Consider the following 57,671-nt stretch of genomic DNA (forward strand, 5'->3'; position numbering starts at 1 on the left):
TCGTGTCTACTTAGCGGCTCCCCGTTTCGTTCTTAACCCAACTGCGTAACTCCTGTGCTAGTTGTCTCATCTCTAAACTTAAGGGAATAGATGCGAGTTGAAACTCACTATTGTTATCTCTAACAGCATGTCCCGTTTCAACAGTAAGATGAAACTTGCCAAAGTAAATACATTCCTGTTGCGTGATGCTTTGTAACTCCTGAGCGACTTGTGTAGTGTGGCTAAATAAAATATCTCCTGTGGCTTCAATAGCTTCAATAGCTGCCATTTTGACAATGGGATCGGCATTTAGGGTATATGCAGAAAGTTGATAGGATAATTGTCGAGTGATGCAAGTGTCGTTGCCCCAGAGAAATCGTAAGGTATCCACAAAGCTTTTAGGACGGTCAAATCCTAACACCTGCAAATCTCGCAGGAACCAATGCCAATGATGGTCATCTTCATAGGTATGCTCGTTGATCGCGTTTTGAACTAGATCAAAGTTGCTAGTCTCGTCACGAAATACGTATTTATTGAGATCCCCAAAACTCATGATGAAATGGGCGATACAAGGAGAAAATCCTAGTCGTTGTAACGGAGAGATACTGCTGTCTTGCATGAATTGAAATAGGGGAGCTTGAGCAAACTCTGCTTTTTTGGTTTCAATGAAATCCAAAACATCTTGAAAGGATGCGAATTCAATAGTAGGAGGAATCATATTTACTCTTAGTTTCAGGTGCTTGATTTACAAAATCTTCAATATTTGTTGAGTAGGGAATAAATAGATGTTATGCAACTTTCCTTTATGTCCCTGTGGTTGTACGTCAAAAGCAATTTGATATGAACACGCTCACTTGAAGAACGAGTAATAACTGTAAATCCCACTATGTGGCGCTAAACTGCAAAAAAGTCCATAAATATTTCTTTTGGCAATTCTTGCAGTACTCATCGATGACATTCCTTGAGTACTTGTGCCCGCACTCTGACTACTTGCACCATCGCTATCTGACCAGTAACCTGAAAGAGTGCAAGTCACTGTCTGATTGTTGTAATTTTTAAGTACATAAACAGTCGTATAAGGTCCAGTCCGTAGTACCTTCATCGTCTCCAGGGACTCCCCGAACAATGGGACAAGCTACATATGCATACGAAGTACTAGAGTTATATATGTAATTTGGCCCTCGAACAAGTTTTGGCAGATCAGTAGAAGTTGAGTGCTGACACATACTACCTGGGAATGCTTTGTATGAATCAGCCCATGCTGGGCTAGTAGTAATTGCTGTCGCAGACATCAAAGTTGCTAGTGCAACGATCGCTTTTGTCTGTTTGGAGATTTTTTCTGAAATAATCATAGTTTTGTCGTTTTGTTAGTAGTGGGTTTAAATGTAATGTGCTAGTAGCCAGCGTTGTCAGCACAAAACCATCCGCGACGTGCTTAATACAGCAGCCAGAATTAAGCTATTAAGCTGAAATAAATATCAAGTTGCAGTTCAGTAGAATTGAATAATGCAATTCTGTGAGTGTTGTTCTTGAGGCTAATCGCGATCGCCCAATGGATTGCTGATACCATCTAGCTTAGAGAAAACCATCACTATTGGCAGTAGGAAAAGATCGGATCAAATGTCGGAAATGATCGGATCGTTGTTTAAATAACGTTTGGGAATGTGTAATAGGTAATAGTAGATTTTTTCCCATGACCGCCGTTCTGCTTGGGACACCACAAGCAGCGTGCGGCGGCTTCGCCAATTACCAGTTACCAATTTTAGGGAAGAACATTGATGCGACCACAACACAGCAGTTGACCTGAAGTTAAAGTCAATGTCTCAATTGCAACTTCTGAGCCGAGATCGATCTGAAAATAGTCGATATCAAATAATTCTGTGTCGAATTGAATTTGTAGTTCTTTTAACGCTAACGTTTGACCATCAATTAATTCTAATCGCGTGTTTAGCATGAGTGGCATTTGGCAATCGCTTGCTATTATGCCGTTGATTGTCAGGCGATCGCATCCTATATTAACTTGCTCCCAGTGAACTGCTTCATGTGTAATGCTATTTTCTGGAAGAAACGATTTAAGTAAGGTAGTCAGCGCCTCTGCAAGTAAGGGAGACTTTAAAGAAGTATTTAAGTCAGATTCATTCAAGCATACTTCGCCGAAAACTGGTATAGGTTCGAGTAATCGTAATGGTTGACCGCGCAACACTCCGCCCAGATTTGTTTTAATATTTTTGCCTGCGATTTCCAGTCGGGTGAGATAAAGTCCTTGATAAACTGCGTTTTGCGCCGAAATAGACACTTGGGGAATATAACCTGAGAGAATTTGGCGATCGCCTCCTGAAATTTGAACATCGAGATGCGCGACTTGCTGAACTTGCGATCGCAACCACAACCGTACCGCAGGCGATAGCACTTTGGCGATCATGCGACTTTGTTTAGAATGGTTGTCTGAAGTCATGCCCTCGGTTATCGATGTACGGTTATGTTCCGCTTCTACTTCTGTCTTTTGACTCCCCACGTTTTTGCCCCTAGCTCTTATGATTGAACTCGTAGTGATTCTTTAATATTTGTACACAATCTGCTACATACAATGACAAAATTTTGTATGGGCAGAACTCATTAATTTTTTTTATCATGGAGGAAAGAATTCAAAAAATTCTCTCCCAGTGGGGTGTTGCGTCACGGCGACAAGCAGAAGAGATGATTCGGCTGGGAAGGGTGCGGTGCAATGGAAAAGTCATTGAGTTAGGACAGAAAGCCGATCCCCAAGTTGATGCCATTACAGTTGACGGTAAACTGCTTCAACTGCGATCGCGTCCGCAACCAGTTTATCTCTTACTCAACAAACCAGCTGGAGTTATATCTACTCGTCACGATCCCCAAGGACGCCGCACTGTTATGGATCTCCTGTCGCCAGAATTACGTGTCGGTCAAGGCATTCATCCTGTTGGACGCCTAGATGCAGATTCTACAGGAGCGTTACTGCTGACTAACGATGGCCACCTAACACTCGCACTAACACACCCTAGGCACAGTATTACAAAAACTTATCAGGTGTGGGTAGAAGGTCATCCACCACCAGCGGTATTACAACAATGGCGTCGTGGTGTGATTTTGGATAACCGTAAAACTCGACCTGCGCGTGTCAGCATAGTCGATCAAAATCACACTCATACTTGCTTAGAGGTGATTTTACAAGAGGGGAGGAATCGACAAATACGACGTATTGCTCAGCAATTAGGGTATCCCGTACATCAGTTACAGCGTACGGCGATTGGCTTGATTCGATTACAACCGCCGCCTTTACCTGAGGGCTGCTATCGTCCGTTACAAGATTTTGAACTACGTTTTTTACGCGATCAAACAGACCGCGTACGTATTCAGGAATCAAGTGCAATCAAGGAGTGACAAATGATCAAGTGGTGTAGGAAGCAGAAAGTTAAAATTGAACCGTCGCTAGAACAACAAAGCGCCGAGAAGTTGTTAGAAATAGGTGCGCAATTACGTCAAGCGCGCCAAGTTCAAGCTTTATCCTTAGAAAGAGTCGCGTTGAGAACAATGATTCCACGACATTTACTCAAGGCAATCGAAGCAGGAAATAGAGAAGAACTCCCCGAACCAATTTATATTCAAAGTTATATTAAGCAATACGCTGATGCTCTTGGTTTAGATGGAACTGAGTTGGCTCGCAACTTCCCTATAGAAGATCGGCGAATATTGCTTAAACCTACGCAGCGAATCTTACCCGCAGCACAATTACGACCGATTCATCTTTATTTGTTATATTTATTTGTTGTTTTTTGGGCTGTTAATGCTTTATCGTACACTTTGAGTCGTAATCAACTGCAAGAAAGTAGTTTTCAACGCGTACAGCAGTTACTACCTACACAAACGCGATCGCAACAATCAGATATCCAATCTGTTAGTACTGCGAATCAAGATAGCAAACCAGTCAGAATTAGCGTAACGCTCAAAGCTCAATCATGGCTAAGGGTTACGGCTGATGGTCAAACAACGTTTGAAGGAACTCTTCCCCAAGGAACCCAACGCACTTGGGAAGCTGAGGAAGAACTCACCCTCAAAACAGAAAATGCTGGCGGCGTTTTAGTGCAGTTTAATCAAGAAAAAGCTAAACAAATTGGCAATCCAGGTCAAATGCAGGAAGTCACTTTTGCAGCAAATCAGCGACTCTGAATTGTTGAGAGGTCAGGGATCAGAGAAATTATTAGTTATAAGACTTTCTCCAACTCAAAACTAATTACTCACCCCTCACCCCGCGCCCCTACTTCCTCTTCATAGGAGCGCGACCGTATAATTCTGTCAAAGATTTGAGGCGATCGCGCAACTCAGAAGTGAGATCGTCTGAAGGATAGCGCCATTCCCAGTTACCTTCGGGTTTACTGGGATAATTCATGCGTGCTTCTGTCGGTAAGCCCAATAAATCCTGGAGTGGAATCAGCGCTTGATTTGCTACCGAACTTAATGCTAAGCGAATCAGATCCCAGTGAATACCATCAGAACTTAAACAACCCAAGTAACGCTGTAATCTTTCTTTTTCGTACTCAGAAGCACTGTTAAACCAACCTACTGTTGTATCATTATCGTGCGTTCCTGTGTATACGACGCAGTTACGTGGAAAGTTGAATGGTAAAAAAGGATTAGCGGCATCGGAACCAAAGGCAAACTGCAAAATCTTCATTCCAGGAAATTCAAAGCGATCGCGCAGCGCCTCAACTTCGGGCGTAATCACGCCTAAATCTTCGGCTAACACCGGAAGCTTACCCAACTGTTCATTAATAGCTTGAAATAACGCTTCGCCTGGGGCTTCAATCCACTCGCCATTTATCGCAGTCGTTTCTCCTTGTTCTACCGCCCAGTAAGCTTGAAACCCCCGAAAATGGTCAATCCGAATAATATCAACGTAATCAAGGATCGCTTGAAACCGTTGCACCCACCACTTAAAATTGAGTTGCTGTAACTTCTCCCAGTTGTATACAGGATTGCCCCACAATTGACCTGTTTCACTAAAGTAATCTGGGGGAACTCCCGCCATTAAGGCGACTTCGCCTGTTTCTTCGTCCAAACAAAAAATCTCTGGATTTGCCCAGACATCAGCACTATCATGCGCTACATAAATCGGGATATCACCAATAATGACGATACCCTGCTGATTTGCGTAGTGTTTGAGTTCATTCCACTGGCGGAAAAACTCAAACTGTACAAATTTGTGGTAGAAAATTTCTGCTTCTAGCTGTTGCTGCGATCGCGTTAAAGCCTCTGGATGACGACGCGCAATTTCTGTTTCCCACTGATACCAACTGACACCTTCATTCGTATCTTTCAGCGCCATGAACAACGCATAATCATCTAACCAATAAGCTTTGGCTGTACAGAATTGCGCGAATTCTTGCTGTTGTTGCGGTGTTGCTTTTGCCCTAAAATTTTCGCAAGCTTTCTTGAGTAAAGGAAGCTTAATTGGTACAACTTGGTCAAAATCAACTTTGTTGCGCGGAAACTCTGGTAAATTAACGAAGTCCTCGGCTGTCAACAACCCTTGTTTTTCTAAGCTTTCTGGGCTAATCAACAGAGGATTACCCGCCATTGCCGAGTATGAGGCGTAAGGAGAGTTACCATAACCTGTAGGTCCTAGTGGTAAAACCTGCCACAACTGTTGAGCGCTTTGTACTAAAAAATCAATAAAGGAATAAGCGGATTCGCCAAGATCGCCGATGCCAAATTTACTTGGGAAGGAGGTGGGATGTAGCAGAATGCCACTAGCTCTGGGAAAAGGCATATTTCATCTAAAGTGTTAGAAGCAGTCGCCATGAATTTAACACGCTCGACTGTGTTTCAAACCTATCTGTAGTTAGGAAAAACAGTACATGGCTTAAATGCATAAAGTAATGCTAGTATCTCAGTAAGCAAATGTATTTTATAGCACAAAATATAACAGTAGTTTTATGGTAAAATACCAGTCACTTTTGTTGACGGAAATTTTGCCCTTCTGCTTAGAATACTATTTGTACTCCAAAAACAAAATTAGTCGAAGGTGTTACTTTATGTACTTACGGCAAACGATTAAAACGCTATTACCTAACAAGATAGCAAAAGAAATCAAAGAAAACTACAAAAAAAATAAAGTATATAGTAATGAAATTAAGTTACTAAAAGGTAGGGAAATATCAACGAGTAACCAAACTAGTGTGTTATTTTTCACTACACGAAAATGCGCATCCACTTACATGAATAACTGCATAAGATATTTGAATGAAAAATACCTTCATTTAATGTCAGTAAATTTGGCTAGCTATGTTTGGCACTATTTGAATCAAGAAGTATATAAAGTACTAGAAGAAAAGCAAGCTGTAGCTTTTCGTCATAATGGAATTTTATATAGTCCACTACGGCAGTATGTTCCAATCAATAACTTGGAGAAATATTGCATTGTTTTAATGCTGAGAGATCCTCGAGACGTCATTGTCTCAAACTACTACTCTATAAACTATAGTCATACTTTACCTATTAATGAAAATCAACAGAAAGAATTTTTACAGTATCGGCAGAGAGTTCAACAGCAAACAGTAGATGAATACGTGCGCGAGAGAGCAGAGCGTTTTCATAAAATATATAGTGAATATTGTCATTTTCTGATTAAGGATAGAAACATTAAGTGGTTGCGATATGAAGACTTTATTCAGGATTTTGATTTATGGGTTAAACAATTAGGAGAATGCTTTAATATCGATATTGAAGAAAAAGATATTAATGCTTTATTTGAACTTAAGGGTGGAAATAAAAAAGTAGAAGAAAATAAGCTAAATCATATTAGAAAAGCGCTTCCAGGTGACCACAAAGAGAAGTTGAAAACAGAAACTCAAGATTTTCTTAATAAAAAATTCAAAGATATACTTTTAACATTAAACTACGAATAAACTTCTCAGCTTTTAAAGGTTAAAATTTATGACTATAATTAAAATGTAATCTCTTGTTAACCATTGTTGGAAAACTAGCAAAATTAAAAAATTGAATGACAAATGTAGCGTAATTATGAAAATCTCATGATTATGAGTAATACATAACGTTAAAATACATATAAGCAGTTGATATTATGTGTTAAATATACAAGACTTAAAATGTAAAATATCATAAGAAGTCATTTAGCAGAAAGCTATGAACGCACACGGCTCTTTCTTAACGCCTGTCAGCGACTCACTGAGTAAGATGAAGCGTTTATTCTATGGGAAATACTACGATCATCCCTATCTTTTTCCACGAGTAACGAATGAGGAAACTTATTTAATATCTTTTCCCCGATCTGGAAATACTTGGCTAAGACGCTTGCTCACTGCGCTGATCTGCAAGGAAGAAGCTGTTTGGCAGCTGATGGAGAGTATAGTTCCCGATATTCATATATATAAACCAGAGAATAAAAAAAAGCCAAATATAAAACCACTTATTGTAAAGAGCCATACTCCTTTTGTAGATATACCTGCAAAAGTAGTCTATGTCGTTAGAGATGGTAGAGACGCACTTTTATCATATTATTTTCTGCTTTTAAAAGAAGGAAAAATAAAACCAGATATATCGGTACTTGATATCTACTTTGATAATAATGTTTGGCCTTGTTCATGGCACACACACGTTGCAGGTTGGCTAGATGGGTTGGAAAAGCGAAACCCAGAGAGTTACAAAATTATTTATTATGAGGATTTGAAAAAATCGACGGCTGAGCAACTGTTTTTAGTAGCCAAGTTTATTGGTTTACCTGTTACATTGAGTGATGCAGAACAAGCTGTAGCATTACATCCTGTTAGAAATCAATCTAAATCGAATGAAATTAGCAGTAATCAAGAGAATAGTGGTTCTGTCGTTAAAAACAGTAAGACTAAATGGCAAGATATTCTTGTGGGAGAAGATTTAGTAAGGTACGAAGCGATCGCTGGTACAGAACTACAACGTCTTGGCTATCCGTTAATGAGTGATAAATGAAACAAGAAATAGAAACTTGTGGCTTTCGTTTAAAAACTTTTTAGATGAACTACCGAAATCCTGTTCCTACAGTTGATATCATTATCGAGTTAATCGATAGACCGCATCGACCTATTATCTTAATTGAACGCGATAACCCGCCTTTAGGATGGGCAATTCCTGGTGGTTTTGTTGACTATGGCGAATCTGTAGAATCAGCCGCCCAACGCGAAGCGAAAGAAGAAATAGGCTTGCAAGTGGAACTGATAGAACAATTTCAGGTGTATTCTGACCCACAGCGCGATCCACGCCAGCACACGTTGAGTGTGGTTTTTTTAGCAACCGCAACAGGCGAACCACAAGCTGGAGATGATGCGAAAAACTTGGGAATTTTTGAATCGTGGCGCATTCCTACAAATCTTTGCTTCGATCACGATCGCATTTTGCGCGATTATTGGCATTATCGCCATTACGGTATCCGACCTCGTTTGTCTTAATTAGAACTAAATACACAATTAGAACTAAATACACAATGACGCGAAAAGTTATTCGTACAAACTCTGCGCCTGCGCCCGTAGGACCCTATAATCAAGCGATCGCAGCAAGTGGTCAAATGATTTTTGTCGCTGGTCAAATTCCCCTCGATGCGTCAAGTGGGATCATTGGTGAAGATGTCGCACAACAAACTACACAAGTTATGGCAAATGTCAAGGCAATTTTAGAAGCTGCTGGCGCAACATTTCAAGATGTCGTAAAAACGACTGTATTTTTATCAGATATGAATAATTTTGCGGCAATGAATGCAGTGTATAGTCAATATTTTGACGAATCTACAGCGCCTGCGCGAGCGTGTGTCGAGGTGTCGCGTTTACCGAAAGATGTATTGGTAGAAATTGAGTGTATTGCGGTGATTGCAAATTGAGGGGCAAGGCATTGCCTTGCCCGCACTAACGAGATAATTTATATTTAGTCCCTATCTGCGCCCAAAGCCCGTTTCCGATTTTAATGTACGGCTTCGGGAGGTAATTCTCCGGATGGCGATCGCAAGTCTTCTACCATTTCTTGGACTGCGAGTGGTGGTGGTGGTGTCAGACGCGAAACAACTAGGGTGACAATAAAGTTAATGATCATCCCCAAAGTGCCAATTCCTTCAGCGGAAACGCCAAAGAACCACGGTGTCATTCCAGAGAATTTAACACCAACAATGTAGAAGATCGTAAAGAGTAAGCCAGCAATCATTCCCGCGATCGCGCCTTCGCGGTTTGTGCGCTTATCAAAAATACCCAGAATAATTACAGGGAAGAAGCTAGCAGCAGCTAGACCGAACGCAAAAGCAACAACCTGCGCAACAAAGCCAGGAGGATTGATACCAAAATAACCTGCTAGCGCGACAGCAAACCCTACCATAATTCGTCCAACAAACACGCGTTGTTTTTCTGTGGCATCGGGTTTAAGAATGCGATAGTAAATATCGTGCGCGACTGAACTTGAAATCACCAAGAGTAATCCTGATGCGGTAGATAACGCTGCTGCTAATCCTCCTGCTGCAACAATAGCAATAACCCACGGCGCAAGTCGAGCAACTTCTGGGGTAGACAGCACAATAATATCAGGGTCAATCGTAATTTCGTTCGTTGCGGTATCGGGAGTTAATTCAAAACGCCCGTTGTTATTCTTATCGTCAAAAGCCAGTAGTTTTGTTCTTTCCCACTTGTTCGCCCAATCAAGCTGACGAACTTCCCCAATGGTTTGATTGTGTAAAGAGTTAATTAGGTTATACCGCGCAAAAGTTGCTAATGCTGGGGCGCTAGTATACAGCAAGGCGATAAACAGTAACGCCCAACCCGCCGAATAACGCGCAGCGCGAACATCAGGAACTGTGTAAAAACGTACAATCACGTGCGGTAATCCCGCAGTTCCCACCATCAAGGCAATTGTAATGAAAAGAACATCCAACTGCGTTTTATTCGCAAACGGCTGCGTGTATTCCTGAAAACCTAGATCGAGTTGAACTTGGTTCAAGTTTGCAACAATATCGCTAAACGTAAAAGCAAGTTGCGGAATCGGGTTTCCTGTGAGTAAAAGCGCGATCGCTGACGCTGGAATCAAAAATGCAACGATTAATATACAGTACTGTGCAACTTGCGTCCAGGTAATGCCTTTCATTCCGCCTAATACCGAGAAAAAGGCGACAATCACCATTCCGATAATTACACCTGTGGCGATATCTACTTGTAAAAAGCGGCTGAAGACAATACCTACACCGCGCATTTGTCCTGCAACATAGGTAAGCGACACAAATAAAGCCGCAACCACCGCAACCAAACGCGCAACGTTGGAATAATAGCGATCGCCCACAAAATCTGGCACAGTATATTTACCAAACTTGCGCAGGTATGGCGCTAAAAGTAACGCTAATAAAACATATCCCCCAGTCCAACCCATTAAATAAATAGAACCGTCGTAGCCCAAAAACGAAATTAGCCCCGCCATCGAAATAAACGAAGCCGCCGACATCCAATCTGCTGCTGTTGCTGCGCCGTTAGCAATCGGGGGAACACCTTGTCCAGCAACGTAAAAACCCGAACTATCTCGCACGCGTGACCACCAACCAATATACAGATACAATGCAAAAGTCAGGGCAACAAATCCAATTGTCCAAAGTTCAACTGACATAAATTACCCTCACTTTCTGATTCCGTATTTGCGATCGAGGCGATCCATCTGAACCGCGTAGATAAAAATCAGCACAACAAAAGTTAAAATTGAGCCTTGCTGTGCCATCCAAAAACCGAGGGGAACTCGACCAAGTTGTATTGCGTTGAGTGGTTCAACGAGTAAAATGCTGAAAATGAGTGATACTAGCGCCCAGACAATCAAAAGATTTCGGATTAAAGCTATATTAGCCCGCCAGTAAGCTTGACTTCTATCTTTATCCATTTTTCTCAAAAAAACATTCAATATTTACATCCGAATACAACGTTGACATAGGTATCAACACTTTTATTGCCTTAAAGTCTGTTGTGAGCAAGACAAAATATTGTATCAGTTGGACTGAGAGAAAAGAATTTTGTTAAGTTAATAGGTTTTTTGTGTTACTAAACGCTTGGCAAAAAGTACACAGAGTGGCTCAGATTATATGCTAGGAGACAGGCGGTTAGCCATTTAACGTGTCCTAAACAAGACGTAGTGCTATACAAGCCTAAGGTGTGAGTCCGCGGAGGTGGACAGGGTTCGTTAAGCTGTGACTTCAGTCACTAAGTGATCGCATTGACGTTATCTGGGAAACCTTAAATGTAAATGCTGATGAGTTCCTACCAGGTTGCTGATGAATGAGTTAAACGCGATTCCTACCAATACATTGCGAGACACCTTAAAAAGAATTTGGGGATATCCAGAATTCCGCCAACCTCAAGAAGAAATTATCCGTAGTCTATTATCACAGCAAGACACGCTTATTATCATGCCTACAGGCGGTGGTAAATCGATTTGCTTTCAACTTCCTGCATTACTTCAGCCTGGGCTAACACTTGTTGTGTCGCCGTTAGTCGCTTTGATGGAAAATCAAGTCAAAGAATTACGCGATCGCCACCTAGCAGCCGCACTATTACACAGCGAATTACCAACATATCAACGCAAACAAATCTTACAGCAACTCGAACAACAGCAGCTAAAGTTACTATACCTTTCACCCGAAACACTTTTTAGCGCACCTGTATGGAAAAGGTTGTGTCAACCGCAACTGCAAATTAACAGCCTGATTCTTGATGAAGCGCATTGTTTAGTACAGTGGGGAGATACGTTTCGCCCTGCATACCGCCGTTTAGGGACAGTACGCCCCGCACTGCTACAATCAAAACCTAAAGGAACAAAAATTGCGATTGCCGCTTTTACCGCCACCGCCGATCCAACGGCACAAGCCACGATTCAACAAGTTTTACAACTCCAACAGCCCCAAGTTTTTCGCCAAAATCCCTATCGTCCAAATCTTCATCTCAAAGTACAAATGGTATGGACACCACGCGGACGCAAACAACAATTATTAAAATTTATTCAAACCAAACCCCAACAAGCTGGATTAGTCTATGTCCGCACGCGCAGAGATAGTGAAAGCCTTGCCGCATGGTTAAACCAACAAGTTTATCTTACTGCTGCTTATCATGCTGGATTAAGCCCAGAAGAACGCCGAGAAATTGAGACTGACTGGTTAAAAGGTAAAATCCCCTTTGTGATCTGCACCTCAGCCTTTGGTATGGGAATTAATAAGCCCGATGTCCGCTGGGTTATTCACTTTCATGCACCGTTGCTACTTTCAGAATATGTCCAAGAAATTGGACGCGCAGGGCGTGATGGTAAACCAAGCATCGCGCTAACCCTTGTAAGTGAACCTACAGGATGGCTAAATCCTGAAGATAAACAACGTCAAGAATTTTTTACACAAAAACTGCGATCGCAATACACCAAAGCCCAGCAGTTAGCTAAAAAATTACCTAAACAAGGCAAAGTTCCACGAGATGCTGAAAGTGTGATCGCCCTTGCGCTACTTCATAGTCATGGTCAAATTGAATGGCAAGATCCATTTCACTACATTATTCATCAAACAAGCTTAAGGTCTCCTAGACAAATTTACCTTGGTCATCAAATCAATGAATATCTCAATACTCATTCGTGTCGCTGGCAATTTCTTTTAGGTGCATTTGGTTTTAACACAGAATTTAAATGTGGGCACTGCGATCGCTGTTTAAAATAGATCTACTAAATTGGTACGCGTTTTTCTACAGAATGATCTCTTGCATTTTCACTCAACTTCTGATTGTTTTCTAATGAAATTGTATTAAAAATCTTCGCCATCCAAGCACGAGTTAATAGTAACAAAGCTAAAATTAATAAAAAAGCACAAACTGCTAAAATTTGTTGCCAAGGAATTTCTAAAACCTCTCGAATTATAACTTCTCGCAAGACAGATACAATTGAAACTTCTACTGCTACACCTACTGAAATCCGTTGTTCTTGCAAATAAATAATAAGCAAGCGAAATAGCTCGACTAATATCAAAATGAATAAAATATCTGAAGTTATATCTTGAAATCTCAATGGTTGTAATAGTGAAATAAATATATCACCTAGCCGAATCAGCATAGTGCAAAACAATCCGATGCACAACAAAACCACAATTAGGTTTTGTACAAGTTCTAGGCTATGAACTATACGTTCTCGATCAAACCAATTATAAAAAGATCTCGTGTTTTTTTCTGAAGTTTTCAGCATGAAGTTACCTCCTTGCTGCTTGTTTTTTTGATTTAATTAAAATCTACACAACAAGTAATATGTAGGAAAGACTAGCTGAGTATCTTACTAAGCTAATAAAATAGCTATCAGTTAATCCTATTTTAGAATTGTTGCAAAAACCGCAAGTCGCTGTTGTAGAAACGCCGAATATCATCTATTTCGTGCAGTACCATCGCTAATCTTTCCACACCCATACCTGCCGCGAAGCCGGTATAAACTTCAGGGTCGTATCCTACCGCTTTCAGCACATTCGGGTCAACCATACCGCAGCCCATTACCTCTAACCAGCGACCTTTCCATTGCACGTCTACTTCGGCTGAAGGTTCGGTGAAAGGGAAATAACTTGCACGGAAGCGAATTGGTGAATCGCCGAATAATTCTTGTAAAAATATTTTAACCGTTCCTTTGAGGTCAGTGAAAGTCAAGCCTTCATCGACTGCCAAAATTTCGATTTGGTGAAACACTGCGGCATGAGTAGCATCTACAGTATCGCGACGATAGCAACGTCCTGGAATTGCGACGCGTACTGGCGGATCGTTGTCTTCCATGTAGTGAATTTGCACGTTGGAAGTATGCGTCCGCAATAAATTTCCATCAGGAAGAAATAAAGTATCCTGCATATCACGTGCAGGGTGATCCGCTTGGAAATTGAGTGCTTCAAAGTTATAGTAGTCAGTTTCCATCTCTGGTCCTTGAGCCACAGTGTAGCCTAGACCAACAAAGATATCCAGCACGCGATCTATTGTACTATGAAGCGGGTGAACGCGACCAAGCGGGCGATAAACACCAGGCATTGTCACATCAATTGTTTCTGCTTCTAATTGTGCTTGAATCGCCACCGCTTGTAACTTGTGACGCTGCTTTTCGATTTCTGCTTGTAGGGCTTCTTTAACAGTATTAGCGATCGCCCCGATTTGCGGACGTTCTTCAGCACTCAATTGCCCCATGCTGCGCAGCAATCCTGATAACTGACCCTTCTTACCGAGGTAAACTACTCGAAGTTCCTCTAAACGATCCAAGGAATCAGCAGTAGCGATCGCGCTTATGCCTTCTTGTCGTAAAGTTTCCAGTTGAGCCTTTAAAGTGCTAGGCTGATTGCTCATGCTTGTCGTATTCAACAGTAATTCTCTGAAAGCCAGCTGTTCAAATCAATATAAGTGTATCGTATCAGTTTAAAAGAGAGTAGGGGCAAGGAGCGAGGGGGCGAGAGAAGAATGAGTTGTTAGTTGGTACTGACTACTAACTACTGACAATTAACCAATTATTGAGGATATCCTGATTCCTAACCTCCGACCTCTGACCTCTATGAAACTACTTATTTGCAACGACGATGGTATTTACGCGCTAGGAATTCGGACTCTAGCCGATACTTTAGCAGCAGCCGGACACGAAGTCGCGGTTGTTTGTCCAGATCGCGAGCGATCGGCAACTGGACATGGATTAACATTACATCAACCGATTCGTGCAGAACTCGTCGAGTCGGTATTTCACCCTAGCATCAAAGCTTGGGCTTGTTCGGGAACGCCTGCTGACTGCGTTAAACTTGCATTGTGGGCATTGCTCGATAGTCCACCAGATTTCGTGCTTTCTGGTATCAATCAGGGAGCAAATTTAGGAACTGATATTCTTTATTCTGGTACTGTCTCGGCGGCTATGGAGGGGATCATTGAGGGTATTCCTAGTGTGGCATTATCACTCACAAGTTTTACTTCTAAAGAGTTTCAACCTGCTGCGACATTTGCAATTCACTTACTCGAACAATTGAAAAGCCACCCTTTACCTGAGGTTATGTTACTCAACGTTAATATTCCGGCAGTCGAGTTAGCAGAAATTGCAGGAGTAAAAATCACGCGTCAGGGAATTCGTCGCTACGTTGATGTTTTTGAAAAGCGTGTCGATCCTCGCGGTAAAACTTATTACTGGTTAGCCGGAGAGTTGCTTGAAGATCTCGCGCCTGCTGAACAGGGTTTAAATTTACCTCAAGATATTCCAACGGATGTTGAAGTAATTCGCCATAACTTCATCACCATCACTCCTTTACATTACAACTTGACGTATCTCGACGCGTTACATCCCTTATCCGAATGGAAATTTGACTAAAAGCAAGACTGGGGGTCAACAATTGAAGAACCAAATTAGCAAAAAACTTCCCTAACCTCCGTACTCTGACCTCCGACCCCTCATCAATCTGCTACCATTGACCTATTTATGTCAAAATGTAAAGCGTGTGGGTTACTTCATCTCTAACTAATGCTTTGACACCAACCGCGATCGCCCTAGGAAACTTTGATGGCATTCACTTAGGGCATCAAGAGGTTATTCGTCCAATTTTGCATCGTAGCAAAAATCAGGAAGAGGTTAGAAGCTTCCTGTCTTACCCCTTATCAGTTCCTGCGGACACGCAAACGCCAATATCTAGCGCGGATCGCCCTGAACATATTTATAGTACTGTCGTTACTTTTAATCCGCATCCGCAAGAGTTCTTTACAGGGAAAAAGCGATCGCTTCTGACACCTTTAGATGAAAAAGTTCAGCAACTTCAAGCTTTAGGTGTAGACCAACTCATACGAATTCCATTTACATGGAATTTAGCTTCTTTAAGTCCGCAAGACTTTGTGGAAAAAATTCTCATTCAACAGTTGTGCTGTCAACAAATCAGTGTGGGTGAAAACTTTTGTTTCGGGAAGCAGCGCACAGGTACAGCAAAAGATTTAAAAGCGATCGCAGCAAGTTTTGATATTCCGGTAACGATTGTTCCCATTTATGCGCGAGGAGGCGATCGCATTAGTAGTTCAGCGATTCGTCAAGCCCTGGAAAACGGCGATTTACAACGCGCCCAAGAGTTATTAGGACGTCCCTACACCCTCACAGGAACCGTTGTAAAAGGACAGCAGTTGGGTAGAACAATTGGTTTTCCGACTGCTAATGTCGCTGTACCAGCCGAAAAATTTCTACCAGCTAATGGCGTCTACGCTGTTCGGGTTTTTGTTCAAGGCGTGGATAATCACCTAGGCGTGATGAATATTGGTGTTCGTCCCACAGTTAGCGGTACACATCCATCTGTAGAGGTATATTTATTTGACTGGTCGGGAGATTTATACGGTGAAACGTTAACTGTACAGCTAGAAAAATTCCTACGCCCCGAAAAGAAATTCGCTTCATTAGATGAATTAAAAGCACAAATTCAACTTGACTGCACTGCTGCAAAAGAGGAATTACAAGGGAACACTAAGTGATGAACTTGCCAAGTGTTCTCAATCTGTAACACTTCATGGCTTATTTAAAAAAAAACGACAGTAGTGCATGAAAAAAATTGAGATTCTGACGCAAAACCTGAGTCGTACGATTGTTGGTAAAGCTGAACCCATCCGCTTAGTGTTAGTTTCCCTACTTGCTGGAGGTCATGTACTGCTAGAAGATGTTCCTGGCGTAGGCAAAACGTTACTCGCAAAATCATTAGCGCGTTCGGTTGCGGGTAAATTTCAACGCTTACAATGTACTCCCGACTTGCTACCAACAGATATTACCGGAACGAACATTTGGAATCCCAAAACAGGCGAGTTTGAATATCTTCCAGGTCCCGTATTTACAAATGTACTGCTAGCAGACGAAATCAATCGCGCGACACCCCGTACGCAATCGGCGCTATTAGAAGTCATGGAAGAGGAACAAGTCACCGTTGATGGCGTTTCGCGACCTGTTCCGAGTCCTTTTTTTGTGATTGCGACACAAAACCCGATTGAATATCAAGGAACTTTTCCCTTACCCGAAGCGCAAATGGATCGCTTTATGTTGTCGTTGAGTTTGGGTTATCCAAGCGAAACCGAAGAATTAGCGATGCTGCAACGATTACAAGAAGGCATTACCGTAGCTGATTTACAACCTTGTATCACACTTGCAGAAGTTGCCGAATTACGCCGCAGTTGTGCAGCTGTTAAGGTAGACAAAACGTTACAACGCTACATTCTCGATCTTGTTCGCGCGACACGCGATTCGGAAGAAGTTATGCTGGGTGTGAGTCCGCGCGGTACGGTAGCATTACACAAAGCAACGCAAGCACTCGCGTTTTTGTGCGATCGCACTTATGCAATTCCCGATGATGTCAAGTATCTAGCACCTCATGTTTTGTGTCATCGTCTGATTCCGGTTGGCGGACACAAAGCTAAATCTGTTGTAGAAAGGCTATTGCGATCGGTTCCCATTCCCTAAACTTGCGTGATGTCTGAATTTGATTTTGCTGCTTTATTTAGCGAAGACTATTTGTACTTCTATGAACCGCATTTAACACCAGAACGCAACGAGCGTGAAGTCAATTTAATCTGGCATTTGTTGCAACTGCAAGCCAAAAAACGGTACTTGATTTAGCTTGTGGACACGGAAGGATTGCGAATTTACTTGCACAGCATTGTTTTTAGAAAAAGCGCGTCAAGATGCTCAAGCAGCTAAAGTTGAATATGTTCAAGGCGATATGCGATCGCTTCCTTGGACAGAACACTTTGATTGCATTATTGACTGGTTCGCCGCCTTTGGCTACTTTGACAATCAAGACAATCGTCAAGTGCTGGCTGAGGCTTACCGCGCACTCAAACCAGATGGTAAGTTGTTAATAGAATTGCAAAGCTTGTACCGAATCTTAAAAGAATTTCGCGCTTGTTCTGTTACAGAGTGCAACAATAACTGTTGATCGCACTCGATTTGATTTATTTACTAATCGAACATACACTGAGCGTACTGTAATTCGTGATGGACAAGTGCGCCGAATGAGTTACTTTGTACGTCACTTTACTTTTACTGAATTACGCGATTGGTTATGACAAATAGGTTTTCAAGAAGTACAAGGCTATGGAAATGACAGTGCGCCACTGACACTCGATAGCCGTCGCATGATTGTACTAGCAATTAAGTAAGCTCCTCAAAAGTTATAAAGATATTACACTTTTTGAGGTTAGGTAATAGGTAATCAAATGCAGTAAGCCTTTAGCCATTACTTAATCTCAAAGTGTTTTAACCCTAATTCTGACTACATACGTGTTGAGGAAGTGAGCGAAAGATATGATGCAACCACACGCTAAAACTCGGAGGCGATCGCAATTCATTTTTTTACTAATCATTTTACTGTGGAGTATAACGATGGGTTGGGGACTAGCACTCGCGACCAACGCCCAACCTTCTTCTGAACAAGAGGCAACAGAAATTGGCACTGTTGATATTGTGCCGTCACGCTATCAATTAGGACAAGAACTTTATCTAGAAAATTGCGCGACTTGCCATATTGCCTTACCACCCGCAGTAATGCCAACACAAACCTGGCAAAAGCTATTGCAAGATCCGCAGCACTACGGCGTGACGCTTCCTCAACTAGTCGATCCATCGCGCTTGCTGATCTGGAACTATCTGCGCAATTTTTCGCGCCCTTTACTCAAAGAAGAAACGACACCCTATCGCCTTGGCGAATCGCGTTACTTTAAAGCGTTACATCCTAATGTGAAACTACCCCGCCCTGTTGATGTAGGTAGTTGCGTAAGTTGCCATCCTGGTGCAACAGAATATAATTTTCGCCGTCTATCACCTGAGTGGGAAGCAACGCAGTAAGCCGTCGTGTAAATATTTGCCCCCAAAATCTAAAATAGCTACGAGGAGTGTCAGAACGTGAAACGAATTAAAGAAATTTTAGCAGCTTCCGCTTTAGTAGTATTAGCTGCACCCCCTCCCGTCAACGCGCAACTTATACCCCAACCGTGGGTTTCTGTCGGAGGTAGGGAAGGCGATGTTACCTTTTCTGTAGGAGCAAGAGCCTTTGATTTGGGTGTGGAATTAGGAAGAGGACCAGATGGCGCTTCTGGCGTGGATGTCCTTAAATTTTTGAGTTTGCCGGTGATATCTCCTTACGTTGGAATTGGGCTATATTCTGAAGATCAGGGTATCGCATTATCGGGTGGTTTACAGGTGAATACAGCAAGTAACCTTGTTGTTGGTGTAGGCTATAACTCAGTGCGAGGAGTGAATGGTCAAGTAGGAATCCGATTCTAGTTGCAGGGCGATCCACACTCTTGATCGCCGCCCTTGCTTTAAGCAAGGTGATACGATGGATATAGTCTAAACTTGGAGCGTCTAGCCAAGAGCGACTGCAATTATGTTTGAGTTTCTAGGAATGCTTCACTTGTAGACGTGTATTCAATTTTGATAGAAGGTGTGCGATTGCGCTCATTCAATCAGAAATCAAGTGATTGCAGCAAACTAAACTCAATATTTAAGCTCAAAAATAAGAATAATTTTTAAAGTTTCCCGAACCCTACCATGCTGAAAAACTTGCTGGGCGATCCTAACGCTCGTAAGCTCAAAAAATTCCAGCCTTACGTTACAGACGTCAATCTTCTTGAGGAAGAAATTCAAGCGCTTTCCGATCAGCAACTTAGTAGCAAAACAGCGGAGTTTAAGCAGCGGTTGGATAAAGGCGAAACCTTGGACGATCTACTTCCAGAAGCATTCGCGGTTGTGCGAGAAGCTGGAAGACGCGTATTAGGAATGCGCCACTTTGATGTTCAACTTCTCGGTGGGGCGATCCTGCATCATGGACAAATCGCCGAAATGAAAACCGGTGAAGGTAAAACGCTGGTATCAACTCTTCCTGCTTATCTCAACGCGCTTTCTGGTAAGGGAGTACATATCGTTACGGTCAATGACTACCTAGCACGCCGCGACGCGGAATGGATGGGGCAAATCCATCGCTTTTTAGGGCTGAGTGTCGGACTAATTCAGCAAGGCATGGGACCATCAGAGCGTAAGAAAAACTATGATTGTGACATCACGTATGTTACGAATAGCGAGGTGGGCTTTGACTACTTACGTGATAACATGGCTTCCTCGATTCAGGAAGTTGTACAGCGTCCCTTCAATTACTGCGTGATCGACGAAGTTGATTCGATTTTGATTGACGAAGCGCGAACACCACTGATTATCTCAGGACAAGTCGAACGACCTACAGAAAAATATTTACAAGCTGCACAAATTGCCGCCGCGTTAAAGAAAGAAGAACATTACGAAGTTGACGAGAAAGCGCATAACGTCATTTTAACGGATGAAGGTTTCGCGGCAGCAGAAGAAATGCTGCAAGTTAAGGATTTGTATGATCCTAACGATCCTTGGGCGCACTACATCTTTAACGCACTCAAAGCAAAAGAACTTTTCACCAAAGACGTTAAATATATCGTCCGTAATGATGAAGTCATAATTGTGGATGAGTTCACAGGACGCGTTCTTCCAGGAAGGCGGTGGAGTGACGGTCTACACCAAGCAATCGAAGCAAAAGAAAGAGTTGAAATTCAGCCAGAAACGCAAACTCTAGCAACGATTACGTATCAAAACTTGTTTTTGCTGTACCCTAAACTCGCAGGAATGACCGGAACAGCTAAAACCGAAGAAGCAGAGTTTGAGCGAATTTACAAGCTAGAAGTCACAATTGTTCCTACAAACCGTCCTACCAAACGTCAAGACTTGTCTGATATGGTGTATAAGACGGAGGAAGGAAAATGGCGGGCGATCGCCGAAGAATGTGCGGAAATGCACGAACTTGGTCGCCCTGTCTTAGTGGGAACCACGAGTGTCGAAAAATCTGAATATCTTAGTGCTTTACTCAGTCAACGTAACGTACCGCACAACCTCCTTAATGCCCGTCCTGAGAACGTTGAACGCGAGTCAGAAATTATCGCCCAAGCCGGACGTAAAGGCGCGGTGACAATCGCCACAAACATGGCAGGTCGCGGAACCGATATTATTCTTGGTGGTAATGCGGATTATATGGCGCGACTCAAACTGCGCGAATACTTTATGCCCCGCATTGTCCAACCGGAAGATGAAGACGTTTTTGCGATAGAAAAAGCATCAGGATTACCCGCATCGAGTAGCAGTAGCGGTCAAGGTTTTGTTCCTGGCAAAAAAGTAAAAACGTGGAAAGCTTCACCGCAAATTTTCCCCACGCAGCTATCGCGCGAGTTAGAACAACAACTTAAAGCAGCCGTAGAATTTGCTGTACGCGAATACGGCGAACGGAGTTTACCCGAACTTGAAGCGGAAGATAAGGTTGCAGTTGCCGCAGAAAAAGCACCGACAAACGATCCTGTGATTCAAAAGCTGCGGGATGTTTATAACGCCTTGCTACGCGAATACGAAAAATTTACTTCGCGCGAACACGATGAAGTTGTCCAACTAGGTGGTTTGCATGTCATTGGCACTGAACGCCATGAATCACGGCGCATTGATAACCAATTACGCGGACGTGCCGGAAGACAAGGCGACCCTGGCTCAACGCGCTTTTTCTTGAGTTTGCAAGACAACTTGTTGCGGATTTTTGGCGGCGATCGCGTTGCGGGATTGATGACGGCGTTCCAAGTCGAAGAAGATATGCCGATTGAGTCTAAGATGCTGACTCGCAGTTTAGAAGGCGCACAAAAGAAAGTCGAAACCTACTATTACGACATCCGTAAGCAGGTGTTTGAGTACGACGAGGTAATGAATAACCAGCGTCGGGCAATTTATGCCGAACGTCGCCGCGTCCTCGAAGGTCTAGACTTAAAAGAATTGGTGATTAAGTACGCCGAAAAAACGATGGATGAAATCGTGGATTACTACATTAATCCCGATTTGCCATCAGAAGAGTGGGATTTACCAAATTTGGTAAGCAAGGTTAAAGAATTTGTTTATCTCTTAGCAGATTTAGAACCGAATCAGATGGAAGATCTTTCGGTGGGCGAAATTAAAACCTTTCTCCACGAGCAAGTGCGGATCGCGTACGATGTCAAAGAAGCGCAAGTCGATCAGATCCAGCCAGGATTGATGCGCCAAGCTGAGCGATTCTTTATCTTGCAGCAAATTGATACGCTATGGCGCGAACACTTACAACAAATGGATGCATTGCGCGAATCGGTAGGATTGCGCGGCTACGGACAAAAAGATCCATTGATTGAGTACAAGAGCGAAGGATACGAGTTGTTCTTGGATATGATGACTAATATTCGTCGTAATGTGGTATACTCTCTATTCCAATTTCAGCCGCAAGTTCAACCAGCAGTGCAAGCACCATCAGGAATGGTTTAAAGTAATGCCTGTAATTATGTAGCTTCAGTTAGACCGCTTCGGCGGTCTTCTTTTGTCTATGTGTGGCTTTAGTGATTAATCCCATTTCGCAAAATGACAACTACAAATAGTTCTTTCTCTGTTCTCCTGTAGCAACTTTAAAGTGAAACGATAAAGGTATGCTAAGCAATGAAGATCAAAGTCATCAATCCTAACACCACTGCGAGCATAACGCAAAAGATTGCAGAGGCGGCGATCGCAGTGGCAAATTCTGGAACTGAAATTATTGCGTGTAATCCAGATAAGGGTCCGGTTTCGATTGAAGGACACTATGATGAAGCGCTGAGTGTTGTTGGCATTCTTGAAGAAATTAAAAAAGGAGAAGCCGCAGGTGTTGATGGTTATGTAATTGCTTGCTTTGGCGATCCTGGATTACTCGCTGCGCGGGAATTAGCAAAGGGTCCTGTTTTAGGAATTGCAGAAGCCGCGATGCATGCTGCGAGTTTGATCGCGACTGGGTTTTCGATTGTGACGACGTTGAGTCGTACGCGGGTGATTGCCCAACATTTGGTTGCTAACTACGGTATGACGCATTTTTGTCGCAAAATTCGCGCGATTGATTTACCTGTACTTGAACTTGAGGATGAAAACTCTAACGCACGAAAAACGATTTTAGCCGAATGTCGTCAAGCTTTGATAGAAGATGGGGCTGGTGCGATCGTTTTGGGATGTGGCGGGATGGCTGATTTATCAGCGCAACTAAGTCAAGAATTAGGAGTTCCGGTTATTGATGGCGTGAGTGTCGCGGTTAAGTTTGTTGAAGCTTTGGTAAGCCTGGGCTTGAATACGAGTAAGAAGGGCGATTTAGCTTATCCGATCGCAAAGCCGTATACTGGAATGCTTTATGCTTTTGCTTTTGAGAACCGAGAATGAATTGTGGATGCCTTATGGCAGAAGTTGTAGCTATGCACACTTTTAGATAAAATTTTGGAATTCAGTCTACAGAAGTAGACTTTGTTTGTTTAGCTGCGAATTTATTCCGCTCAGCATTTATACAGGCGGTTTATGTAAATAATGACATTACCGCAAATCAAAACACATTTCATTGCTTGGGGTAAAGCCTAAGCTAGAATACACATGTTGACCAAGAGGAGAAGCATGAAGAAGTGCTCTTGTACAACCAAGCGATTTGAGGTAGTTGAGTGATTCTAGCGTGAGTTTTTTGGCAATACCTTGACGGCGATAAGCTGGCTCAACGTAGACACCCCAAATGTAGCCACTTTTACGATACTGCTCGGTCAAAACATTAGGGTAAAGTCCAGTAAATAGCTGACACCCCATAGAACCAACAACCTTAGAATCAACTTCGGCGACAAAAGCTTGGTAAGATAAATCTTGACGTACGCGTTCGATAAACTCTAGCGTGATGTTTCGCTAGTCAGACTTAACTGCATCAACAGAAATGCTCCGCAATGATTGAATCCTCGTGCAAAGTTGCTACGCGAATTGTGTAGGCAAGTGATCGCATTGCTACCCTAACTCGCAGCCTTATAAGCCGCCCAGCCACCGTGATGCGAAATATCAGGCCAATTATGTTTTTGTACTAACTCTTGCGGATAAAGAAACGCAGTCAGAACTTCGCCATCTTCTAAAACAATATCACTCGGATACATATTCGGTGGTTCATTGGCGGATAAGTAGTCAAACTCGGCTTGAGTTAATTCGTATACTTCGCCAGGAATCGAAATTCCGCCTTGTTCTACTTCGTAAATTGCAGGATGCCAACCATCACCTGCTGCATGAAGTCGATAGCAAGGTTGGGTTTTTGCTTCTTTGATAAACTTCGCCGATTGTAGGTTTTGATGATCGGGTTGTCCGCGCAATGCTGAACCACAGATAAATATCCGCTTTGTACTTGTGTTTGAGTTGGAATTAGTTTCGGTCATGTTTGTTCTCAATAATCGCCAAATGCAAGTTGAACTAGTTTAAAAAATGAATGCAATGTATGGATCGTCAAATTTGTAACAAATTCAATATTTAAGTTATCCAAAATCTAAAATATATTAACCTTCTTGAACAATACTGCTGGTTTGTTGCAAATTCTGCATTTCACGTGCGACTCGCTCTTTACTCGCCACAAGATGCGCTTTAATCGCTTGAGTTGCCGCATCGGGATTTCGCGCTTGTACGGCCTCATAAATCTGGCGATGCTCCGTCCGAATTTCTAGCACATCGCGATTATTTTGAATCGTATGAATTCTCAAAAGCATCATTTTATCAAAAACTTGATCGAGAAGTGATCGCAGCCATAAATTTCCTGAACTCTCAGCGAGTAGCCGATGAAAACGGTAATCTAAATCAAGCAGTTGAAAGTTAGTGAGTTGAGATGGTTTACTATTGATGAGCTTCTCGGCTTGCATCACCATCAAGTTTAAGTTTTGAATTTGGGACTCGGTGGCGTGTTCGCACGCTTCGACTACGGATAATTGCTCTAGTGCGAGTCGGCAATCGTATAACTGTATCGCATCGGTCATGGAAATTGTCGCGACACGTAAAATATTATTCGGTTCAGCGATGACTAATTCCTCGCGTTGCAGCTGCCGGACTGCTTCTCGAATGGGAGTTCTGCTCACCTGTAGCTTTTTGGCAAGATGAGTTTCGATTAACCGCTGCCCTGGCATTAGTTCACCTGAGAGGATAGCTGTGCGCAATGCTTGATAAGTTTGCTCCTGTAGCGATTGACTTCGCTGGAGCGATCGCGGTGACAGGGGCAATGTATAACTCCTTAATTTTTTACAGGATAAATTGCAGCCGCTCATTATTTTAAGTCGAGAAGGTTCGGCAAAAAATGAGAATTCCGGCAACCGTATACAGAATACAGTACATCGCTTCTTTGATAAATACTACATAAGATAAGACTTTAGACCTGATTATTGATACCTATAATATTTAATCTCTTCGCTACTGTGTAGCTAATTGAAAAAGTACTAGGGATGTTTAACGTTTTAATCGCAGCGTCTATTCATATACTGTTTTAGGGCTACTAAGCAGTGTATATGTAAAGTCTCTGCAAATACATTTCTATTTGGCTAGCGATCGCACTATGGAGCAGTTCAAACTCGGCTCAGTTAGTAACACGCCTCAAAATCTAATCTCAAATGGATTTGCTGCGATCGTGCTGGGAATGGCTTTACTCGGAATTGCGTTTGCTTCGATTTTAACGGTTGTTACTCAGGATGAAATTGGACCAAATGCAACAACTTTTAATCGTTTGGGCATCGCGGCGATCACATTTGCAGGATGGAATGGATTCAGGTTTCTTGGTCAAATTCACGCACATTCTGTATCGGCGCTGGTTTATACCTGGCGTGATCGCAGTTTACTCGCAATAGCGGGAACGAGTTTCGCCGCTTCACTCACGTTATGGGCATGGTCATTAACGCAAACGAGTATTGCTAACTCTACATTACTGAATAATATGATGCCAATCTTTACAACTTTAGGTGCGTGGCTCGTACTTGGTCAAAAATTTTCAGCTAGATTCGTCTTAGGAATGGCGATCGCTGTGTGTGGCGCGATCGCGATTGGAATTGAAGATTTTCAAGGCGCAAATAGTAACCTTTTCGGAGATAGTGCGGCGTTAGGCGCAGCGATGTTAGCAGCAGTGTGTCTTTTGAGTTTAGAGCAACTCCGCCTTAAATTTGCAACACCGACAATTATGCAATGGACGTGTTTAATCGGGAGTTTGGGTGTATTTCCCGTTATCTTACTGACGCAAGAGCCATTGTTTCCTACGTCTGGGGTTGGTTGGTGTACAGTTATTTCTTTAGCGATTGTCTGCCAAGTTGTCGGTCAAGGATTACTAACGTATAGCTTGGCAAAATTTTCCTCTGGGTTAGTTGCTGTTTCGATGCTGGCGATTCCGGCGATCGCTGCTGTACTCGCGCTGATTATTTTTGCCGAAAAGTTGAGTATTTTGAATTTATGCGCGTTTGCGGTTGTTCTGGCAGGCGTTTACTTAGCCATATCCGCACGGAGCAATTAGCATTGGTGTTGCCTGAGTCATGGGGAATAGAGACTCTTTCCAATGACCAAAGACCAGTTACCGCCGTTCCTTCTTTAGAGACCTCTTTAGGCGTGCGGCGGCTTCGCCAATTACCAGCCCTTAAGTTTATGTTTATTTTTACCCACTTACTTAGCGATAACAAGTGCTAGAGTATTCAGCTTTACTGTATACAGAATACAATACGTGCAATGCTAGGAAATAGGACGTTACCTTTAGAAATTTTGGCATGACGACAAACGTAACTAATGGTGTTATGTGCATTAGGAACACTGACAACAGAGTTTGCTGTTTTGCTGAATAGGATTGCGATCGCTTCGTTTCAATTTTTCTCGCGCCTTCTTGAAGGCGAGAAACTATCTTTTACTCGACACAATAAGTAATTTCAAAGAGGGTTTTATGACTGTTGCATTAATACCTGTCGTGAATGGCGATCGCTTGAATCGAAATATTTCGCAGTTAGCTGAAATTGGCAAACTCCCAGGAGGAGGCGTAAGCCGCGTAGCGTTTACAGCTGAAGATATACTCGCGCGACAACTTGTACAATCGTGGATGATTGAAGCTGGAATGACGGTACAGATTGATGCCGCAGGAAATATTATCGGTACTTATGCAGGAAGACAAGAAAATGCAGGGACGCTCGCTACGGGTTCGCATATTGATACTGTTCCTGTAGCGGGGAAGTTTGATGGCGTTCTTGGCGTTTTAGCAGGAATTGAAGTTGTACACGTCCTTCAAGAAAATAATATTCGCCTGCGACACCCAATCGAGGTGATAGTGTTTACTGACGAAGAAAACAGCGTTCTTGGTTGCAAAGCAATGGCGGGGACTGCGGTTCTCGATCCTGAATGTTATCGTCGCAATGATGGTACGCCAATTGAAGCTTGTTTAGCACGAATTGGTGGTGATTGGTCGCAATTGGCAACTGCAAAGCGCCAGCCAGGTGAAATTGCGGCGTTTGTAGAATTACACGTCGAGCAAGGTGGTGTTTTAGAAAGTACAGGAGATGATGTTGGGGTTGTCATTGGCATTGTCGGACAGTATCGTCACCATGTCACTGTTACCGGGCGTCCGAACCATGCGGGAACAACGCCGATGAATATGCGTAAAGATGCTTTAGTTGCTGCATCGCAAATTGTCTTAGCTGTCAACAAGTTAGCAACCGCAACTCCAGGAGAACAGGTAGCAACAGTAGGTTACTTTAGTGTTTCTCCAAACGCAGCTAATATTGTACCGGCGAGGGTAGACTTGAAAATTGACTTGCGCGATATGTCCCAGACTCATTTAGAAGATATGGTAGCGCAGATCAAAAATCAGCTTGTAGACATTGCGGCTGCAACGCAAACAGAAATCGAAATGACGCAGATGCTGCACGTTTTACCAACATTAGCTGCACCAGATATTCAAGCGGCGATCGCGCAAATTTGTCAGCATTTGGGCTTAAGCTATACCTACTTACCAAGTCGCGCGGGACACGATGCGCAAGAAATTGGTCGATTTGCGGATATGGGAATGATTTTTGTCCCTAGTCGCGCTGGAATTAGCCACGCTGAGGATGAATATACTTCGCCAGAACACTGCACGCAAGGCGCGAATGTCCTTTTGCAAACTTTCTTAAAGCTGGATGAAATTTATTGAGAAGTTAGCAGGCGTTTTGCCTAGTGATATTACATCCAGTTAAAAACCATCCTGAAGGTAGCAGGTATTTAATGGTGGTATAAGTAGCACTCCTGATTCATAATTAAGTGCTACTTTATAAAAGTATCAATGCATAGCGCAAAGCTGCACAACTTAACTTCTAAGCTAATATGCTTAGTTGAAACAAAAGCGATACACCCCTACAAATTGTCTTCTTTTTTAGAAGATTAACAAATAATGTTTGAATAAGTGTATTATTACTCTATGGTCATTAAGCTACTTAATACTTGATGACTATTTAAATAAACTAGTTTTTATTATTGGGATTTCCTCCTGAATGAAATTGCTTGTTTAACTATAGCTTGTAAGTTTTGACTCTATGTTCTGTGTTCTGTAAGATTTGCAAGTAACATCATTTTCCTTGAAGAGTCAAGTTTTTGATTGCTGATTTCCTGAAGAAAACATAATTTTTCAGTAACAACAATCCAGAATACAAAGAACGTCTGCGATAGCGATTAGCTCTGTAACAAAACGTCATGTATCGCGCGATTTGTAAACTTAATTACATACAATTTATTCTGTAGCCAAAAGTTCATTGTATAAGTTTACACATAATCAAGGCTTGAGTTATGTAAATCAGCAAGCAAGCCGATTTGCGTAAACTTGCTTGTAGTGGAGAGTTTGCAGTTAATTGCTGTCCTTGATAACAAGAAGCGCAAGAATCAGCAACTCGCTACTAACTTCTAGTCAAGGAAGTCTTGTAAATTATTAAGAGTATTGGCAACAGCTAGCGAGCTAAAGCCGATCGCAGGTTGAAGCGAAGGTGGGAAATATGTCGATAACCTCTGAAACTTCTATAGTCGGGCTGATTGTATTAGCAGCTTTTATGATATTGGGCTGGGGCTTTTATCGCGCTAGACCGTATGGCAAGCTAGGAATCATTGCCTGGTTACAGTCAGTGGTGTTAATGGCTCCGTGGTTACTGTTTTTTGGTTCATTCGCAGCGGGAATTTATATAAATATAGTGGGAATATTGTTTTTGTTAGTCGCTTCAGCCGCAGTGTATATTTTTCTGGGAAGACAACTGCGGGCGGCTGGTCAAGATGCGATTTTGCGATCGCGCGCAACCGAACGCCTTGCGAATGCAACTCAAGCCAACACCCAAACTGAAGAAACGACTTTACCCGCACAGCTACAACCCGAAGTCGTACCGATCGCTGATGCCGACTTAACGGCAATTCGCAGCATTTTTGGCGTTGATACTTTTTTTGCTACCGAAACAATTCCTTATCAAGAGGGAATTATCTTTAGGGGTAATCTGCGCGGAGAACCCGAAGCGGTTTTCCAAAAACTAAATAGCAATCTCCAACAACAATTGGGTGATCGCTATCGTCTGTTTTTAGTCGAAAACTTGGATGGTAAGCCGGTTGTGATTGTACTGCCTAGCCGTAACGATCCTCAGCCGACGACTGTACCACAAACAATCCTGGCAATTGCCTTGCTCGTCGCCACGATTGCTACGTGTCTTGAAGCTGGGGGCATCTTGCTAGGGTTTGATTTCTTTACAAACTGGCAACGATTTTCAGAACCTTTACCAATTGCAGCGGGTATTTTAGCCGTTTTACTAACGCATGAACTCGGTCATCGCTTGATCGCACGGCGTTATCAAGTACGTCTTAGCCCACCCTTTTTTCTGCCAACTTTACAAATTGGTGCTTTCGGTGCGATTACTCGTTTTCAGTCAATATTACCCAACCGGAAAGTTTTATTCGATGTCGCTTTCGCCGGACCTGCATTTGGCGGTGTTTTATCTTTCGTTATCTTGATCCTTGGCTTATTACTTTCTCGCCCTGAAAGCTTATTTCAAGTACCAACCGAGTTTTTTCAAGGGTCGATTTTAGTAGGAACAATTGCTCGTGTCATTTTAGGTTCGGCGCTGCAACAAAACATTGTTGCGGTTCACCCACTCACGGTGATTGGTTGGTTAGGTTTAGTCATTACAGCACTAAATTTAATGCCAGCAGGACAATTAGATGGCGGGCGGATTGTGCAAGCAATCTACGGGCGCAAAACCGCTGGACGTGCCACAATCGCAACCTTAATTGTGCTGGCGATCGCCTCATTTGCTAATCCGCTAGCTTTATATTGGGCAGTTGTGATTGTCTTTTTGCAACGCGACTTAGAACGCCCCAGCCAAAATGAACTCAGCGAACCCGACGACGCCCGCGCGGCTTTGGGATTACTCGCTTTATTTTTAATGGTTGCAACCCTCTTACCACTTACTCCTGCGTTAGCAGGACGTTTGGGGATCGGTGGATGAGAGAATGAACAGAGCAAAGCAAGCAGAGGGAAAATCAATTAAAACTAATCACTGTTACTAGCCACTCTTCCACCCTTTGTAAATATTTGGTCGCGCTGCTGCTGCTGAAAAAATTCTTTGAAAGACGGATTGGCGATCGCTTGACTTCTCCTGCGAAAGGTTCCACAAAGTTTCGTAGAAGAAAAAGGAAACTCCTGCAAATTTGCGCTGGCGGACTGCTGCTACTTGTTCTTGAATCTGTTGAATTGGCACATGGCGGTTTTTTAGCCCGCTTAAAATTCCAATACTGACTGGAATATGACGTTTTGCTGCAACAACTTCAGGATACTGCAATTCGCTGATGAATACGTTGATGTCGTTGCGATAGACTTGCAAAATTAATTCTTCGACGAAGCCTTTACGCTCCCACTTTTCCCAATCGGCTAAAAATAAGTCGTAGGAAAAGCGTTGCGGATTTGGCGAGACAGATATTAAGCAATTTGGCTTTCTAGCTTTGACAGCATGAAAAACTTGTTGCATATACGCTGTAATCTTATCAGCACGCCAGCGTACCCATGCTGCATCTTGGGGATCGCTTGGTGGACGTTGACCCTGGTGTTCTTTTTGATAAAGCGCTATGGTGTAGGCATCGTACCCGAACTCGGACGGTAAGCCGAAGTGATCGTCAAATTGAATACCGTTTACATCATAATTGCTAACAATTTCGACAATGAGATCTAATATAAATCGCTGTACATCAGGACGGAAGGGATTTAGCCATACACGTTCGTGCGTTCCCTCTTGCCAAATTTTGCTACCGTCACGGCGAGTTGTCAGCCATTGCGGATAACGTTGAGCAAGCAGTGAATCCGCCGGTGCCATAAAGCCAAACTCAAACCAAGGAATGACTGCCATTTTTTTCTGATGTGCTTGTCGCACAATTTCGTTTAAGATATCGCGCTGTCGTAGCCCTGGGGTGGGATCGAGCGATCGCCCAATTACGCGTTGTGCGACTCGGCTAGGGTAAAGCGTATAGCCCCAATTCCAAACTGTCGGATAAATTGTATTGAAGTTGAGTTGATGTAAGCGGGCGATCGCTTGCGTAAGGCGATCGCGATTAAATAAAACATCACTATCTATATTTGTTAACCATACACCCCTTAACTCTGGTGCTGAAGTGCGAGCGCTAGCAATGGTTGTTTGGTGCGATAGTGGCGTAAGTACTAAAGTTATAGCCAGGCTCACCGCACAGATTAAGAGCAGTAGATACTGCGATCGGTGCAATTTAAGCATTTTAAATCAGTACCAATGATAGGCTAATCTGTTCAAACTCTGAAGTATACAGGGATTAGCTCCTCAAAAATATTAAGTTCGCGTGCTGGTTATTTGCGAGGCAGGCTAGTTCGCCAAAATTTAACAAACATAATGCGTCTTCACTAAGTTTTGTTAAGGCTTAAATTTGCTAAGTACAGAATTATCTTTTTACAAACTTAATTCTTCTACTTTTTCTAACTCTGCTTTATATTTCTTAATACTAAAGTTTTAGCAGTATTTGTTTCACACGAAGAACTGAACATAGTAAATTAGCCAAAAGTCATAAATACAGCAATCATCTCCAACGCTGTGTTGTTTGTCGAGCCTCTTAACCACAAGCACATTATCTCGATAGTAGTACGACTCAAAAGTAATTCTCTATACACTAAAGTAGAGTAAATCTTTTAAATTTTATTTTTTTATAACCTAAGTTCAGCAAAATTAGGTAGTATAGTTTTGTAGCTTTAGTTGAACATTTTTTTCTATCAGCAGATTAATCTTATATTTTTCTTTACGAAAAGTATTACTTAGCTTCATCAAATCTTTAACAACAACTTCATCAAAAATTTAAGTACCGTCCGAGAACTTGCCGCATAAATACATACACTAGTGCTGAGAGGTTCATAGACCTTTTAAAATTAAGTTGTATGATAAAAAACTTAATTTTAGAGTCGAGCTAATCAGGAAAATATGATGAAAACCGTAGCTAATATGCAAACAGAAGCAATTGCTGATACGAAGCAATGGATGACTTTGAGCAAGGATAAAGCGCGACATTTTGTTCCGTATAAGTGCTGTTATTTGACCAGAATTGAGGCAAATTTCGTACTCGGATAAAAAAAAGATTTTGCAATTCTTTTAATTTTGTATAAGAGAATACAGTTTTTTTTGAGTTGGTATGTACATACTGTAATTGCACCTGAAGAACACCGAACATTTCAGTATATTTCCTGCCTACAGAAAAGCTAAGCGCTAAATAATAACTACTTTCTCCAGTGTTTTACGCTGCGGGTTGTTCAAGAAGACACCATATGAGTGCACTTAAGCAACCTAAGTTAAGAGGATAGATCTGTATTAATTCAAAGCGTTCTATACCTCGTTATAACAGTGCTTGACGCGTTGCAAGTTATTGAAAATAATGCAAAAGTTGATTCAGTACTGACTCAACTAATTAGTAAGAGCGATCGCTAGTAGAATTTACAACAGCGTATTTGGAAGAGGAATTAAGAATACGCGTTTAATAAAAACAACTTTATAGTTGGATTATTATTTTTGTGCCTATTTGAATTAAGCGCGTACGTTTTATTTCTTCGCTTGAGGATTATATATGTTTTTAATATAGAAATAATTTGTAATGTTTCGATAAACGTAGAACTCTATTTTTGGTTACCAAAGTTCGTACTTAGGATATGACAATCAAGCAACTAATTAAAGAGATTAATTTATTTAGTTTCTGGAAAATCTTTACCTAGTTTTGAAGTATTCTAAAGCACAAGTTAATTAAAAACGTGCGTTATCGCGGAGTGTCTATAAGGTGGTGTGAATTTCGTGTTTAACTTGCAGTGTAAGGATCAATTCTTCTAGAGCAGTAATTTTTGTGAGAGGTTTCTAATGCCTGGCAAACGTAGTAGTCGTAAAAATGTAACACGCTTTTTTTGCCCTTATTGCGAGCAGCGATTGTGGCGTAGAGGTGGAGAGAAATATCACTTATTTTATACAGGAGCATTAGAGATCCAACAAAATGTAAGTATGCCCCGCCAGAGCGCAGTGATGTTAGCAGCAAAAGGCGTGTATGTTGATAATAATGTTTGGATTGAAGAGTTTACGTGTGGTCAACACGGTAAAATGTGGTTGAAAGTTTGTCGGAAAGAAGATGGAAGAACGGTGACTTCGCTAGCAACTCATAAAGACTGGAAAAGAACAAGTCGTACAATTCATCCTGAAACTCCTAACCCCTCGGTAAGCGAGTTTACTTACCGCATGAGTCGTCAGACTTCGACAAAACTTATCTACCATAAAGAATAATTTGGCACTTTGCAAAAAATATCTACTACTACAGAGCTTAGCTAAATCTTCTGATTTTTTCTGCCTATAGCTTTGGTGAATGATGTAATTGATACATTTTATGCGCGTTGTGAAACCATTCATAAAGCGAAGTCAAGCGATTTTGATGTAATGCCAAGCTTGCACTACTAAGATTGTAGTTATATGCTATCTCATCTAAAAAAGCCTGTGTGGCATGTAAACAAAGATGCGCAGTATCTCGTAAACGGGTAAAATTAATACTTAATTCTGGACTACTAGGATGCGAATGAGAAAAGTAAGAATAATTAAGTTGCAGATCTAACCAGCTTGCTGGTATGACTCTCAAGCTGAGTTGCCTGGCAGGACTACATATAAAGTTAAGCCCTAACACAGCTGCGCGCTTAGAAGTGGTATCCGCCTCAGGAGAACCCCATTTTATTTTGGGTTTTGAACTTGAAGAATATCGAGTAGGATACTCTTTATGCGTAGCAATAAACACCTCTAATTTTTCTTTTAGCTTTATTAACTCTAGACTTTTAGGAGACTCTTTCAGTTCCTCATTAATGTTAACCAGTAAACTGCAAGCTTGCTCAATCGAAGTAGAAATGTATTCATAGAAAAGAGCAGGTTCTGCTTCCTCGAGCAAATACATTAACGTAATAGTAGCATCACATAACTGCTCTACTAAAAAATTAACTCCTACCTGATCTTGTTGGTATATTTCTAATAAAACGTAGGAATAATAGTGGCTACACATTTTGGTATACAAGCCTAGAATAGCCAAGTTGAAAGGCTCATCCGCAAATTCTTTAATAGCTTTAACCGCTGATTTGATTTGTTCCAAATACTGATGTAGGGTTTGTGCAGTTTTGAGAAAGGCATCAGCAAAGGCTTGCTCAGAACTTTCAAGCGAGTCTAAGTTCGGCAAATAAAATTGAACTTGATTAGACGGCAGTTTTGTATTCATCAAAGCCACAGATCAGCTACTTTACATTTTGTGTAGCACACGTCAAAGATGATAGAGTCGAGAGAATGTCCCGCCTTTGACCAAAATCACACCTTATAGCTAACAAACATCACATTAAGCACAAATCTTAGAGATTTAATTGGTCAAAGTGTAGCTTACAGATGTGAAATTTGAGATGTACAACACTCACCAGAGATATGGTTCTCTAAAAAAAATCTACTTGTATTTACATCTTACCTAAGATAGGAACGAAAATAGAACTCAGCCCGTCCTACCTTCTACGATCAATCACTCCTGCCCTCCCCAACGTCTACCAAAAGATAGGAATTACATTGAGTTACAACCTTTTTGAAATCCAAAGGTTTAGATACCAAGTTTTTCATTACAATATACCAATAATAATCATTCCTAATCTGAAGCATAATTTCACTAAGTATTGAAACCTAACCTAAGTAGGTAGAAATTCAACAGAATACAATTACCGTAGATTTGCCTATTAATTCGTTTCCGTGTTTTCTTTCTTAATAAATAAGATAGGCAATTTAAATGTCCAAGAGCTTATCACTAGACGAAATCTTCGTCAAACGGAAATATAATGACTTATTTCTGGAAATTTAGGTAAAAGTCAGGATTTTGTAGCGTAGAATACAGCATAAACGTTTTTATTTATATATAATTATGTCTCATAAATTAAGTTTTCAAGGTAACACACATTAACATAACTTAAAATTGCCAGCGGAGTACCTTCGCTGTAGTCTGCTAAAGAAGACACCGAGAGTGCACTTGAGCAGCCTAAGGAGAGGGGAAGAGTATGCCTTTTTGAGGTGAAGCTTGTGTTTGCGAAATAATACTTTCTCTGGACAACTGCAAGCTTTTTAGCAGTAATGCAGAGAATAAAAAATTAAATTAGACAACTATAGCTCTTTATCAACAGCTCATATTCTCTAGTATTAGAGGTTATGGGTTGCTTTTTTTTTACATAAGTTGCCGCGTTGATTTCTGGCGGCTTCCCGCTGGTGTATTAACAAAGACAACGATAGGAACCCTTTTTTCATGTATATAGATGTGTCAAACAAACAGAAGCAGTGGATTACGTTCAAAGTTTCAGAAATGGAAATGAGCGCACTTGAAGCTTATTGCCAGCGAACCGAAAGAACCAAGACCGATGTTTTGCGAGAATTAATCCGTAAGTTGCCAACTTATACAAATTCATCTAATCCTCGCAATTCTTTTAATAGTCAGTAAGTAGTTTCTTAATGGCATTGCGGTACTAGCGCAGCAAGATTTGTCATTACTTATTGCTTTAACACATCAATCCACAAACTCATTTTCCACAGGATTGCGCGAAGCGATGTTTGCATTCGCTTACCGCCTGATCAAAACAGCCTGCTTCAACTTTCGCTAATTGCGGGTAAGACAATGACTCAAGTACTTCAACAGCAATCAACACCTTCTAGCATTGAAAAGACACCACTAGTTAGTGTCATTATTAATAATTACAACTACGGTCGGTTCTTGACTCAAGCCATTGAAAGTGTTTTAAACCAGAGTTACTCAAACTGGGAATTGATCGTTGTTGATGATGGGTCAACAGACAATTCTCGCGAAATTATTGAAGCTTACAAAGAGAAACTGATACCGATCTTGCAAAAGAATGCAGGACAAGGAGAGGCTATTAATACAGGAATTGCACACGCTCAAGGCGAAATTATCAGTTTTTTAGATGCAGACGACTACTTTGCGCGCGACAAACTAGAAAAAATCGTAGCAGGGTTTTGCGAGCATCCGGAATGGGTACAAATTTCTCATTGCTGGATTTCAGTCAACAGTGAAGGTCAAACTGTTGGTCGAGGCTCGACGATCTTGAGTCAAGGAGATGTACGCAATCTACTATTACGCTGGGGCAGATATGCAATGGGAATTACATCAGGACTTGCATATCGTCGTGCAGTTTTACAAAAAGTTTTGCCTATTCCCACGAGAAAAGCGGCTGCTGCTGATACATATTTAACAGTAGCTGTTCCTTTTTATGGTGAAGTAGGGTGCATTAATGAACCGCTAATGTTTTATCGCATTCATGGTAGTAACAAACAAGCGCATAACGACAACGTACCCTATCTAATTCAAGAGCGCGAGGATACCGCAACTTTTATCAATCAAGCCTCTGCCAAGGTGGGATTAGCCGAGCGATTTGATCTTCTCAAAGACGTCGATTATCGCAGTCTCACAGCACTACAACAGGGTGGCGTACCTTTAACAGAAGCGATAGAAATTCTTTGGTTGTCATTGAGAGAAAGCATTGCAATTGGCAGAAGTGCAAGAGATACTCTCGAAAGGGTATTGCGGCGTGGAATTTGCACACTGTTTCCTTCCGAAGGTAGGGCTGTTCTTCGTTTAGGACTGCGTGGCTACTTGCGTTTCAAGTTATTCGGTCAATAGCTGAGAAAGAATATGAACCACTTAGTCAATATTATCCGCAGACACTGGTTACCTTTGTTGCTGTTGAACGGTGTCGTAGTTGCCGCCACACTCTATGCAATTATTCACACTAAAACAACTGTTTCTCCAGTGTGGAAGGCTAATGCGGAATTAAATCTTCCTCAACCGTCTAATAGATTAGATGCTAGTTTAGGAACTTTAGGTCAATTGCAGAATACAGGTTTTGGTTTCTCTAGAGAAGTTAATCCTTTGCAAATTCAGCTGTCTATTCTAACTAGCGACACGGTAATGGAGCGAGTATTGGCAGTTGATCCAGAAAAAAATGCGTATTTAAGGTTAAGTGACTACAAAGCCTTATTTACTGCGACTCCCCAGCAGCAGTCAACAATTATTGCAGTAGAAGCTCGAGCTTCTAGTCCAGACATAGCGTACAAACGCTTAAATAATTTAATCAACATCTATCAGCTACGTCTGAATGAATTACGCCGTCAGGACACGAATGTTCGCGAGGAGTTTTCTCAAGAGGATTTAAAAAGAGCGCAGCAGCAGTTAGCTGAGTCTCAGGTTGCTTTAGCCAACTTTCAACAGCAGACAGGGCTAACCGATATTGTGGAACAAACGCGATCGCTCATCGGACAGATCAGCAATCTCAGAACAACTTATGCAACGGTTTTAGCGCAAGCTGGGGCAAATCAAACGCAAGCGAATGTAGCGTCGCAACGTTTGGGTATGTCCCCACAACAAGCAATGAATTCGCTGCGCTTAGGTGAAAATAAAGAGTATCAAGCGACTCGTCAGAAATTATCTGAGGTTGAAACGGCTTTAGCGGAAGCTCGCAGCCGATATACTGACGAGAGTCCACAAGTACAATCGCTGCTATCGAGCCGCCAAGAGCTACAGCAGATCATGAATCAACAGATCGCGACAGCTGTACCAGGAGCAAGTGCGAATGACATCGATTTGACGTTAGGTGGCAATGGCGGCAGAGACAGTCGCATCGAGATGATTTCACAGCTAATCACTGCGCAGAACTCAGCTTCTGGCTTGCAGCAACAAGCGAACTTGATTGCGAATGAAATCAATAGACTCAATACAGAGTTGAATAATATTACGAGAAATCGCGGTCAATTGTTAGATCTACAGCGTCGGTATGAAATAGCTGAGGGAATTTACAAAAGTATCACGGCTCAAATTGAGCAAGCCAAAACGAATCCTTTCAATGTTTATCCCAATATTCAAACACTAGATGCACCAAGTGTCGATCCCAAACCGGAAGAACCTAGCAGCAGACTCGCTGCACTAGGTGGTATCCTTGCCGCGCTGTTTGGCAGCATAAGCTTAATCCTCTTTTTAGAAAATCGCAATCCAATGCTCAAGCCAGAAGATCTACAGCAGGTGGAATTTCCCATCCTGGGTCGCATTTCGCGTCTCAGACCTCTAGACATGGAAAGATCTTTGTCAGCAGAGGTGCCTATCGAGTTGCAGAGGCTGGCTTCAGCTGTATTGATGCTAGAACACCAACGCTTACTGATCACTAGCTCTACTGCTGGAGAAGGTAAAACAACTGTTACCTTAGGACTTGCATTAGCATTGGTTAACTGTGGCTTCCGAGTACTGATTGTTGATGGCGACCTTAAGCAAGCAGAACTCAGTCGGCGGTTAGGTCATCCTAAGGCAAACACAGAGGATAGACACGCTCCAGTTTCTATATCTTTGGGGCTTGATTTACTACCTGCACCCGCAGTGCCAAGCGAAAAAATTGCTGAATTCTTCGCCCGTGGCAGCTTTGCACAGAATCTAAATCACATTCAAACCTCCGGTGGTTACGATTACGTGTTAGTTGATAGTCCACCGCTTGGGTTAGCTAGCGAGACTAATTTGATGAGTGCAGTGGTTCAAAATGTTTTGTTTGTTGTGCGTGCTGGGAAGAGCGATCGCTATTCGGTTCTGGATAGCTTTGAACAACTTTCGCGCCACAATGCTCACATTATGGGACTAGTCGTTAACTGTGTCGAGTCATCAGCAACAGGATACCGCTACGGACGTCAACGCGAATTAATAATGGAAACTGAGGCGTAAATGTTTGTGGTGAATTTGTGGTGAAATATATGGCTCAGATGTATCACACTAAATCTTTACGCCGAAGAAGCAATAAACTATTTGCCAACGGATTCTGGCTCCGTTGGCAAGCTTTAACTGTAGGTGAGCGTTTTGTCTGCGCTAACATCATTTTAATTCCTGTTTGGTGGGTTGCTGGTCTTTACGATTACTTACCAATACTTTTATTGTTGAGTGTTGGACTATACGAATGGCGACAACAGGGAAAAATACAATTAACACGCCCTAGTTTGCCCGTTATTGCGGCGATCGCCTTTGGTATTTATCAACTCGCAAGAGTCGCGATTTTCTACCACGAACCTAGAACTATCAAATTTTTTGACGTTGTTAGTGTCGTTTTTTGCCCGACGATTTGGCTTTGGTATATCCAAAGTAAAAATATTCGGCTACGCATGGAACCAATTGCTTGGGCTTGTACGATTAATGTTCTACAAATGCTTGGGTTATGGTTCTTAATTCAATTTGTTTTGCCAGCATCGCTTTTTCCCTTACCTACGATCTATGCACTCGTTACAGGTGTTACGAGTAAAGCTTTAGCAAGCATCTTGTCGCCTTTTCGCACGATTGACGGAAATGTTGCTGGATTTTGCCGTTGCCAATTGTTCTTCATCTTTCCATCCTTTTTTGCTTTATTTGCTGGGTTTCTAGGCTTAGTTGCTTTAGAAATTAAAAGTCGTCTTTGGTCATGGCTAGTCTTCGGAGCCTCTGTCTTCTTGATCGTGCTGAGTGCAACGCGAGCCGTTTGGGTGGCATTTCCACTTGTTTTGGGTTTGCGTTATCTATTTAGTAACTATGGAAGACGCTGGGTTCCTGCGGTTGTGTTTGGTTTAATCGCAGCCGGAAGTTTCCTGATATTTTCGCTTCCGGTCTTTACTGAGCTAGTTTTGAATAACTTCACTGATTTAGCAGACACAGTTAATAAAGTGCGAGAAGGTTCAACGGATACTCGCTTGGAAATCTACAGACAAACTTGGCTGGGAATTCAAGAAAATCCTTTGTGGGGACACTTGACAACAGGACCAACAATCAACGCTTATGCTCAAGATTATGAGGTAGTAGGCTCCCACAGCGTTATCTTGGGAAATCTACTTTATCTCAATGGCATGGTAGGTACTGGACTGTTTCTGACTTTTTGGTTTTCGCTACTTTATTGGATGTATAAAACGCGTGCCGGAAGACCTTTACTCTGTTTTGGTTTGTGGTTTTTGTACACTTTTGTTGCCTTTACTATGGATACAGCATATGGAATGTCCATATCATCGCTGCCTATTTTGGTGAGCATCGCTATACGTAATCCTCATCCAAAGTTCGCGCAAGGAGTACGTCATGCGTAAGCTCCTCATTGTGCCAGTATTTCATCATGCTTTGGGAGGAGCGACAGTTTCTCTGTCAATGACACTTAAAGGATTTCAGCAATGCGGTGCATTAAATCAATTGTGCGTCCTACTGAGAGCCGATTCTTTAATGGAGCAGTATCTTTGTCAAGCAGGTTATGAGTCGTGTTTGCATCTTATCCCTGAGCGCAGTCTTGGTCAGTTCATGAAGCAAGCACTGCACTGGGTAAATCAACAACCTCCAGATTGGCCAGTCCTGCTAGAAAACTGTGTTGCTCGTCAGTTGTTACCGGCGATGGCGCTGGCTGCACCTAGACTTCGTTGGAGTCGTCGTCCCATCTACCTCATCTTTCGTGACTTAGCCTACTCGCCGCATCCTTTAGGAAGTTTATTGCGAAAGTTTACTTTAGCAAGTCTTGCTCCCCGTGCTATTTGCAATTCTCAATTCACTGCTAAGCACATCCGCAAGCTCGTTCCGTATATCGAGGAAGTACTTTATCCTCCGGTTGATCTAGAGCGGTTTAATGATCGCCCTTCGGTTAAACCTCCACCAGCAAATTTACAACCGATTCTCAACTCTGGAGCACGAATCATTTTAACGCCTTCACGAATAAGTAAATCCGAAGACAATATTAATGATAAAAACTTGCGATCGCTTTTGCTTGTTTTAGCTCAACTGAAATCTAGGGGTCAAAATTATCATGGAGTTGTGATTGGACAAGACACGTCTTCCGATCAACAGAACATCCGAGCTTTACTTGCGCAAGCTAAAGACTTAGGAGTAACAGATCGATTCACAATTTTACCTCCTGTGTTTGCGATCGAGGATTACTACAAATATGCCGACGTCGTGATGACGCTTGCTCCTCGCGAACCTTTTGGTCGTACCATTGTCGAAGCGATCGCTTGTGGTGTACCAGTTGTTGGTAGCCAAACTGGCGGTATTGGGGAAATTCTAGGTAATTTTGCTCCTGAATGGACGGTAAACCCATATAATCCAGCGGCTGCAGCTGAAATAATTATACAGATTGCTCATAGTCCTAATAGCTCAAAACTTCTTGCCCAAGGTCAACGTTGGGTTGAAACACATTGCAGTGTTGCTAGTTACGCGCACCGAATCATGGAAATTACAGGTTTGGATTCCACCAAATTACCTGAAACTGAATTAGTTTACTAAAGCTTGAGGTGAGTGTTAGCTATGAAAAATATTGGCATCTATCGAAGAGTTTTTCCTCTCACTTCAGAAGCTTTCATCCAAGAGCAGTCTCACAACATGATGCGGTATCAACCGACGTTCATTTCTAACACCCTTCTGCAAGAAGTTCCGTTCAACAGTATTGCGGTGAGTCAAAATGACTTACTAGGTATTAAACAAGCTACTTTTCTACTGACGCGATCGCCAAAGTTATTTAATCGTCTTGATACCAGCACCTTAGCTTTAATTCACGCTCATTTTGGTCCTGATGGTGTTTATGCTATACCTATCGCTGAAAAGTTAAAAATTCCTTTATTAGTCACTTTTCATGGCTATGATATTACTATCTCTCGCACAGCTTTGTGGCGTAAAGGTAAGTTCTTGTACTATCAATTAATCTTTCATGAAGAAGAACTAAAAAGAAAGGCTGCAAAATTTATTGCTGTATCCAATTTTATAAAGAATAAACTCCTCGAAAAAAAATATCCGAACGAAAAAATTATTCAGCATTATATAGGTGTCGATACAGAAAAATTTACTCCCGGTAAGAAAGCAAGTGAACGATACATTTTATGTGTTGGTAGGCATACACAAAAAAAAGGTATAGACACCTTGTTACACGCCTTTGCAAAAATTACTCATAAACATCCTGAAGTTTCGCTGATTCAGGTAGGAACAGGTAATTTAACGAATACACTATATAACCTAACAAAAACTCTAGATATCGCGCATCGCGTCCGATTTCTAGGTGCACAGCCACATGAAGTCGTACTAAATTTGATGCGTGGTGCAGAGGTTTTTGCCTTAGCAAGTCAAACCGCAGAAAATGGAGATTGTGAAGGCTTACCTATAGTGATTAATGAAGCTTCTGCGTGTGGTATACCAGTTGTCTCTACTTGGCATAGTGGTATTCCTGAAGCAATTTTAGACGGCGAGACAGGTTTTCTTGTAGCAGAACAAGACGATATAAATTTAGCAGAAAAGCTAGATTTACTGCTATCTGACCGTGCCCTGGGTGAAAAGATGGGACAGCGTGGACGCGAATTTATGTGTGAGATGTTTGATATTCGGAAGCAAACTTCTAAGTTAGAAGCTATTTATGATTCGCTTAGTTGATAATTTAAAAATCTCATCTCATACTATTTACCTTTTATTGATTATCTAACAGCTAAGTTTCGCGAAGACTTGCTTTTATACTATATGTGTCAACCAAGCATTAAGTATATTGCAGAACACTTTGCTTTTAGCAACGCAGCTTGTCAAGATGAAGTTCTTTATGGTGTACTCATATCTAATTTAATGAATGGCGATCGCTATTATCAAAAGAAGTTAGTTGTCATGATGTCATGAAATTAAAGTTTTGGTTCAGCTTGGTTTTCAGTACGACTGTTTTGTTGTCTTTAGCGGGACATACATCACGAGCAAATGTTATTGACTCAGTAACAGAAGATATTAGCCAAGCTAGAGCTCGTGAGTACTCTAACTCCAAAGGAGGGGATGTTTGCAATAGACTAAAAAATGTTACAGATAAGACTATTGCTGGACGACAAGCTTTTTTCCATTGGGTAGCTCGTTGTGGAGAACGTTCCGAATTAGCAATGAGACGCACTGCGATTGGCAATACCTATTGGTATGGTTGGTCAATTTATATTCCCTCTGACTGGCAAGATGCTCGGGAAGGATATGATATTGTCAATCAATGGGCTATATTCCCAACTAAAATAAATATGAAAAAAGCGTGTGGAGCAGCAGGCTCTTACATTGCTATCAGCAAAAATACGCTCACCTTTGCTTTACAACGTCAGGGAGATACAGAAGAAGTAACTTGCACTAAGTACCCTTTGATGGAAGTTGCCGAGATGAGGGGAAAGTGGGTAGACTTTGTGATGCACGTGAAATGGACAGGCGACACAAATGGATTTTTGAAGCTTTGGATGAAGAGTAAAAACGAACCTTACCAATTGAAGATAAATTATACTGGTTCCACATATTGGAATCATGCCAAAACCGGACCATATTTTAAGATGGGATTGTATAAAGGCGACCCAGATTTTGCAGGACCAGCACCACGGTATTTGTATACCGCACAGTATCGTCTAGGCAATGCTGACTCTAACTTCCAAGCAGTTTCTCCGATTCAGGAATCAATCGCTTGTCGATACGTTCCTAACATGGCGCAACTTTTTGGTAATAAGTGCATTAATTAATTTGATTTAAAACCCACTTGTATCTAGTAGCGTATACTTTGCAGAAGTTTCAATGAGTTCATAGGAAAGAGGCACTATAGTTGCCTCTTTTTTTTAGAAATAATGTTGTGCGCTTAATTTACATTACGTATCTTTTCGGAGTTAAATACATGAAGCTACTATTGGTCTGCAATCCAGGAGGACACTTCGCTACTATGATGGGTCTAAAAAGTTTTTGGTCTGCCTACGCAAGAGAATGGGTCACTTATCCGAAATGGGATACACAAAGCTTGTGTGATAAAGAGATAGTGAATTGGGTAGAAATGCAAGAAGCACGTATGTTAGGCAAAGCATGTATTAATTTTACTAAAGCTTTAACTATTTTAGATAAAAGTAAGCCGGATTTAGTTATATCTACTGGAGCAAGTCTGGCTGTGCCTTTTATCTTAGCTAGCAAGGGTTTTGGCATTAAAACAATGTTTATTGAAAGCATTACTCGTGCTCATGAATTAAGTTTGAGTGGAAAACTTGTCTACAATCTAGTAGACGAGTTTTATGTACAATGGCCTGAGTGTGTACAGCGATATCCCAAAGCTCAATACAAAGGTGTTATTGCTTAAGCTGCTAGCAATCAAGTGCTTTTCTCGGTATTAAACTTCTACTACCAGACTACTTATTGCAATGATGATTGTAGTTATTTTCTTGGTAGTTACAGGAGGGTTTCGGCAAAGGTTTATTCCATGATTATCTTCACACTTGGAACTATATTCTTTCCTTTTGACCGCGCAGCTAATTGGTTACAGATTCTTTTGCAGGAAGAAATTATTATTGAGCCAGTGTTATTTCAGCATGGTGCTACATCGGTAACTCGACTAAATCATCCTTTACTTACGAATGTAGCTTCACTAACAACTGATGAAATGCACGCAGCTGTAAAACAAGCATCTTTGGTAGTTTCTCATGCAGGACAAGGTTCGACACGAATGTTAGCAGGGATGGGAGCAGGTTTCGTACTTATTCCTAGACTAAAACGCTACGGAGAACATGTTGACGATCACCAGCTGCTTTTTGCGCGTGCTGTCGAGAGATTTGGCGTACATTACTGCACTGAACTTGAGCAATTAATTCAATACATCAAACAACCTCCATCCCCTTTGCGCAAAAAATTGTTTGATGCTCCTTTACTAGCAGAACACTTGATGACACGCTATCGAGTCTTGAACCTGCAAAAGTAACTCCACAATTGAAAATTCATTGTGTAACATTCTTGATTTAAAAGAATAATGAACAATACTCAACCACGAGTCAGTATTGGTATGCCTGTGTACAATGGTGCAATCTATCTTAAATCAGCATTAGATTCACTATTAAATCAGACATTCGCAGATTTTGAAATTATTATTTCTGATAACGGTTCTACTGACCAAACCGAAGAAATTTGTCGAGCGTATGCTGAGCAAGACTCGCGGATTCGCTATTATCGTAACGAGCAAAATCTTGGCGCTGGCTGGAATTTCAACCGGGTGTTAGAGCTTGCACATAGCGAGTATTTTAGATGGGCTTGTCATGACGATATATGCGCTCCAGAACTCTTAGAGCAATGTGTTAAAGTACTAGACTCTTATCCTTCGATTGTTCTGTGCTACCCAAAAACGATCGTCATTAATGAACATGGGCAGCAAGTAGAAAAATACGTTGATGGTTTTGATCTGCGATCGCCAAAGCCCCACGAAAGGTTTGCCCAATATCTTAAACTTGTTCGTTTTGGTCATGGCTGTCACCCAATCTTTGGCTTGATTAGGATCGAGACATTGAAACGCACAGCGCGCATGGGAATTTATCCTTCCTCGGATCTCGTTCTACTAGGTGAACTAACGCTTCATGGAGAGTTTTATGAAGTGCCTGAATATCTTTTTTTCAAGCGAGATCATTCTAAGAACTCGGTACGAGCACATCGCGCATTCAAAGATCGTATTGCTTGGTACGATCCAGCAAAAAAAGGAAAATTGCACTTAACAAGATGGAAGTGGTTTCTTGAGTATCTTACAGCAATTCAACGCGCTCAACTGAGTTGGAATGAAAAAGCACGTTGCTATCTCCAAATGACAAAATGGGTAAGTTGGAATTCAATCTTTCTGACAAAAGATTTGATAAAAGCTACACTTTGGCCTTTTCTAAAACCCTTTATTAACCTTGAAGTAGGTCAGAAGGTTAGTAGAAATGCTTAGCTATTAGTAATGCTCCCGTGTAAATCAATTTCAAAGGGAAGTAGATATGGCATTTAAACTGAGCCTCAAGTCAGCACCACTTTTAAAAACACTTGCTGATGACAGAAAGCCTAACTCTCTATCTAGTAAATTAAGACAAAAAAGATTTGCTGTATTTACAAAACTTGTAAAAAATCATTGCGAAAAGACAAAGGGTTTAGTAAGAATTATTGATGTAGGTGGCACACCTACAGTTTGGGAAAGGAATTTACCTTTGCTAAAACAGCTATGTCCAGTAACTCAGGTTAAAGTCGTAGTTGCTAATATCAAAGACTATCGAACTAGTTGTATAGATATTAACTGTGTTATTGCTAATGCCACAAAAATGAACCAGTTTAAAGACAAAGAATTTGATATTGTTTTTTCAAATTCTGTCATTGAGCATGTTGGTGATTTTGAAGCACAAAAAGCAATGGCTAACGAAATTCTAAGAATAGGTAAAGTATATTTTGTACAAACACCAAACTTCTATTTTCCTATAGAACCACATTTCCTTTTTCCTTTTTTTCAATTTTTCCCTCTTCCATTAAAAGTTTGGTTAATTCGTAATTTCGATTTAGGATGGCGGAGGAAAGCACCTACCTTGGATACTGCACTTGTACTTATTAATTCTGTAAAGCTCTTGACCAAGAAACAGCTAATCAGTCTCTTTCCCCAAGCTAATCTTTTTGAAGAAAAGATTTTTAGTTTAACTAAATCTTTTATTCTGTATGGCGAATCTCCCTAGAATCTAGGGCAAAACTTAAACAATAACAAATTTGCAAGATTTGGCTGTCTTGAACACTGAAATAGTCCACATAAAATAAGCATGTTGAGGAGAGGCTTGATAAAAACTATTCAATACTAAAGTTATCAAAAGTTGCTGAGTTATTATAACTCCCCAAGCCTGCACGCCCTCCAGTAAATGTTGTATCTTTAGCTGTTGCTTGCAAACTTCCATTGCGATACACCTCAATTGTATCTTTTGTTTTTTCGATTCTGATGTTATATGTAGTTCCTCCTTGGATCGTGGAATTAAAGTTCGCAAGTTGTGTAGAAACTCCTCCTACCACTCTAAAAATTCCATTAGTGTGCCTGTTGTCACTTTCGTTAAAGCTAGCATAGTAATAATTATTACCATCTTGGTAATTAAAGATAATTGAAAAGTCATCCCAACTACTTGATGTTGCTGTTGAGCTTGCATCTGCCTTTAGTACAAAGCTTTCAGGCAGAATGTTTTTGTGAACAGATATATTTCTGTTGTGCGCTTGCGACAAGCCACCGTTAGCATATGTTAGTAAGTACTTCCCGTTACTGACACTCCAAGCTCCACCGGATTGAACACTAAAATTGCTAGCTGAGGAGGAAAAGTCTTCAAATGTGCTTTGTGGAGCTTCCGGTTGTGGCTTTGGTTCACTATAAGAGCCAGGAGGTGCAACATCTTCAAACTTAGCATTGGCATCGCCTAAGCGATATTCGTCTGTATAAAGATATCGAGGCGCAGCACCGCTAAAATTTGGATCGCCTTTGTACAATCCCATCTTGAAGTATGGTCCACTGCGTTCGCCATTCCAATAAGTACGCCCAGAGTAGTTTACCTTTTGAACGTATGCTTCATTACCAATTTTCATCCAAAGTTTAACGAAGCCATCAGTATTTCCCGTCCATTTTGCTTGCATGACAAAATCTACCCATTTTCCGCGTACTTCAGAGAGATTTGCCAAGGTATATCTTGTACATTCAGTCTCAGAAGTTGTGCCTTGTCTTTGCAGTCTGAAACTGATCGAATCACCACTTCTAATCATATATGAACCAGCTGCACCGCAAGCTAATTTGCGGACACTAGGGTATATAGGCCATTGTGCAAGAATATCATAATCATCTGATGGGTTGTCCCAGTTAGAAGGAATAAACATTGACCAGCCATACCAATAAGTTTCTCCAATAACAGAGCGCCTCATTGATAATTCAGAACGTTCTCCACAACGATTTACCCAGTGTAAGAAAGCTTGTTTTCCTGCTCGAATAGGATGAGCATTATTGTTGGTGAAAGTAGTTACGTTTTCCAGTTTGTTACATGTAGAGCCACCCTTTGAGGTCGAATGTTCACGCGATCGCGCATCTGCAATGTCTTCTGTTACTGATTCTATAACTGCTGCGTGCGAACTATTTGCTCCTATTAATAGAAGTAAAGTTGTACTTAGAAGCAAACTGGATAAGCGCAAAGACGTGTTTTTCTGAGGTCTTGTACGTAAAAAATTACAACACTTCATTTTTGAATTATTCCTTTGAGAAACTGATTGTTTTAGTTTTAACTACGCGATCCTTTTAAAAAGTTTGAGTAAGCAAATCAACTAATAACTTTTGTGAAAAATCGCAATTCTTTAATGTAGTTTCATAAAAATAAACTACAACTTAGAGTAGGTTTTAAAAAACAAGGAAGCCAAGGGGGAAATTACTGAATTTACACTTCAGTAATCACACTTTAGAAATATTTGCTTGTGACAAAATGATTCGGTGTAATTACTACAGTAAATCTACGGATGAAAATCAATGTATGTGACATTTATTTTCTAGGAGAAAGATAGATGCTGGTAAAAGAACATAGCAAAAGCACTAATTTAATGATTTTGCACGTATGTTCTTCTAAAAAAAAACTACCGTCAACACATATAAATTCAGTAAAATCCAGATAATTTTGTAGCTTACAAAGAAAAATATAGAAGTAGTACTCGTAGGTAAGTTTTTGTTTTGATTTATTCAATTAATCAAAGCTTTCAATATGAAGCATTCTTCTCCAATTAAAATATTTGACGAGATTACTAAATTGAGATTTTTTTATTTGAGAGAATAGCTACTTCGAGGCTAGTTCTTGTTAGCTCAATAGCGCATGTAAATGGACACAAACACTAATTTAAAAACGAGGAGAGCTTATGAAAGCAGTAATCTTGGCGGGAGGATTGGGAACACGGATTAGTGAAGAAACCGCAATTAAGCCAAAGCCAATGGTTGAAATTGGAGGTAAACCGATTTTATGGCATATCATGAAAATTTATGCCACCCACGGTATTAACGATTTCATTATCTGTTGCGGTTACAAAGGATATGTGATTAAGGAGTACTTTGCAAACTACTTCTTACATATGTCTGATGTCACGTTTGATATGCGGTTTAATCAGATGAATGTGCATTGTGGTTATGCTGAACCGTGGCGCGTGACTTTAGTGGATACAGGAGAGTCTACAATGACCGGAGGGCGGTTGAAGCGTGTCAGAGAACATGTAGGCAATAGTACATTTTGTTTTACCTATGGTGATGGAGTGAGCAACGTCAACATCACGAAACTCTTAGAGTTTCATAAACAACAAAAAACCCAAGCGACCCTAACAGCAGTCCAACCACCTGGGCGTTTTGGTGCAATTTGTTTAGCAGAAGAGCAAACAAAGATTACTTCTTTTAAAGAAAAACCAGGTGGTGATGGTGCTTGGATTAATGGTGGTTACTTTGTCCTCGAACCAGAGGTCATCGACTATATTGCTGGTGACAGTACAGTGTGGGAACAAGAGCCGTTAGAAAAATTAGCTCACTTAGAGCAGTTATCGGCATACAAGCACGATGGTTTTTGGCAGCCAATGGATACTTTACGGGATAAAAACTATCTAGAAAACTTATGGCAGAAAGGGCAAGCGCCTTGGAAGGTGTGGTAAAGATTCCCTTGAGGGTTCACAGCTATCATCACAATGCAATTTAACTTCCAAAGGCAAAAACATTCTTATGTACGATTATGCAGTTATCGGTGGTGGGATTGTTGGTCTGGCTGCGGCGATCGCAGTGAGCAAACGTTATCCTGCGGCTCGGATTGTCGTCTTAGAAAAAGAACAAACTTGGGCAAGTCACCAAACCGGAAACAATAGCGGTGTCATTCACTCAGGAATTTACTACAAACCAGGTAGTTACAAAGCTCAGTTCTGCCGTGAGGGTAACCGCTCGATGGTAGAGTTTTGTCAACAGCATAATATTGCGCATGAAGTTTGTGGCAAGGTAATTGTCGCAACTGAACACCACGAATTACTAATGTTGGAGAACTTGTATCAACGCGGTTTGGCAAATGGATTACAAGTAAAGCAGTTGCATGCAGAACAAGTGAAAGAAATTGAGCCACACGTTCAGTGCTTAGCGGGCTTACGAGTACCTTCGACAGGAATTGTTGATTACAAGCAAGTTTGTCAAAAATACGTCGAAATTTTTCAAGCCCAGTCAGGTGAACTGCGTTTGAATACCCAGGTCAAGAAAATCTCGACTCGTAGCGATACTACAATCCTAGAAACGAACAATGGCATCTTTGAAACTCGGTTTGTGATTAATTGTGCCGGATTGCATAGCGATCGCATTGCGCAATTAACCAACATAAATCCTGAAGCAAAAATAGTTCCTTTTAGAGGGGAGTACTACGAACTCAAGCCAGAAAAACGCTATTTGGTAAAAAGCTTAATTTATCCTGTACCTAATCCAGCATTTCCGTTTCTAGGCGTACACTTTACACGAATGATTGATGGTACAGTTCACGCTGGCCCTAATGCCGTTCTGAGTTTCAAGCGAGAAGGTTATCACAAAACAGATTTTAATTTGCGCGATTTTGCAGAAGTCATGACTTATTTTGGTTTCTGGAAATTAGCAGCAAAACACGCCGCAGAAGGGCTGCAAGAAATAGTTCGCTCCTACTCAAAGACAGCATTCGTGCGCAGTTTGCAACGGTTAATTCCAGAAGTAACAGAAGACGATGTAATACCTACTCACGCAGGTGTCAGAGCGCAAGCTTTGCGTTCTGATGGACAACTCGTCGATGATTTTCTACTGGTATCTTCGCAAAATGCGCTTCATGTATGCAATGCCCCTTCTCCAGCAGCAACTTCCTCGCTAGAGATTGGTAAAGAAATTGCGTCGCAGGTTCCTGAGCGCTCGCGTTTGCAAGTAGCACTTACAGTTTAGTCACTAGTTACCTCTTATTCGTATAAGTTTTAAACTGCCGTAAGTCAGAAATATTGGTATCAGCTTCCTCGATATTTTGTCGGAAGCTGATAGCTTATATATTGCTGGAAAAATTGAAATAATGATAAATGCTTGCAATGAATTCGTTGACTATAGTGACTCTCCTTAGGAACATTAGTGCTTTTATTCACCAGTACTCTTAAGAAGAAAATTCTGGTCGTCTAAGAGCAATTACTGGTGAAAGTAAGTTTGCGCTGCGTCAAAAGATTGTTAGCTTAAATATTTGCTGATTCATCTACCTCCAACTCATAGTGAAAGAAAATTTGCTTCGAGAATTTATATCTCAAGACCGAAAGCCGTAGGGGGAAAGCAACAAATGAAGATGAAGTCATCGCAGCTTCGACTCTTTATGGATTTAAAGCTTACACCATAGAAAACTTAAGCTTTGCTAAACAGGTGAGATTATTTTCACAAGCGGAAACTGTTGTACCAACTCATGGTACTGGTTTAACCAATATAATATTTGCACAAAATCTAACTGTAGTTGCTCGATTCACTCGATTCATTTGTTACTCCTAAGTTTTTTATTAGCAAAAGCTTTTAGTTTTTGCCACGAATGCTTAACATCAGGTAGGCAAGTGCAGTTACAATACAGTCAAAAGTTCAATGAAGTATAAGTTCAGTCGATATACCCCAACTACAGAACCTTATTGTTAAGTTATTTAGCGGCAATTTGCTCTTTTTAAGAGTCTTTTTTTTGGGGTTTCTAGTGGTACTTATTATCCATAATTTTGCTATGTGTAAAATCACTATTTTACAGAACTAGAGTCATTATATTAAGAACATCATGCAGGCAATTATCTACGCTATCAAAAAGAAGATTTTAGTGGGTCGATTGAAAGCAATTTCTATAGTGGCTAAGTACACGCTACGCCAATGGTTGTTTAAGCCCCTGACAAAAATAGTCGGCTTAAAAATTCTTGCTCAAGAAGATGTTTTAGCAGAAAAAGACAAATATCAAGTTTGGGAATTTGGTTTTCCAGAAACAGTTATCGCTGATGAAATACGTGAAAGTACAGATGAGATTCCTCAACTCATCCACAGTCATACTGGCGTTATTAATTTTGGCAAACCCTTCGTCTTTACAGTAACGAACGCTCAGCTTGTAGGTCCAGCAGTAGTTGGGTTTGATGAACCAGGAAATCTGATTGCAGAGACATTTCCTGGTATTGGTAACATCAAAAAATATTTACCAACGCGAACTTTGTTATTCAAAAGCTTACCTCGAATCAAAGTTCCGCAGTTAGAAACAGCATATTCGTTGGTTAATTGGAGGTCTCAAAACTACTATCATTGGGTAACCGATTGTTTGATTCGTTTAAAGGGACTAGAACACTACCGCGAACAAACCGGAAACAAACCGTTACTCATTATTCAAGCAAATCCACTGAAATGGCAAGTAGAATCACTGAGACTTTTAGGGTATGAGCCAGAGAATTGTATTCAATGGAAAGTACCAAGAGTAGAAGTCAAGCACTTAGTCGTTGCATCTGCGCAACGCGAACGGCGAACACCTTCTCCCGCAGCGTGTGTATGGCTGCGCGAACAGATGCTAAGTCATCTACCTGCGATTGATAGCGAACAAAATTTTGCCTCAAGAATCTACATTTCAAGAGCCAACGCAGTCGGTAGAAAAGTCGCTAATGAAGATGAGGTTTTAGCAGCTTTGACTCCTTATGGTTTTAAAGCCTACATACTGGAAAACTTGAGCTTCGCCGATCAAGTGAGGCTATTTTCACAAGCAGAAATCGTTGTAGCGACTCACGGTGCTGGTTTAACCAATATGATATTTGGCAAGAACTTGACCGTAATCGAGCTTTTTGATTCATTTTTGACGCCAGATTATTTTCTACTTGCAAAAGCGTTAGGTTTTAACTACAAATTCCTAACATCTGGGAAAAAAACGCAGTTTCAGTACAGTAAGAAGTTTAATGCAGTATCAGTTGATATCGCGAAATTGCAGGCACTACTTACCAAGCTTCTTGATACTTCTGATTTCTGGAATGTTACTCAAGATCGCCAACCTGTGAATACGATTTCTTGAACAAAATGCGATCGCCTACGCAAAGCGCAGTACCAGCAGCGATCGCGGATGTCACATCTAAAAATACCCATTAGCGTGTAAATCAAACTTATGAACGTACTTGTTACCGGAACAGAAGGCTACATCGGCTCGTTACTTGCTCCTATGCTGATTCAACGCGGACATAAAGTATTAGGGGTAGACACTGGTTTTTACAAAGTTGGTTGGCTATACAACGGTACTGAATACACTGCCAAAACCTACAACAAAGATATTCGACGCATTACCCCAGAAGATCTTCAAGATGTTGATGCTGTGGTACATATGGCAGAACTCTCAAACGATCCCACCGGACAACTTGCTCCCAATATTACCTACGACATCAATCACAAAGGTTCGGTACGCTTGGCAGAACTCGCAAAAGCCGCAGGTGTACGCCGCTTTGTCTATATGTCTTCTTGCAGTGTATACGGTGTCGCCACTGGCAATGATGTCACTGAAGAATCTGCCGTAAATCCGCAAACAGCTTACGCCGAATGTAAAACGCTAGTCGAGCGTGACGTTCAGGCAATGGCAGATGATAGTTTTTCTCCTACTTTCATGCGTAATGCTACCGCGTTTGGCGCTTCTCCTAGAATGCGTTTTGATATTGTGTTGAATAACTTGGCAGGTCTTGCTTGGACAACCAAAGAAATAAAAATGACGAGCGATGGTACTCCTTGGCGTCCATTGGTTCATGTCCTCGATATTTGCAAAGCGATCGCCTGTGTGTTAGAAGCACCGCGCGATATTATTCACAATCAAATCTTTAACGTAGGAGATAGCGCGAATAACTATCGAGTCCGCGAAATTGCTGAAATTGTTGCTGATGTCTTTCCAGGTTGCCAATTGAGTTTTGGTGATAACGGTTCAGATAACCGCAGCTATCGCGTTTCGTTTGAGAAGATTAACAAAACACTGCCAGGATTTAAATGCGACTGGAATGCTTTATCCGGCGCACAGCAGTTGTTTAACTATTTCACGCTGATTGATATGTCAACAGAAACCTTCTTATTTAGAGGATTCACGCGTCTCAAACAACTTGAGCATCTCATCAACACGCAGCAAATTGACGAAAACTTCTTCTGGACTTACTAAAACATCGTCCAAACGGTTCTCAAGATAGCAAGAGGTCATTACATGTGTCGGAAATAAGAGTCGAAGCTGAAAATATGACTCTGACAGGGTTTCGTTTAGAAACGAATACTGCTGCTTCAGGGGGACAAATTATTAGTTTAGTGGGAGGTGAACTTTCAGAAGTTGGTAGCGCCAGATTTACATTTGACGGTCCTTCTGGTTCGTACAACATTGTCGTGCGTTACTTTGATGAAACTGACGGAGTGAGTCATCTCGAAGTTGGCAAATCAGGGTTAACAATCGATGGTTGGTATTTCAACCAAAATCTCGGTAGCGCTTTGGCCAATACCCGAACACAAGTACGGCGTGCGATCGCGAGTGGGTTGACAGTCAAAACTGGAGACATCTTTAGGCTTTACGCAACTGAGAACAATGGCGAACCTGCTAGGATAGATTACATCGAATTCACACCTGTTGTAGCACCTGCGACTACGTCAACAATTATCAATGGGACAAACGCAAACGACCGATTAGTAGGCAATGCCAGAAACAACACGCTCAACGGGTTTGCTGGTAACGACATTCTCGATGGTCGAGGAGGTCATAATAAACTCAATGGTGGTAGCGGGATAGATACCGCGGATTACAGCCAAGCCACCAATGGAATTATTGCCAACTTCAATACAGGAACTGTGCTAAAACCTGTATTTGGCACAACGACACCGAAGGTCATGCCTTTAGGTGACTCAATTACCGCAGGACAGCACGCGGTTCAGCCAACTCCAGGAACTTATCGGATTCAGCTATGGAAAAACCTGCGTGCAGATAACTTAAGCGTAGATTTTGTTGGTTCGCAGTTCAATGGCCCTCCTAGCCTAGGAGACAAAAACCATGAGGGACACGGCGGCTGGACAATCAATCAAATCGCTGGCTTAGTGGATCAGGGAAGTATCAAGACATATCAGCCGCAAATAGTCTTGCTAATGATTGGCACCAATGATGTACTTCGTGGTCATTCGCTGAACACGATAACTGGTGATTTGAGCAATCTTATTGACCGCATTAGTCAAGATTCGAGTAATACGCGCATTTTTGTTTCCTCGATCGCTCCGATCGACCCTGCAATCAGAGGAACAACAAGAGCAAATTTAGCGAAAAGCTTCAACGCCTTGCTGTCTGATTTTGTCAGCGAGAAAGTTGCCCAAGGTAAAAAGGTAACGTATGTGAATGCGGGAGGCAGTCTCGACCTGACAGAGCTAGTACCGGATGGCGTTCACCCTAATGTTAGTGGATATAACAAAATAGGAAATGCATGGTATGACACGCTTGTCAAGCGCGACACGCTAACAGGTATTGAAAATGTTATTGGTTCTAGATTTGCCGACAAATTAATCGGAAATTCAGAGCACAATACGCTCAAAGGTGGTCTTGGAAGTGACACACTAACTGGTGGTGGTGGGGCAGATAATTTCTTTTATAAAGCGCCAAATGAGGGTGGTGATATTATCACCGATTTTGGTTTTGACGATCGCTTTACATTTTCGGCTGACGGCTTTGGTGGGGGGTTAGTTCGCGGTATCAAGCTAAGTACAATAGCTGCTGATACGGGAGTGTTTGTCAATGGTGCTAATCCTACTCCTCTTGGAAGTAGTGCTAACTTCTTGTACAACACTAACACCGGCGTCCTCAGGTTCGACCGCGATGGTGTTGGTGTTGAAAGTTCAGCCGTAACAATTGCAACTCTTCTAGGGACACCCTCGCTGAGTGCCAGCCAATTCTATATTTCCTAATTAAATGCGATCGCGCCAGTGCATCTTTTTTACAACCGTCATCGAGACGTACAATATCATGATCATCGACGCCCGCACATTACCAGAAAATACAATCATCGAGACCGAAGTTTGCATCATCGGTGCTGGTCCAGCAGGACTGACACTAGCACACGAATTGAGCGGACAGAACTTTCGAGTTTGCCTGCTAGAAAGTGGGGGGACCGAGCCTAATCAAGAAATTCAATCGTTTTGCGAGGGCAATATTACACAAGAACTCTCACAAGATTTGAGTGAGGCACGTTGTCGTCAGCTAGGTGGAGCCGCAAACTTATGGAACGATCGCACGGGGCAAAACCATGTTTGTGCAAGGCTTTTGCCTCTCGATGCAATCGATTTTGAAAAACGCGATTGGTTACCTTATAGTGGCTGGCCTTTTAGCAAGTCACACCTCGATCCATTTTACGAACGCGCGCAACATCTTTATCGGCTGCGACCGTTTGCTTATGATGCTGAGGACTGGGAATCGAACCAAACTCCTCGGCTACCTTTGGCGAGCGATCGCATCAAGTCTACTGTATATCAGTTTGGAGCACGCAACGTTTTTACGCACGAAATTCGTCATGAAATTAAACAGTCAAAAAACCTCACTACTTACCTCAATGCCAATGTCTTAGAAATCGAAACTAATGATGCTAAGACTATAAACTCCGTTCGCGTAGGCTGCTTGCACGGTCATCAATTTCGGGTAGGTGCCAAAATATTTATTTTAGCTATGGGTGGTATTGAAAATGCCCGTCTATTACTGTTATCAAACAAAACCCAAAACGTTGGTCTAGGTAATCACAACGATCTCGTTGGTAGATTTTTTATGGAACATCCATATCTACGTTTGGGCATGTTTACTCCTACCAATAGACAACTTTTCAAATCAGCAGCTTTATATGATATACACTGGAAAAACAACTTATTGATAATGGGAAAGCTTACGCTTAGTGAAGAATTGAAGCGGCGTCAACAGTTACTAAACAGTTGTTTGCTGCTTTTCCCAAAACCAAAAGCTTATGAATCAAAAGCTGTAAATTCATTAAAGAGTTTGCTCGCATCAAGCCGTAAGGCAAAAATCTCAAAAGATACTTTGGGACATTTAAGTAATGTGATAAGTGGGATGAATGACGCTATATCTTTTGTTTACGGAAATGTATTTAAATTACCAGAATTCAGTTACAATCCTGCTCAGGGAGGTTGGTCGCGTTTAAAAGGAAATTACAAAAAATTTAGCTCGTTTGAGGTAAGAATCAGTGCTGAACAAGCTCCAAATCCAAATGTTCGAGTTACTCTAAGTCAAGAGCGTGATCGCTTTGGGTTAAGAAAAATTAATCCAATTTCCTGGCATTGGAGTGATATCGATATCCACAGCATTGTGCAAACAGAAAAGATTTTTCAAGAAGAAATTGTTCGCGCTAACTTAGGTCAATATCGCTCGCTAACCGAACTGGATAAAGGTACGAGGCCTGAATGTGTTGGTGGCAATCATCACATGGGGACAACGCGTATGCATCCCAACCCTAAACAAGGTGTTGTC

The 57,671-nt window shown here is 41.5% G+C and carries 51 protein-coding genes (1 of these 51 running past the window's edge); 38 read left to right on the forward strand and 13 right to left on the reverse strand.

The genetic code is table 11. The features are described 5' to 3' along the window. Positions 1-10: 10 nt before the first annotated feature. Positions 11-697, reverse strand: a complete 687-nt coding sequence (locus tag NIES1031_RS21090) for a hypothetical protein (RefSeq protein ID WP_178378211.1) — start codon at positions 695-697, stop codon at positions 11-13. 1,044 nt (positions 698-1,741) lie between these two features. After that, positions 1,742-2,434 (reverse strand): LmeA family phospholipid-binding protein, encoded by a 693-nt coding sequence (locus NIES1031_RS21095; RefSeq protein WP_073551419.1) that lies wholly within the window; start codon positions 2,432-2,434, stop codon positions 1,742-1,744. A gap of 176 nt (positions 2,435-2,610) precedes the next feature. Between NIES1031_RS21095 and NIES1031_RS21100 the strand changes: the two genes are divergently transcribed. Together NIES1031_RS21100 and NIES1031_RS21105 are read left to right on the forward strand one after the other, a co-directional pair. After that, positions 2,611-3,384 (forward strand): pseudouridine synthase, encoded by a 774-nt coding sequence (locus tag NIES1031_RS21100; protein ID WP_073551420.1) that lies wholly within the window; start codon positions 2,611-2,613, stop codon positions 3,382-3,384. Between the two features lie 3 nt (positions 3,385-3,387). After that, on the forward strand, positions 3,388-4,170 hold the full coding sequence (locus tag NIES1031_RS21105) for a helix-turn-helix domain-containing protein (RefSeq protein WP_084544427.1): 783 nt from the start codon (positions 3,388-3,390) through the stop codon (positions 4,168-4,170). Positions 4,171-4,258: 88 nt separating this feature from the next. Here the strand turns inward: NIES1031_RS21105 and malQ are convergent, their stop codons facing one another. Then, positions 4,259-5,770: a 4-alpha-glucanotransferase gene (gene malQ, locus NIES1031_RS21110; protein ID WP_073551421.1), complete on the reverse strand. Its 1,512-nt coding sequence runs from the start codon at positions 5,768-5,770 to the stop codon at positions 4,259-4,261. 265 nt (positions 5,771-6,035) lie between these two features. Between malQ and NIES1031_RS21115 the strand changes: the two genes are divergently transcribed. From NIES1031_RS21115 to NIES1031_RS21130, 4 genes are all read left to right on the forward strand, one after another. Beyond that, entirely contained in the window at positions 6,036-6,908 is an 873-nt protein-coding gene (locus tag NIES1031_RS21115; protein ID WP_073551422.1) for a sulfotransferase domain-containing protein, read from the forward strand. 238 nt (positions 6,909-7,146) lie between these two features. Beyond that, the gene (locus NIES1031_RS21120; RefSeq protein ID WP_073551423.1) at positions 7,147-7,965 is read left to right on the forward strand and encodes a sulfotransferase domain-containing protein; all 819 of its coding nucleotides are present in this window, start codon (positions 7,147-7,149) and stop codon (positions 7,963-7,965) included. A 44-nt stretch (positions 7,966-8,009) separates the two neighbouring features. Next, positions 8,010-8,441 (forward strand): NUDIX domain-containing protein, encoded by a 432-nt coding sequence (locus NIES1031_RS21125; RefSeq protein ID WP_073551424.1) that lies wholly within the window; start codon positions 8,010-8,012, stop codon positions 8,439-8,441. Between the two features lie 35 nt (positions 8,442-8,476). Beyond that, the gene (locus NIES1031_RS21130; RefSeq protein WP_073551425.1) at positions 8,477-8,866 is read left to right on the forward strand and encodes a RidA family protein; all 390 of its coding nucleotides are present in this window, start codon (positions 8,477-8,479) and stop codon (positions 8,864-8,866) included. An 80-nt stretch (positions 8,867-8,946) separates the two neighbouring features. Here NIES1031_RS21130 and NIES1031_RS21135 read toward each other — a convergent pair whose 3' ends face one another. Together NIES1031_RS21135 and NIES1031_RS21140 are read right to left on the reverse strand one after the other, a co-directional pair. Then, positions 8,947-10,620 carry a sodium:solute symporter family protein gene (locus NIES1031_RS21135; protein WP_073551426.1) on the reverse strand — a complete coding sequence of 558 codons (1,674 nt, stop codon included), beginning with the start codon at positions 10,618-10,620 and terminating at the stop codon, positions 8,947-8,949. Positions 10,621-10,629: 9 nt separating this feature from the next. Continuing rightward, positions 10,630-10,884, reverse strand: coding sequence for a DUF4212 domain-containing protein (locus NIES1031_RS21140; protein WP_015187708.1), 255 nt, complete (start codon positions 10,882-10,884; stop codon positions 10,630-10,632). A 388-nt stretch (positions 10,885-11,272) separates the two neighbouring features. Between NIES1031_RS21140 and NIES1031_RS21145 the strand changes: the two genes are divergently transcribed. Continuing rightward, complete coding sequence (locus NIES1031_RS21145; protein WP_073551427.1) at positions 11,273-12,694, forward strand: RecQ family ATP-dependent DNA helicase; 1,422 nt, start codon at positions 11,273-11,275, stop codon at positions 12,692-12,694. 5 nt (positions 12,695-12,699) lie between these two features. Here NIES1031_RS21145 and NIES1031_RS21150 read toward each other — a convergent pair whose 3' ends face one another. Together NIES1031_RS21150 and pheS are read right to left on the reverse strand one after the other, a co-directional pair. Continuing rightward, positions 12,700-13,212, reverse strand: a complete 513-nt coding sequence (locus tag NIES1031_RS21150; RefSeq protein WP_073551428.1) for a phosphate-starvation-inducible PsiE family protein — start codon at positions 13,210-13,212, stop codon at positions 12,700-12,702. Between the two features lie 122 nt (positions 13,213-13,334). Then, positions 13,335-14,336 (reverse strand): phenylalanine--tRNA ligase subunit alpha, encoded by a 1,002-nt coding sequence (gene pheS, locus NIES1031_RS21155; protein ID WP_073551429.1) that lies wholly within the window; start codon positions 14,334-14,336, stop codon positions 13,335-13,337. 202 nt (positions 14,337-14,538) lie between these two features. Between pheS and surE the strand changes: the two genes are divergently transcribed. From surE to NIES1031_RS21195, 9 genes are all read left to right on the forward strand, one after another. Continuing rightward, the gene (gene surE, locus NIES1031_RS21160; RefSeq protein ID WP_073551430.1) at positions 14,539-15,333 is read left to right on the forward strand and encodes a 5'/3'-nucleotidase SurE; all 795 of its coding nucleotides are present in this window, start codon (positions 14,539-14,541) and stop codon (positions 15,331-15,333) included. Positions 15,334-15,458: 125 nt separating this feature from the next. Then, entirely contained in the window at positions 15,459-16,469 is a 1,011-nt protein-coding gene (locus NIES1031_RS21165; RefSeq protein WP_073551431.1) for a bifunctional riboflavin kinase/FAD synthetase, read from the forward strand. 67 nt (positions 16,470-16,536) lie between these two features. Beyond that, positions 16,537-17,442, forward strand: a complete 906-nt coding sequence (locus tag NIES1031_RS21170) for an AAA family ATPase (RefSeq protein WP_073551432.1) — start codon at positions 16,537-16,539, stop codon at positions 17,440-17,442. Positions 17,443-17,451: 9 nt separating this feature from the next. Further along, complete coding sequence (locus NIES1031_RS25205; RefSeq protein WP_218596908.1) at positions 17,452-17,598, forward strand: hypothetical protein; 147 nt, start codon at positions 17,452-17,454, stop codon at positions 17,596-17,598. A gap of 40 nt (positions 17,599-17,638) precedes the next feature. Beyond that, positions 17,639-17,917 carry a class I SAM-dependent methyltransferase gene (locus NIES1031_RS25210; protein WP_218596909.1) on the forward strand — a complete coding sequence of 93 codons (279 nt, stop codon included), beginning with the start codon at positions 17,639-17,641 and terminating at the stop codon, positions 17,915-17,917. 368 nt (positions 17,918-18,285) lie between these two features. Beyond that, positions 18,286-18,825 carry a diheme cytochrome c gene (locus NIES1031_RS21180; RefSeq protein ID WP_236738938.1) on the forward strand — a complete coding sequence of 180 codons (540 nt, stop codon included), beginning with the start codon at positions 18,286-18,288 and terminating at the stop codon, positions 18,823-18,825. 57 nt (positions 18,826-18,882) lie between these two features. After that, the gene (locus tag NIES1031_RS21185; protein ID WP_073551433.1) at positions 18,883-19,263 is read left to right on the forward strand and encodes a hypothetical protein; all 381 of its coding nucleotides are present in this window, start codon (positions 18,883-18,885) and stop codon (positions 19,261-19,263) included. A 267-nt stretch (positions 19,264-19,530) separates the two neighbouring features. Beyond that, the gene (gene secA / locus NIES1031_RS21190; RefSeq protein ID WP_073551434.1) at positions 19,531-22,326 is read left to right on the forward strand and encodes a preprotein translocase subunit SecA; all 2,796 of its coding nucleotides are present in this window, start codon (positions 19,531-19,533) and stop codon (positions 22,324-22,326) included. Between the two features lie 168 nt (positions 22,327-22,494). Next, positions 22,495-23,238, forward strand: coding sequence for an aspartate/glutamate racemase family protein (locus tag NIES1031_RS21195; RefSeq protein WP_073551435.1), 744 nt, complete (start codon positions 22,495-22,497; stop codon positions 23,236-23,238). Positions 23,239-23,385: 147 nt separating this feature from the next. Here the strand turns inward: NIES1031_RS21195 and NIES1031_RS21200 are convergent, their stop codons facing one another. The 3 genes from NIES1031_RS21200 to NIES1031_RS21210 form a co-directional block, all read right to left on the reverse strand. Then, positions 23,386-23,646 (reverse strand): GNAT family N-acetyltransferase, encoded by a 261-nt coding sequence (locus NIES1031_RS21200; protein WP_236738939.1) that lies wholly within the window; start codon positions 23,644-23,646, stop codon positions 23,386-23,388. Between the two features lie 194 nt (positions 23,647-23,840). Further along, positions 23,841-24,251: an allophanate hydrolase-related protein gene (locus tag NIES1031_RS21205; RefSeq protein ID WP_073551436.1), complete on the reverse strand. Its 411-nt coding sequence runs from the start codon at positions 24,249-24,251 to the stop codon at positions 23,841-23,843. Positions 24,252-24,368: 117 nt separating this feature from the next. Further along, a complete protein-coding gene (locus NIES1031_RS21210; protein ID WP_178378212.1) occupies positions 24,369-25,079 on the reverse strand; it encodes a GntR family transcriptional regulator in 711 nt (236 codons plus the stop codon). A gap of 329 nt (positions 25,080-25,408) precedes the next feature. Here NIES1031_RS21210 and NIES1031_RS21215 point away from each other — a divergent pair, with 329 nt between their 5' ends. The 3 genes from NIES1031_RS21215 (at position 25,409) to NIES1031_RS21225 (ending at position 30,326) form a co-directional block, all read left to right on the forward strand. After that, on the forward strand, positions 25,409-26,350 hold the full coding sequence (locus tag NIES1031_RS21215; protein ID WP_073551438.1) for a DMT family transporter: 942 nt from the start codon (positions 25,409-25,411) through the stop codon (positions 26,348-26,350). 417 nt (positions 26,351-26,767) lie between these two features. Then, positions 26,768-28,006 (forward strand): Zn-dependent hydrolase, encoded by a 1,239-nt coding sequence (locus NIES1031_RS21220; protein ID WP_073551439.1) that lies wholly within the window; start codon positions 26,768-26,770, stop codon positions 28,004-28,006. Between the two features lie 832 nt (positions 28,007-28,838). After that, positions 28,839-30,326, forward strand: coding sequence for a site-2 protease family protein (locus NIES1031_RS21225; RefSeq protein WP_073551440.1), 1,488 nt, complete (start codon positions 28,839-28,841; stop codon positions 30,324-30,326). Positions 30,327-30,383: 57 nt separating this feature from the next. Here the strand turns inward: NIES1031_RS21225 and NIES1031_RS21230 are convergent, their stop codons facing one another. After that, complete coding sequence (locus NIES1031_RS21230; RefSeq protein ID WP_073551441.1) at positions 30,384-31,598, reverse strand: glycoside hydrolase family 10-like protein; 1,215 nt, start codon at positions 31,596-31,598, stop codon at positions 30,384-30,386. Between the two features lie 1,632 nt (positions 31,599-33,230). On the opposite strand from NIES1031_RS21230, the gene NIES1031_RS21235 reads away from it, so the two are divergent. After that, positions 33,231-33,644 (forward strand): hypothetical protein, encoded by a 414-nt coding sequence (locus NIES1031_RS21235; protein WP_073551442.1) that lies wholly within the window; start codon positions 33,231-33,233, stop codon positions 33,642-33,644. 64 nt (positions 33,645-33,708) lie between these two features. Here the strand turns inward: NIES1031_RS21235 and NIES1031_RS21240 are convergent, their stop codons facing one another. Further along, positions 33,709-34,620, reverse strand: coding sequence for a hypothetical protein (locus NIES1031_RS21240; protein ID WP_218596910.1), 912 nt, complete (start codon positions 34,618-34,620; stop codon positions 33,709-33,711). Between the two features lie 1,410 nt (positions 34,621-36,030). Between NIES1031_RS21240 and NIES1031_RS21250 the strand changes: the two genes are divergently transcribed. The 11 genes from NIES1031_RS21250 to NIES1031_RS21295 all read left to right on the forward strand — a co-directional run bounded on the left by NIES1031_RS21250 (position 36,031) and on the right by NIES1031_RS21295 (position 46,877). Beyond that, the gene (locus tag NIES1031_RS21250) at positions 36,031-37,050 is read left to right on the forward strand and encodes a glycosyltransferase family 2 protein (RefSeq protein ID WP_073551445.1); all 1,020 of its coding nucleotides are present in this window, start codon (positions 36,031-36,033) and stop codon (positions 37,048-37,050) included. A 12-nt stretch (positions 37,051-37,062) separates the two neighbouring features. Next, on the forward strand, positions 37,063-39,129 hold the full coding sequence (locus NIES1031_RS21255) for a GumC family protein (protein ID WP_073551446.1): 2,067 nt from the start codon (positions 37,063-37,065) through the stop codon (positions 39,127-39,129). 29 nt (positions 39,130-39,158) lie between these two features. Beyond that, positions 39,159-40,502, forward strand: a complete 1,344-nt coding sequence (locus NIES1031_RS21260; protein ID WP_073551447.1) for an O-antigen ligase family protein — start codon at positions 39,159-39,161, stop codon at positions 40,500-40,502. Continuing rightward, complete coding sequence (locus tag NIES1031_RS21265) at positions 40,495-41,679, forward strand: glycosyltransferase family 4 protein (RefSeq protein WP_073551448.1); 1,185 nt, start codon at positions 40,495-40,497, stop codon at positions 41,677-41,679. The genes NIES1031_RS21260 and NIES1031_RS21265 overlap by 8 nt, the downstream gene beginning before the upstream one ends. 21 nt (positions 41,680-41,700) lie before the next feature. Beyond that, a complete protein-coding gene (locus tag NIES1031_RS21270) occupies positions 41,701-42,813 on the forward strand; it encodes a glycosyltransferase (protein ID WP_073551449.1) in 1,113 nt (370 codons plus the stop codon). Positions 42,814-42,897: 84 nt separating this feature from the next. Beyond that, positions 42,898-43,047, forward strand: coding sequence for a hypothetical protein (locus tag NIES1031_RS24570; protein WP_178378213.1), 150 nt, complete (start codon positions 42,898-42,900; stop codon positions 43,045-43,047). Next, positions 43,044-43,904 carry a heparin lyase I family protein gene (locus NIES1031_RS21275; protein ID WP_073551450.1) on the forward strand — a complete coding sequence of 287 codons (861 nt, stop codon included), beginning with the start codon at positions 43,044-43,046 and terminating at the stop codon, positions 43,902-43,904. Before NIES1031_RS24570 ends, NIES1031_RS21275 begins: the two co-directional genes overlap by 4 nt. Before the next feature lie 149 nt (positions 43,905-44,053). Next, entirely contained in the window at positions 44,054-44,503 is a 450-nt protein-coding gene (pssD, locus tag NIES1031_RS21280; RefSeq protein ID WP_073551451.1) for a PssD/Cps14F family polysaccharide biosynthesis glycosyltransferase, read from the forward strand. Between the two features lie 120 nt (positions 44,504-44,623). Continuing rightward, the gene (locus tag NIES1031_RS21285) at positions 44,624-45,118 is read left to right on the forward strand and encodes a glycosyltransferase (RefSeq protein ID WP_073551452.1); all 495 of its coding nucleotides are present in this window, start codon (positions 44,624-44,626) and stop codon (positions 45,116-45,118) included. A 48-nt stretch (positions 45,119-45,166) separates the two neighbouring features. Further along, positions 45,167-46,111, forward strand: coding sequence for a glycosyltransferase family 2 protein (locus NIES1031_RS21290; RefSeq protein WP_073551453.1), 945 nt, complete (start codon positions 45,167-45,169; stop codon positions 46,109-46,111). A gap of 46 nt (positions 46,112-46,157) precedes the next feature. Next, the gene (locus tag NIES1031_RS21295; RefSeq protein ID WP_073551454.1) at positions 46,158-46,877 is read left to right on the forward strand and encodes a methyltransferase domain-containing protein; all 720 of its coding nucleotides are present in this window, start codon (positions 46,158-46,160) and stop codon (positions 46,875-46,877) included. A gap of 106 nt (positions 46,878-46,983) precedes the next feature. Here NIES1031_RS21295 and NIES1031_RS21300 read toward each other — a convergent pair whose 3' ends face one another. Then, positions 46,984-48,402, reverse strand: coding sequence for a heparin lyase I family protein (locus tag NIES1031_RS21300; protein ID WP_084544429.1), 1,419 nt, complete (start codon positions 48,400-48,402; stop codon positions 46,984-46,986). 660 nt (positions 48,403-49,062) lie between these two features. On the opposite strand from NIES1031_RS21300, the gene rfbF reads away from it, so the two are divergent. The 7 genes from rfbF to NIES1031_RS21335 form a co-directional block, all read left to right on the forward strand. Next, positions 49,063-49,836, forward strand: a complete 774-nt coding sequence (gene rfbF / locus NIES1031_RS21305; RefSeq protein ID WP_073551456.1) for a glucose-1-phosphate cytidylyltransferase — start codon at positions 49,063-49,065, stop codon at positions 49,834-49,836. Between the two features lie 67 nt (positions 49,837-49,903). Further along, complete coding sequence (gene lhgO / locus NIES1031_RS21310) at positions 49,904-51,118, forward strand: L-2-hydroxyglutarate oxidase (protein ID WP_073551457.1); 1,215 nt, start codon at positions 49,904-49,906, stop codon at positions 51,116-51,118. Positions 51,119-51,439: 321 nt separating this feature from the next. Next, positions 51,440-51,697, forward strand: a complete 258-nt coding sequence (locus tag NIES1031_RS26460; protein ID WP_084544430.1) for a glycosyltransferase 61 family protein — start codon at positions 51,440-51,442, stop codon at positions 51,695-51,697. A 268-nt stretch (positions 51,698-51,965) separates the two neighbouring features. Continuing rightward, positions 51,966-53,222 carry a glycosyltransferase family 61 protein gene (locus NIES1031_RS21320; protein WP_073551458.1) on the forward strand — a complete coding sequence of 419 codons (1,257 nt, stop codon included), beginning with the start codon at positions 51,966-51,968 and terminating at the stop codon, positions 53,220-53,222. 90 nt (positions 53,223-53,312) lie between these two features. After that, positions 53,313-54,338: an NAD-dependent epimerase/dehydratase family protein gene (locus NIES1031_RS21325; RefSeq protein WP_073551459.1), complete on the forward strand. Its 1,026-nt coding sequence runs from the start codon at positions 53,313-53,315 to the stop codon at positions 54,336-54,338. Positions 54,339-54,382: 44 nt separating this feature from the next. Next, positions 54,383-56,107, forward strand: a complete 1,725-nt coding sequence (locus tag NIES1031_RS21330; RefSeq protein WP_143167842.1) for a GDSL-type esterase/lipase family protein — start codon at positions 54,383-54,385, stop codon at positions 56,105-56,107. A gap of 58 nt (positions 56,108-56,165) precedes the next feature. Further along, on the forward strand, positions 56,166-57,671 hold the 5' portion of the coding sequence (locus NIES1031_RS21335; protein WP_073551464.1) for an FAD-dependent oxidoreductase. 183 nt of this gene lie beyond the right edge of the window; 1,506 of the gene's 1,689 nt are visible here — the first part of the coding sequence; the start codon lies at positions 56,166-56,168; its stop codon lies off the right edge, out of view.

Source organism: Chroogloeocystis siderophila 5.2 s.c.1 (genome assembly GCF_001904655.1).
In the GTDB taxonomy this organism is placed as follows: domain Bacteria; phylum Cyanobacteriota; class Cyanobacteriia; order Cyanobacteriales; family Chroococcidiopsidaceae; genus Chroogloeocystis; species Chroogloeocystis siderophila.

What these genes read in the sequence shown, in the direction of transcription:
- NIES1031_RS21140 (WP_015187708.1), bottom strand. Translation starts at nt 10,884, where the DNA reads ATGGATAAAGATAGAAGTCAAGCTTACTGGCGGGCTAATATAGCTTTA.
- NIES1031_RS21150 (WP_073551428.1), bottom strand. Translation starts at nt 13,212, where the DNA reads ATGCTGAAAACTTCAGAAAAAAACACGAGATCTTTTTATAATTGGTTT.
- NIES1031_RS21230 (WP_073551441.1), bottom strand. Translation starts at nt 31,598, where the DNA reads ATGCTTAAATTGCACCGATCGCAGTATCTACTGCTCTTAATCTGTGCG.
- NIES1031_RS21260 (WP_073551447.1), top strand. Translation starts at nt 39,159, where the DNA reads ATGGCTCAGATGTATCACACTAAATCTTTACGCCGAAGAAGCAATAAA.
- NIES1031_RS21290 (WP_073551453.1), top strand. Translation starts at nt 45,167, where the DNA reads ATGAACAATACTCAACCACGAGTCAGTATTGGTATGCCTGTGTACAAT.
- pheS (WP_073551429.1), bottom strand. Translation starts at nt 14,336, where the DNA reads ATGAGCAATCAGCCTAGCACTTTAAAGGCTCAACTGGAAACTTTACGA.
- NIES1031_RS21325 (WP_073551459.1), top strand. Translation starts at nt 53,313, where the DNA reads ATGAACGTACTTGTTACCGGAACAGAAGGCTACATCGGCTCGTTACTT.
- NIES1031_RS21145 (WP_073551427.1), top strand. Translation starts at nt 11,273, where the DNA reads ATGAATGAGTTAAACGCGATTCCTACCAATACATTGCGAGACACCTTA.
- NIES1031_RS21125 (WP_073551424.1), top strand. Translation starts at nt 8,010, where the DNA reads ATGAACTACCGAAATCCTGTTCCTACAGTTGATATCATTATCGAGTTA.
- NIES1031_RS21320 (WP_073551458.1), top strand. Translation starts at nt 51,966, where the DNA reads ATGCAGGCAATTATCTACGCTATCAAAAAGAAGATTTTAGTGGGTCGA.
- NIES1031_RS21195 (WP_073551435.1), top strand. Translation starts at nt 22,495, where the DNA reads ATGAAGATCAAAGTCATCAATCCTAACACCACTGCGAGCATAACGCAA.
- NIES1031_RS21255 (WP_073551446.1), top strand. Translation starts at nt 37,063, where the DNA reads ATGAACCACTTAGTCAATATTATCCGCAGACACTGGTTACCTTTGTTG.
- pssD (WP_073551451.1), top strand. Translation starts at nt 44,054, where the DNA reads ATGAAGCTACTATTGGTCTGCAATCCAGGAGGACACTTCGCTACTATG.
- NIES1031_RS25205 (WP_218596908.1), top strand. Translation starts at nt 17,452, where the DNA reads ATGTCTGAATTTGATTTTGCTGCTTTATTTAGCGAAGACTATTTGTAC.
- NIES1031_RS21120 (WP_073551423.1), top strand. Translation starts at nt 7,147, where the DNA reads ATGAACGCACACGGCTCTTTCTTAACGCCTGTCAGCGACTCACTGAGT.
- lhgO (WP_073551457.1), top strand. Translation starts at nt 49,904, where the DNA reads ATGTACGATTATGCAGTTATCGGTGGTGGGATTGTTGGTCTGGCTGCG.
- NIES1031_RS21250 (WP_073551445.1), top strand. Translation starts at nt 36,031, where the DNA reads ATGACTCAAGTACTTCAACAGCAATCAACACCTTCTAGCATTGAAAAG.
- NIES1031_RS21205 (WP_073551436.1), bottom strand. Translation starts at nt 24,251, where the DNA reads ATGACCGAAACTAATTCCAACTCAAACACAAGTACAAAGCGGATATTT.
- NIES1031_RS21300 (WP_084544429.1), bottom strand. Translation starts at nt 48,402, where the DNA reads ATGAAGTGTTGTAATTTTTTACGTACAAGACCTCAGAAAAACACGTCT.
- surE (WP_073551430.1), top strand. Translation starts at nt 14,539, where the DNA reads ATGAAACTACTTATTTGCAACGACGATGGTATTTACGCGCTAGGAATT.
- NIES1031_RS21220 (WP_073551439.1), top strand. Translation starts at nt 26,768, where the DNA reads ATGACTGTTGCATTAATACCTGTCGTGAATGGCGATCGCTTGAATCGA.
- malQ (WP_073551421.1), bottom strand. Translation starts at nt 5,770, where the DNA reads ATGCCTTTTCCCAGAGCTAGTGGCATTCTGCTACATCCCACCTCCTTC.
- NIES1031_RS21115 (WP_073551422.1), top strand. Translation starts at nt 6,036, where the DNA reads ATGTACTTACGGCAAACGATTAAAACGCTATTACCTAACAAGATAGCA.
- NIES1031_RS21100 (WP_073551420.1), top strand. Translation starts at nt 2,611, where the DNA reads ATGGAGGAAAGAATTCAAAAAATTCTCTCCCAGTGGGGTGTTGCGTCA.
- rfbF (WP_073551456.1), top strand. Translation starts at nt 49,063, where the DNA reads ATGAAAGCAGTAATCTTGGCGGGAGGATTGGGAACACGGATTAGTGAA.
- NIES1031_RS21135 (WP_073551426.1), bottom strand. Translation starts at nt 10,620, where the DNA reads ATGTCAGTTGAACTTTGGACAATTGGATTTGTTGCCCTGACTTTTGCA.
- NIES1031_RS21285 (WP_073551452.1), top strand. Translation starts at nt 44,624, where the DNA reads ATGATTATCTTCACACTTGGAACTATATTCTTTCCTTTTGACCGCGCA.
- NIES1031_RS21180 (WP_236738938.1), top strand. Translation starts at nt 18,286, where the DNA reads ATGATGCAACCACACGCTAAAACTCGGAGGCGATCGCAATTCATTTTT.
- NIES1031_RS21235 (WP_073551442.1), top strand. Translation starts at nt 33,231, where the DNA reads ATGCCTGGCAAACGTAGTAGTCGTAAAAATGTAACACGCTTTTTTTGC.
- NIES1031_RS21225 (WP_073551440.1), top strand. Translation starts at nt 28,839, where the DNA reads ATGTCGATAACCTCTGAAACTTCTATAGTCGGGCTGATTGTATTAGCA.
- NIES1031_RS21275 (WP_073551450.1), top strand. Translation starts at nt 43,044, where the DNA reads ATGAAATTAAAGTTTTGGTTCAGCTTGGTTTTCAGTACGACTGTTTTG.
- NIES1031_RS21090 (WP_178378211.1), bottom strand. Translation starts at nt 697, where the DNA reads ATGATTCCTCCTACTATTGAATTCGCATCCTTTCAAGATGTTTTGGAT.
- NIES1031_RS24570 (WP_178378213.1), top strand. Translation starts at nt 42,898, where the DNA reads ATGTGTCAACCAAGCATTAAGTATATTGCAGAACACTTTGCTTTTAGC.
- NIES1031_RS21270 (WP_073551449.1), top strand. Translation starts at nt 41,701, where the DNA reads ATGAAAAATATTGGCATCTATCGAAGAGTTTTTCCTCTCACTTCAGAA.
- NIES1031_RS21105 (WP_084544427.1), top strand. Translation starts at nt 3,388, where the DNA reads ATGATCAAGTGGTGTAGGAAGCAGAAAGTTAAAATTGAACCGTCGCTA.
- secA (WP_073551434.1), top strand. Translation starts at nt 19,531, where the DNA reads ATGCTGAAAAACTTGCTGGGCGATCCTAACGCTCGTAAGCTCAAAAAA.
- NIES1031_RS21265 (WP_073551448.1), top strand. Translation starts at nt 40,495, where the DNA reads ATGCGTAAGCTCCTCATTGTGCCAGTATTTCATCATGCTTTGGGAGGA.
- NIES1031_RS21200 (WP_236738939.1), bottom strand. Translation starts at nt 23,646, where the DNA reads ATGGGGTGTCAGCTATTTACTGGACTTTACCCTAATGTTTTGACCGAG.
- NIES1031_RS21170 (WP_073551432.1), top strand. Translation starts at nt 16,537, where the DNA reads ATGAAAAAAATTGAGATTCTGACGCAAAACCTGAGTCGTACGATTGTT.
- NIES1031_RS21130 (WP_073551425.1), top strand. Translation starts at nt 8,477, where the DNA reads ATGACGCGAAAAGTTATTCGTACAAACTCTGCGCCTGCGCCCGTAGGA.
- NIES1031_RS21095 (WP_073551419.1), bottom strand. Translation starts at nt 2,434, where the DNA reads ATGACTTCAGACAACCATTCTAAACAAAGTCGCATGATCGCCAAAGTG.
- NIES1031_RS21295 (WP_073551454.1), top strand. Translation starts at nt 46,158, where the DNA reads ATGGCATTTAAACTGAGCCTCAAGTCAGCACCACTTTTAAAAACACTT.
- NIES1031_RS21215 (WP_073551438.1), top strand. Translation starts at nt 25,409, where the DNA reads ATGGAGCAGTTCAAACTCGGCTCAGTTAGTAACACGCCTCAAAATCTA.